This window comes from Reyranella sp. (assembly GCF_052439685.1).
Lineage (GTDB): Bacteria > Pseudomonadota > Alphaproteobacteria > Reyranellales > Reyranellaceae > Reyranella.
In genome coordinates, this window is the sequence record NZ_JBQVQG010000026.1 from 1 (window position 1) to 57671 (window position 57671).

Annotated in this window: 45 protein-coding genes, 1 tRNA gene and 1 pseudogene (1 of these 47 running past the window's edge); 11 read left to right on the forward strand and 36 right to left on the reverse strand. The window is 63.0% G+C overall.

What is annotated here, in order from left to right; genetic code table 11:
* From trbL to ACT6UX_RS24335, 17 genes are all read right to left on the reverse strand, one after another.
* A partial coding sequence (gene trbL, locus ACT6UX_RS24255) for a P-type conjugative transfer protein TrbL (RefSeq protein ID WP_444777727.1) occupies positions 1-902 on the reverse strand: 902 nt, incomplete at its 3' end.
* A gap of 40 nt (positions 903-942) precedes the next feature.
* Positions 943-1680, reverse strand: a complete 738-nt coding sequence (gene trbJ, locus ACT6UX_RS24260) for a P-type conjugative transfer protein TrbJ (RefSeq protein ID WP_444777728.1) — start codon at positions 1678-1680, stop codon at positions 943-945.
* Positions 1677-4115 (reverse strand): conjugal transfer protein TrbE, encoded by a 2439-nt coding sequence (gene trbE, locus ACT6UX_RS24265; protein ID WP_444777729.1) that lies wholly within the window; start codon positions 4113-4115, stop codon positions 1677-1679. The genes trbJ and trbE overlap by 4 nt, the downstream gene beginning before the upstream one ends.
* Positions 4116-4125: 10 nt before the next feature.
* On the reverse strand, positions 4126-4389 hold the full coding sequence (locus ACT6UX_RS24270; protein WP_422034434.1) for a VirB3 family type IV secretion system protein: 264 nt from the start codon (positions 4387-4389) through the stop codon (positions 4126-4128).
* Positions 4389-4715 (reverse strand): TrbC/VirB2 family protein, encoded by a 327-nt coding sequence (locus tag ACT6UX_RS24275; protein ID WP_324505417.1) that lies wholly within the window; start codon positions 4713-4715, stop codon positions 4389-4391. The genes ACT6UX_RS24270 and ACT6UX_RS24275 overlap by 1 nt, the downstream gene beginning before the upstream one ends.
* Entirely contained in the window at positions 4712-5680 is a 969-nt protein-coding gene (gene trbB / locus ACT6UX_RS24280; protein ID WP_444777730.1) for a P-type conjugative transfer ATPase TrbB, read from the reverse strand. Before trbB ends, ACT6UX_RS24275 begins: the two co-directional genes overlap by 4 nt.
* Before the next feature lie 139 nt (positions 5681-5819).
* Positions 5820-6263, reverse strand: a complete 444-nt coding sequence (locus ACT6UX_RS24285) for a CopG family transcriptional regulator (protein WP_444777731.1) — start codon at positions 6261-6263, stop codon at positions 5820-5822.
* Positions 6264-6271: 8 nt separating this feature from the next.
* Entirely contained in the window at positions 6272-8269 is a 1998-nt protein-coding gene (locus ACT6UX_RS24290) for a conjugal transfer protein TraG (protein WP_444777732.1), read from the reverse strand.
* A gap of 128 nt (positions 8270-8397) precedes the next feature.
* Positions 8398-10191 carry a DUF3363 domain-containing protein gene (locus ACT6UX_RS24295; protein ID WP_444777733.1) on the reverse strand — a complete coding sequence of 598 codons (1794 nt, stop codon included), beginning with the start codon at positions 10189-10191 and terminating at the stop codon, positions 8398-8400.
* A 663-nt stretch (positions 10192-10854) separates the two neighbouring features.
* Positions 10855-11673 carry a lytic transglycosylase domain-containing protein gene (locus ACT6UX_RS24300; RefSeq protein WP_444777734.1) on the reverse strand — a complete coding sequence of 273 codons (819 nt, stop codon included), beginning with the start codon at positions 11671-11673 and terminating at the stop codon, positions 10855-10857.
* A 2-nt stretch (positions 11674-11675) separates the two neighbouring features.
* On the reverse strand, positions 11676-12188 hold the full coding sequence (locus ACT6UX_RS24305; RefSeq protein ID WP_444777782.1) for a S26 family signal peptidase: 513 nt from the start codon (positions 12186-12188) through the stop codon (positions 11676-11678).
* Positions 12188-12652 (reverse strand): DUF2840 domain-containing protein, encoded by a 465-nt coding sequence (locus tag ACT6UX_RS24310; RefSeq protein ID WP_444777735.1) that lies wholly within the window; start codon positions 12650-12652, stop codon positions 12188-12190. The genes ACT6UX_RS24305 and ACT6UX_RS24310 overlap by 1 nt, the downstream gene beginning before the upstream one ends.
* A 244-nt stretch (positions 12653-12896) precedes the next feature.
* Positions 12897-13769 (reverse strand): replication initiator protein A, encoded by an 873-nt coding sequence (locus ACT6UX_RS24315; protein ID WP_444777736.1) that lies wholly within the window; start codon positions 13767-13769, stop codon positions 12897-12899.
* Between the two features lie 13 nt (positions 13770-13782).
* The gene (locus ACT6UX_RS24320) at positions 13783-14064 is read right to left on the reverse strand and encodes a helix-turn-helix transcriptional regulator (protein WP_444777737.1); all 282 of its coding nucleotides are present in this window, start codon (positions 14062-14064) and stop codon (positions 13783-13785) included.
* Between the two features lie 142 nt (positions 14065-14206).
* A complete protein-coding gene (locus ACT6UX_RS24325; RefSeq protein WP_444777783.1) occupies positions 14207-14716 on the reverse strand; it encodes a DUF2285 domain-containing protein in 510 nt (169 codons plus the stop codon).
* A gap of 19 nt (positions 14717-14735) precedes the next feature.
* Positions 14736-14981, reverse strand: a complete 246-nt coding sequence (locus ACT6UX_RS24330; RefSeq protein ID WP_444777738.1) for a transcriptional regulator domain-containing protein — start codon at positions 14979-14981, stop codon at positions 14736-14738.
* A 150-nt stretch (positions 14982-15131) separates the two neighbouring features.
* Complete coding sequence (locus tag ACT6UX_RS24335) at positions 15132-15395, reverse strand: DNA -binding domain-containing protein (RefSeq protein WP_444777739.1); 264 nt, start codon at positions 15393-15395, stop codon at positions 15132-15134.
* A 244-nt stretch (positions 15396-15639) separates the two neighbouring features.
* Between ACT6UX_RS24335 and ACT6UX_RS24340 the strand changes: the two genes are divergently transcribed.
* Entirely contained in the window at positions 15640-15882 is a 243-nt protein-coding gene (locus ACT6UX_RS24340) for a helix-turn-helix domain-containing protein (RefSeq protein ID WP_444777740.1), read from the forward strand.
* 256 nt (positions 15883-16138) lie between these two features.
* On the opposite strand, the gene ACT6UX_RS24345 is transcribed toward ACT6UX_RS24340, so the two are convergent.
* The 9 genes from ACT6UX_RS24345 to ACT6UX_RS24385 all read right to left on the reverse strand — a co-directional run bounded on the left by ACT6UX_RS24345 (position 16139) and on the right by ACT6UX_RS24385 (position 28540).
* Positions 16139-16462 carry a DUF736 domain-containing protein gene (locus ACT6UX_RS24345; RefSeq protein WP_444777741.1) on the reverse strand — a complete coding sequence of 108 codons (324 nt, stop codon included), beginning with the start codon at positions 16460-16462 and terminating at the stop codon, positions 16139-16141.
* A gap of 538 nt (positions 16463-17000) precedes the next feature.
* Entirely contained in the window at positions 17001-17471 is a 471-nt protein-coding gene (locus ACT6UX_RS24350; RefSeq protein WP_444777742.1) for a hypothetical protein, read from the reverse strand.
* A gap of 99 nt (positions 17472-17570) precedes the next feature.
* Positions 17571-18506 (reverse strand): DUF2493 domain-containing protein, encoded by a 936-nt coding sequence (locus tag ACT6UX_RS24355; RefSeq protein WP_444777743.1) that lies wholly within the window; start codon positions 18504-18506, stop codon positions 17571-17573.
* Positions 18507-18807: 301 nt separating this feature from the next.
* Entirely contained in the window at positions 18808-19848 is a 1041-nt protein-coding gene (locus ACT6UX_RS24360) for a DUF7146 domain-containing protein (RefSeq protein WP_444777744.1), read from the reverse strand.
* Positions 19849-19858: 10 nt separating this feature from the next.
* On the reverse strand, positions 19859-24193 hold the full coding sequence (locus tag ACT6UX_RS24365) for a strawberry notch-like NTP hydrolase domain-containing protein (RefSeq protein ID WP_444777745.1): 4335 nt from the start codon (positions 24191-24193) through the stop codon (positions 19859-19861).
* A 213-nt stretch (positions 24194-24406) separates the two neighbouring features.
* Positions 24407-26536 carry a ParB/RepB/Spo0J family partition protein gene (locus ACT6UX_RS24370; protein ID WP_444777746.1) on the reverse strand — a complete coding sequence of 710 codons (2130 nt, stop codon included), beginning with the start codon at positions 26534-26536 and terminating at the stop codon, positions 24407-24409.
* A gap of 240 nt (positions 26537-26776) precedes the next feature.
* Positions 26777-27583 (reverse strand): ImmA/IrrE family metallo-endopeptidase, encoded by an 807-nt coding sequence (locus tag ACT6UX_RS24375; protein WP_444777747.1) that lies wholly within the window; start codon positions 27581-27583, stop codon positions 26777-26779.
* Complete coding sequence (locus ACT6UX_RS24380; RefSeq protein ID WP_444777748.1) at positions 27573-27995, reverse strand: hypothetical protein; 423 nt, start codon at positions 27993-27995, stop codon at positions 27573-27575. Before ACT6UX_RS24380 ends, ACT6UX_RS24375 begins: the two co-directional genes overlap by 11 nt.
* Positions 27992-28540 carry a hypothetical protein gene (locus ACT6UX_RS24385; RefSeq protein ID WP_444777749.1) on the reverse strand — a complete coding sequence of 183 codons (549 nt, stop codon included), beginning with the start codon at positions 28538-28540 and terminating at the stop codon, positions 27992-27994. The genes ACT6UX_RS24380 and ACT6UX_RS24385 overlap by 4 nt, the downstream gene beginning before the upstream one ends.
* Before the next feature lie 165 nt (positions 28541-28705).
* Here ACT6UX_RS24385 and ACT6UX_RS24390 point away from each other — a divergent pair, with 165 nt between their 5' ends.
* From ACT6UX_RS24390 to ACT6UX_RS24405, 4 genes are read left to right on the forward strand one after another with little or no spacing between them, the layout of a single operon-like run.
* Positions 28706-28930 carry a DUF2188 domain-containing protein gene (locus ACT6UX_RS24390; protein WP_444777750.1) on the forward strand — a complete coding sequence of 75 codons (225 nt, stop codon included), beginning with the start codon at positions 28706-28708 and terminating at the stop codon, positions 28928-28930.
* Between the two features lie 3 nt (positions 28931-28933).
* Entirely contained in the window at positions 28934-29197 is a 264-nt protein-coding gene (locus tag ACT6UX_RS24395) for a hypothetical protein (protein WP_444777751.1), read from the forward strand.
* A gap of 10 nt (positions 29198-29207) precedes the next feature.
* Positions 29208-29474 carry a DUF3892 domain-containing protein gene (locus ACT6UX_RS24400; RefSeq protein ID WP_444777752.1) on the forward strand — a complete coding sequence of 89 codons (267 nt, stop codon included), beginning with the start codon at positions 29208-29210 and terminating at the stop codon, positions 29472-29474.
* A 27-nt stretch (positions 29475-29501) separates the two neighbouring features.
* Positions 29502-30152 carry a hypothetical protein gene (locus ACT6UX_RS24405; RefSeq protein WP_444777753.1) on the forward strand — a complete coding sequence of 217 codons (651 nt, stop codon included), beginning with the start codon at positions 29502-29504 and terminating at the stop codon, positions 30150-30152.
* 202 nt (positions 30153-30354) lie between these two features.
* Here ACT6UX_RS24405 and ACT6UX_RS24410 read toward each other — a convergent pair whose 3' ends face one another.
* Complete coding sequence (locus ACT6UX_RS24410) at positions 30355-31224, reverse strand: exonuclease domain-containing protein (RefSeq protein ID WP_444777754.1); 870 nt, start codon at positions 31222-31224, stop codon at positions 30355-30357.
* Between the two features lie 218 nt (positions 31225-31442).
* Here ACT6UX_RS24410 and ACT6UX_RS24415 point away from each other — a divergent pair.
* Both ACT6UX_RS24415 and ACT6UX_RS24420 read left to right on the forward strand, forming a co-directional pair.
* Positions 31443-31865, forward strand: a pseudogene (locus ACT6UX_RS24415) (transposase); the annotation flags it as partial.
* Positions 31866-32073: 208 nt separating this feature from the next.
* The gene (locus ACT6UX_RS24420) at positions 32074-35466 is read left to right on the forward strand and encodes a TM0106 family RecB-like putative nuclease (RefSeq protein WP_444777755.1); all 3393 of its coding nucleotides are present in this window, start codon (positions 32074-32076) and stop codon (positions 35464-35466) included.
* Between the two features lie 74 nt (positions 35467-35540).
* Here ACT6UX_RS24420 and ACT6UX_RS24425 read toward each other — a convergent pair whose 3' ends face one another.
* From ACT6UX_RS24425 to ACT6UX_RS24440, 4 genes are all read right to left on the reverse strand, one after another.
* Positions 35541-37814: a DEAD/DEAH box helicase gene (locus tag ACT6UX_RS24425; RefSeq protein WP_444777756.1), complete on the reverse strand. Its 2274-nt coding sequence runs from the start codon at positions 37812-37814 to the stop codon at positions 35541-35543.
* Entirely contained in the window at positions 37783-39120 is a 1338-nt protein-coding gene (locus tag ACT6UX_RS24430) for an ATP-binding protein (protein WP_444777757.1), read from the reverse strand. Before ACT6UX_RS24430 ends, ACT6UX_RS24425 begins: the two co-directional genes overlap by 32 nt.
* Positions 39113-41947, reverse strand: coding sequence for a TerB N-terminal domain-containing protein (locus ACT6UX_RS24435; protein ID WP_444777758.1), 2835 nt, complete (start codon positions 41945-41947; stop codon positions 39113-39115). The genes ACT6UX_RS24430 and ACT6UX_RS24435 overlap by 8 nt, the downstream gene beginning before the upstream one ends.
* Before the next feature lie 198 nt (positions 41948-42145).
* The gene (locus ACT6UX_RS24440) at positions 42146-43951 is read right to left on the reverse strand and encodes a Fic family protein (protein ID WP_444777759.1); all 1806 of its coding nucleotides are present in this window, start codon (positions 43949-43951) and stop codon (positions 42146-42148) included.
* A gap of 234 nt (positions 43952-44185) precedes the next feature.
* Here ACT6UX_RS24440 and ACT6UX_RS24445 point away from each other — a divergent pair, with 234 nt between their 5' ends.
* Positions 44186-48244 (forward strand): type II TA system antitoxin MqsA family protein, encoded by a 4059-nt coding sequence (locus ACT6UX_RS24445; protein WP_444777760.1) that lies wholly within the window; start codon positions 44186-44188, stop codon positions 48242-48244.
* Positions 48245-48602: 358 nt separating this feature from the next.
* Here the strand turns inward: ACT6UX_RS24445 and ACT6UX_RS24450 are convergent, their stop codons facing one another.
* Both ACT6UX_RS24450 and ACT6UX_RS24455 read right to left on the reverse strand, forming a co-directional pair.
* Entirely contained in the window at positions 48603-50942 is a 2340-nt protein-coding gene (locus tag ACT6UX_RS24450; protein ID WP_444777761.1) for a type I restriction endonuclease, read from the reverse strand.
* 14 nt (positions 50943-50956) lie between these two features.
* Positions 50957-51805 (reverse strand): hypothetical protein, encoded by an 849-nt coding sequence (locus tag ACT6UX_RS24455; protein WP_444777762.1) that lies wholly within the window; start codon positions 51803-51805, stop codon positions 50957-50959.
* Between the two features lie 424 nt (positions 51806-52229).
* Here ACT6UX_RS24455 and ACT6UX_RS24460 point away from each other — a divergent pair, with 424 nt between their 5' ends.
* Positions 52230-52604 (forward strand): hypothetical protein, encoded by a 375-nt coding sequence (locus ACT6UX_RS24460; protein ID WP_444777763.1) that lies wholly within the window; start codon positions 52230-52232, stop codon positions 52602-52604.
* Here ACT6UX_RS24460 and ACT6UX_RS24465 read toward each other — a convergent pair.
* Positions 52601-53896: a tyrosine-type recombinase/integrase gene (locus ACT6UX_RS24465; RefSeq protein ID WP_444777764.1), complete on the reverse strand. Its 1296-nt coding sequence runs from the start codon at positions 53894-53896 to the stop codon at positions 52601-52603. The two genes, ACT6UX_RS24460 and ACT6UX_RS24465, sit on opposite strands and share 4 nt — an antisense overlap.
* 201 nt (positions 53897-54097) lie before the next feature.
* Positions 54098-54173 (reverse strand) — tRNA-Thr (locus ACT6UX_RS24470).
* A gap of 132 nt (positions 54174-54305) precedes the next feature.
* Between ACT6UX_RS24470 and ACT6UX_RS24475 the strand changes: the two genes are divergently transcribed.
* Together ACT6UX_RS24475 and ACT6UX_RS24480 are read left to right on the forward strand one after the other, a co-directional pair.
* Positions 54306-55772: an L-lactate permease gene (locus ACT6UX_RS24475; RefSeq protein ID WP_444777765.1), complete on the forward strand. Its 1467-nt coding sequence runs from the start codon at positions 54306-54308 to the stop codon at positions 55770-55772.
* Between the two features lie 132 nt (positions 55773-55904).
* On the forward strand, positions 55905-56801 hold the full coding sequence (locus tag ACT6UX_RS24480; protein ID WP_444777766.1) for a trypsin-like serine protease: 897 nt from the start codon (positions 55905-55907) through the stop codon (positions 56799-56801).
* Between the two features lie 195 nt (positions 56802-56996).
* Here ACT6UX_RS24480 and ACT6UX_RS24485 read toward each other — a convergent pair whose 3' ends face one another.
* Positions 56997-57671, reverse strand: the 3' portion of a protein-coding gene (locus tag ACT6UX_RS24485; protein ID WP_444777767.1) for a hypothetical protein. 3 nt of this gene lie beyond the right edge of the window; 675 of the gene's 678 nt are visible here — the last part of the coding sequence; the start codon falls outside the window, past its right edge — the gene reads right to left on this strand; it ends in the stop codon at positions 56997-56999.

Here is a 57671-nt window from a genome sequence, read left to right on the forward strand (position 1 = left end):
GCACCGGCCAGCGCACTTGCGCCGCCGGTCGCGAGTGCCCCGCCTGCGGCGGCAAGCCCACCGGCCGCCAGCCCCGTCCCGACCGCCGCGCCGGCCCCCAGCTGGGGTCCGCCCGAGACGATGCCGTTGGCGATGCCGGGCCCGAAGATGCCGAGGCCCAGCAGGGCCAGGGAGGCCAGCACCAGCGCCATGGCATCCTCGATGGAGGGCTGGGCACCGGTGCCCGAGGTGAACTGAGAGAAGAGCGTCGAGCCGATCCCGACGATGACCGCCAGCACCAGCACCTTCACGCCGGAGGACACGACGTTGCCCAGCACCCGCTCGGCCAGAAAGGCCGTCTTGCTGAACAGTCCGAAGGGAATCAGCACGAAACCGGCGAGCGTCGTCAGCTTGAACTCGATCAGGGTGATGAAGAGCTGAACGGCAAGAATGAAGAAGGCGAGCAGCACCACGATCCAGGCGAACAACAGCACCACGATCTGGATGAAGTTCTCGAAGAAGCTGATGTAGCCCATCAGTCCCGAAATCGACTCCAGAAGGGGCCGCCCGGCATCCAGGCCGACCTGGGCAACCCGCCCCGGTCGAAGAAAATCCGCCGCCGACAGGCCAGTGCCGGAGGCCTTCAGGCCCAGGCCGGCGAAGCTCTCGAAGACGATGCGGGCGAGGCTGTTCCAGTTACCGATGAGATAGGCGAAGACGCCGATGAACAGGGTCTTCTTGACGAGCCGGGCGACGACATCCTCGTCCTGGCCCCAGGCCCAGAACAGCGCGGCCAGCGTCAGGTCGATCGCGACCAGGGTGGCTGCCAGGAAGCCCACTTCGCTTCCCAGCAACCCGAAGCCGCTGTCGATGTAGCTGGTAAAGACTTCGAGGAACCGGTCGATAACGCCTGTGCCGCCCATCGGCCTTCACTCCGCTCCTCTTGCCCACGCGGCGGCGGGCTTATTCATGGAACATGCGGACGGTGGACGGCTGATAGCCGGTGTTGGACGCGAGGAAGCGGCGAAGCTGTTCCCTCGCCTGGTCCTGGGCGGCCACCCGCGCGGCCGCCTCGAGGCTCTGGGCCCTCCCCTGCGCAGCGACCGTCGCTGTGAGATCGGCAAGCTGCTGTGCCTGAAGGGCGACGAGCTGGTTACCGGCCTGCGCCGCCTCCAGTGCCCCTGCAGCGCCCTGGCTGGCATCGACGAGCGCGGACAGTTCTGAACGGTTGGTGTCGAGGTTGCCGACAACGGTTGCCTGGATGCGCAGCGCATCCTGCAGGCCTGCAACGGAATTCTGCCAACGGGTCTGCGCATTGGCGATCAGCGATTGGGCCGACTGATTCGCCGACGCCGGCGCATAGGTCGTTGAGAAGGCCCGATCGATCTGCTGGACATCGTAGGCAATGTTCTGGGCCTGGCTGAGCAGTTGACGGGTCCGCCCGATAGACTGCTGAAGCTGTTGTAGCGAAGAGTACGGCAGGCTCGCGAGATGGCGCGCCTGGTTGATCAGCATCTGCGCTTCGTTCTGCAGCGACAGAATCTGGTTGTTGACCTGCTCGAGCGTGCGCGCCGCCGTCAGCAGGTTCTGCGAATAATTGGTGGGATCGAACACGTGCATCTGCGCCGAAGCCGGGAGCGCACCGCCGGAGAGAGCGAGGATGGCCGCGAGCGCGACACCACAACGACGGATCGAGATCATGATGGTTCTCCTGTGTTGACGTCGGGGATGAGATCGGCAGCCCACGGCATGCCGCGCGCCTCAAGCCAGCCGGCCAGGAAAGCCTCACGGCCGTGCTCGGCGAGAATCCGCTCGATCAGGGTCTGGTCGGACTTCGACGAAGCCGCCGTGAGGGCAAGCGTGACCTCGCCGAGGCCGAGCTCGAACAGGCGATCGCCGCGGCGGGACTGGCAGTAGTAGTCACGCTTGGGCGTCGCCCGGGCGAGAATCTCGATCTGACGGTCATTGAGGCCGAAGCGGCGATAGATCTCGGTGATCTGCGGCTCGATCGCCCGCTCGTTCGGCAGGAAGAGACGGGTGGGACAGCTCTCGATGATGGCCGGCGCGATGGCAGAGCCGTCGATGTCCGAGAGCGACTGGGTCGCGAAGACGACGGAGGCATTCTTCTTGCGCAAGGTCTTCAGCCATTCGCGCAGCTGGCCGGCAAAGCTCTCGTCGTCCAAGGCGAGCCAGCCCTCGTCGACGATCAGAAGGGTCGGGCGGCCGTCGAGACGCGCCTCGATCCGATGGAAGAGATAGGCGAGCACGGCAGCCGCGGCGCCGCTGCCGATCAGCCCCTCGGTCTCGAAGACCTGCACCGACGTACTGCCGAGCCGTTCGGCCTCCGCGTCCAGCAGACGGCCATAAGCCCCTCCCAGGCAATAAGGCTGGAGGGCCCGCTTGAGGGCGGCCGACTGCAACAGGACCGAAAGGCCCGTCAGGGTGCGCTCTTCCAGCGGCGCGGAGGCGAGTGACCCGAGGGCTGACCACACATGGTCCTTCACCTCGGGCGTGAGGACGATCTTCTCGCGGGCCAGGAGAGCTGCAATCCAGTCTGTCGCCCAGCTCCGCTCCGCCACATCGTCGATTCCCGCCAGCGGCTGGAGCGCGACGGGCTCCCTCTCCTCTTCGCCGAGCGCGCTTCCGAGGTCGTGCCAATCCCCACCCATGGCGAGCGCAGCGGCGCGGATGGAACCGCCGAAGTCGAAGGCGAACACCTGCGCCTTGCCGTAGCGCCGGAACTGCAAAGCCATGAGAGCCAGCAGCACGGACTTGCCCGAGCCCGTCGGGCCGACGACGAGCGTATGGCCGACATCTCCGACATGAAGGGAGAACCGGAACGGCGTCGCCCCCTCGGTCCTGCCGAAGAACAGCGGGGGCGCACCGAAATGCTCGTCGGTCGGCGGCCCCGCCCAGACCGCCGACAGCGGGATCATGTGCGCGAGATTGAGCGTCGAGACTGGCGGCTGGCGCACGTTGGCGTAGGCATGCCCGGGAAGGGAGCCCAGCCATGCATCGACGGCATTGATCTTCTCCACCATGCAGGTGAAGTCGCGGCCCTGGATCACCTTCTCGACCAGACGAAGCCGCTCGTCGGCGACTCGCGGATCCTCGTCCCATACCGTGACGGTCACCGTGCAGTAGGCCGCGCCGACCGCGTCCGAACCGAGTTCCTGCAACGCCACATCGGCGTCGATCGCCTTGTTGTGCGCATCGGTGTCGACGAGCGTCGACGCCTCGTTGGTCATCACCTCCTTGAGGATGGCCGCGATGGACTTCCTCTTGGCGAACCACTGACGGCGGATGCGCGTCAGAAGCCGGGTAGCGTCGGTCTTGTCGAGCAGGATCGCCCGCGTCGACCAGCGGTAGGCGAAGGCCAGGCGATTGAGTTCGTCGAGCAGTCCGGGCGTGGTGGTTCCCGGGAAGCCGACGATCGTGAGCACCCGCAGGTGGCAGTCGCCGAGCTTCGGCTCCAAGCCACCCGTCAAGGGTTGATCGGCCAGCAGCCCGTCCAGATACATGGGTACCTCCGGCACGCGCACGCGCTGGCGCCGGGTGGAGATGCAGGAATGCAAATAGGTCAGCGTCTCAGCATCGTCGAGCCAGTGGCACTCGGGCATGAAACCTTCGAGGAGCTGCAGCACCCTGTCGGTGCGATCGGTGAACCCGGCCAGGATCTCACGAGCGTCCGCTCCTGCGGAGCGGTTGCGGCCTTCATAGAGAAAGCGCTCGACGCCGCCAGACTCCCAGGCCGGCGGCAGATAGAGAAAGGTCAGGTAATAGGCCGACTCGTAGTGCGTGCCCTGCTCTTCGAACGCGGCCTTGCGCTCGGCATCGACCAGCGCCGAAGCCGCGTCCGGAAGCCTGCTCTCCGGGTAGATGCTGGCAGGCAACCGCTGGGCCTCGACGAAGAGCGCCCAGCCCGATCCAAGACGACGCAGGACGTTGTTCAATCGCCCCGCGACGCCGACGAGTTCCGCCGGCACCGCGGAATCGAGATCGGGGCCACGGAAACGCGCGGTCCGCTGGAACGAGCCGTCCTTGTTCAGGACGACGCCGGGAGCGACGAGCGCCGCCCATGGGAGGAAATCGGCGAGGCATGTGGCGGAGTTCCGGTATTCGGCGAGATTCATCATGACAGCCCCCTCAGACGCCGAGCCGGCCCGGGATGCGCAGGTGGCGGCGCACCACCTCGACAAAGAGCGGATCGCGCTTGGCGGCCCAAACGGCCAGGCCATGGCCGAGCAGCCAGATCAGCAGGCCCGCGACCCACAGGCGCAGCCCTAGGCTGATGGCGGCCGCTAGCGTGCCGTTGAGGATCGCGATCGAGCGCGGTGCCCCGCCCAGCAGGATCGGCTCGGTCAAGGCGCGGTGGAGCGGCACCACGAAGCCGGGAACGGGTTCGGTCATCACACGAGGACCCCGCCGCCGAACGAGAAGAACGAGAGGAAGAAGCTTGAAGCGGCAAAGGCGATCGAGATTCCGAATACGATCTGGATCAGGCGCCGGAAGCCACCGGAGCTGTCGCCGAACGCCAGGGTGAGGCCGGTGACGATGATAATGATCACCGCGACGATCTTGGCCACCGGACCCTCGACGGATTGCAGGACCTGCTGAAGCGGCTGCTCCCAGGGCATGCTGGAGCCCGCCGCATGAGCAGTCGACGAGAGGACGAGCAGCGCCGCAGACAAGCTTGCGGCCGCCGAAACAGCGTGTCGTATCGCGAGGCGCGTCATTGAGATTCTCCTGCAGCTGAGAGTGCGTAGTCCGAGGTGGCGTCGAGACCGTCGACGCGGGCGAGTTCTGTCAGCCGACGTGCGTCGCCGCGGCCCGACAGCACGGCGATGAGGTCGATGGTTTCGGCGATCAGGGCGCGCGGCACCGTGACGACCGCTTCCTGGATGAGCTGCTCGAGGCGCCGCAACGACCCGATCGCCGAGCCGGCGTGAATGGTGCCGATGCCGCCGGGATGGCCTGTGCCCCAGGCCTTCAGGAGGTCGAGGGCTTCGGCGCCCCGCACCTCGCCGATCGGGATGCGGTCGGGCCGCAGCCGCAAGGACGAGCGGACCAGTTCGGACAACGACGCCACGCCATCCTTGGTGCGCAAGGCCACGAGGTTGGCGGCACGGCATTGCAGTTCGCGGGTGTCCTCAATCAGGACCACCCGGTCATCCGTCTTGGCCACCTCGGCCAGGAGCGCATTGGCGAGCGTCGTCTTGCCGGTCGAGGTGCCGCCGGCCACCAGGATGTTGCGGCGATCCGCAACAGCCTGCCGAAGCACGCCGGCTTCGCCTATCGTCATGATCCCTGCCCCGGCGTAATCGTCGAGGGTGAAGACGGCGACCGCGGGCTTTCGGATCGCGAAGGTGGGCCCCGCGACGACGGGCGGCAGCAGCCCCTCGAACCGCTCACCCGTCTCGGGCAGCTCGGCCGATACCCTCGGGCTGGCCGGATGGACTTCGGCGCCGACATGGTGGGCGACCAGCCGCACGATGCGCTCGCCCTCGGCCGCTGCCAGTCTCTCCTGCGTCTCGACCAGGCCGGTCGACAGCCGATCGATCCAGAGTCGACCATCGGGATTGAGCATCACCTCGACGACCGACGGGTCCTCGAGCCAATTCGCGATGGCGGGTCCGAGCGCCGTGCGCAGCATGCGAGCGCCGCGCGAGATAACTTCTGCCTGGAAGGAATGAACCGTCATCGTTACCCCGGGATGCAGGACCGCAAGCAGCGGTCACCAAACGGGGTCAATTAGAAGAAGCAGCAACGTACCGTGCGCAACAACAACGGAGGGATCGTAGTGCTCAGGCGTAGAAAGGCGTGTGAATGGGCGGGACCACTCAGACAGGCTCCGAAGACGGGCCACTCTCCGTGCCCTCTCCTGGCTCGATGTCCTGTGAAATCTCCTCCGAGAGCGTCCGGCCCTTCGCCAGGCGCCGGCCCAAAGCATCGACAAAGCCTTCGTACCGCTCGCGACCCTTCGCTTGCGCGGCCTGTTGTGCGCCGTCAGGCAACGAGGGCGTGGTGGTCAGCCAGAATCGCACGAACAGCGCCAGCGCCTCGCTCGAGATGGTGACATCGCGTTCGAGACGCTCGACCTGTCGAACGAGCCTGTCCAGCCGACGCCCGAGCGCTCCTTCGAGTCTTTCGGAAGCATCCGGTGACAGGAACGAGGCGAGTGCGGTCTCGACGATATGGGCCTGCGGCACACGTTTGCGCGACGCATAGTCGGCAAGCTTCAGCCCCAGATCGGGCGGCAGACGAAACGTATGCTTGGTGCGCATCTATCCACTCACAGGTCGATGCCGTCGCCAGGATCCATCGTGGCTTGGCGGGCGAGCCCCCGAGCCGTCGCGCGCAAACGGCGGGCTCGCACCGCGTCTTCATCGGCCTCATCCTCGGCGAACTCGAACTCGGGTGCAGGGGTGACCGGCTCGGGGGCGATGTCTTCATGCTCGGCAAGCTCCGGCTCCCGACGAATACCGCCATTGGGATCGTCGACGGGCTGCCCTTCCTGAACACCGCCGGTCACCTCTCCGCGTGTCTCCTGAACCGCCATACCAGCCTTGGCACTCCAATCATCCAGTGTGACGCCGGAATCACCCCGCCTTTCGGGCTCTTGCGATGGCAGCAGACGTTCCGTGAGCTGTCGGTCCTCGTAGTAACGCGCCTTCTTTGCCCGGATGGGCGGGCACCCGGAAACCAGGACCAACTCGTCGCTCGCCGGCAGCTGCATGACCTCGCCGGGCGTCAGCAACGGCCGTGCGGTCTCCTGCCGAGAAACCATGAGATGGCCGAGCCATGGGCTCAGCCGGTGCCCGGCATAGTTTCTCGCATCGCGAATCTCCGTCGCCGTGCCAAGCGCGTCCGAGACGCGCTTCGCGGTGCGCTCATCGTTGGTGGCGAAGCACACGCGCACATGGCAGTTGTCGAGGATGGCGTTGTTGGGACCGTAGGCTTTCTCGATCTGATTGAGGGATTGGGCGATGAGAAAGCTCTTGAGTCCATAGCCCGCCATGAACGCGAGCGCCGATTCGAAGAAATCCAGGCGCCCCAGGGCAGGAAACTCGTCGAGCATGAGAAGCAGCCTGTGCCGCCGCCCCTTGGCGTGAAGCTCTTCGGTCAGCCGGCGGCCGATCTGGTTCAATACGAGGCGCACCAGCGGCTTGGTCCGGCTGATGTCGGAGGGCGGCACAACGAGGTAGAGGGTCGTCGGCCGTTCGTTCTCGACGAGATCGCGGATGCGCCAGTCGCAGCGACGCGTTACCTGCGCAACTACAGGGTCCCGGTACAGGCCTAGGAAGGACATGGCGGTCGAGAGCACGCCCGAGCGCTCGTTCTCGCTCTTGTTCAGCAGCTCCCGGGCGGCTGACGCGATGACCGGATGGACACCCGCCTCGCCGAGGTGCGCCGTCGTCATCATTGCGCGGAGCGTCGACTCGATCGGCTGCCTGGGGTCTGACAGGAAAGCCGCCACCCCGGCCAGCGTCTTGTCCTCACCGGCGTACAGGACATGCAGGATGGCGCCAACCAGCAGGGCGTGACTGGTCTTTTCCCAATGGTTCCGTCGCTCCAGGGCGCCTTCGGGATCGACCAGCACATCGGCAATGTTCTGGACGTCGCGGACTTCCCACTCCCCTCGACGAACCTCCAGCAGCGGATTGTAGGCGGCCGACGCCGCGTTGGTCGGATCGAACAGCAGCACGCGGCCATGCCGCGACCGGAAACCCGAGGTCAGCTCCCAGTTCTCGCCCTTGATGTCGTGAACGATCGAGCTGCCCGGCCAGGTCAGCAAGGTCGGCACGACCAGGCCGACGCCCTTACCGCTGCGTGTCGGCGCAAAGCAAAGGACGTGTTCCGGTCCTTCATGCCGCAGGTAGTCGGCGCCGAGCTTGCCCAACACCACGCCGTCCGGGCCGATTAATCCCGCGCGGCGTGCTTCGCCTGCTGTCGCCCAACGTGCCGATCCGTAGGTCGCCACGTTCTTTGCCTCGCGCGCGCGCCAGACCGACATGCCGATCGCGACGCCGATCGAGATGAAGCCGCCCGAGGCCGCGATGCAGGCGCCCTCCACGAAGATCGCGGGTGCATAGGCATCGAAGGCATACCACCACCAGAAGAAGGTCGGAGGAAAATAGATCGGGACCTGGGCGAGTTCGAACCATGGCGGGCCAAGCTGAGACTGATAACCCAGCCGCCAGGCCGTCCATTGTGTGGATGCCCATACCGTTACGAGCACGATTGCGAAAACGAGGGTGATCTGCCCCCACAGGATCTTCGTCGCGGACATGACGAGGACAACAAGCGGTCGCTTGCCATCCGTTCAATGCCGACGACGCGCAGAGCGCTCATGCGGCGGCCCTGGCGTGCAATTTGGTGAGTGCTGTGAACCGGTCTGCCACTCTCTTCCTCATCGAGTTACAGCCCCAGTCCGCGACGTCGTCCAAGCGACCAGCTGACATCGCCGCCGGGCAAGGCCACCCCTGACACCAGGCGGCCGACATGCTGTTCGAGCGCGGGCCGCCAGGGAACCAGGCTAAAGCCGAGCCCGTCGTCGATCATGGCGAACCGTCCACTCGAAAGCTGCGTGGAGCCGACCAGCGTCCCGGCAACGTGGTTCCCCGGAATGGCAGGCTGCCATTCCCGCCCCCGTTCGGCGGCGAGCGCGCGGCCGACGCGCTGGATGTCACGAGCCTCAAGCCGCTGCACCACGTCGCGAGAAATCCGGATCCGTCCGTCGCCGACGTCCGTGGCATACCCCTTGTCAGCCAGCCATCGCCGACGGTTGGCCAGCGCGGCGGTCACGTCCCGGCCGAATCCGTCTTCGGCCAGAACGGTGCGCTGCCGAGACGCCAGCTCTCGGTCGAGCCACGTCGCGCCATCATGAACGACCTGCTTCTCTAGCCCCGTCGCCGAGAGCACGGTCACTCGACCGGACGCGCCGGCCCGTGCGAGGTCATAGGCCTGCCCCCGCTCGGCCAGGTCGGCGGGAATGCGCCAGTGGTCCGCGTCGATCCGCTCGACATGGCCGGCCCGTCGCAGCGCCTCCAGGCGCCGGACATGGGATCGGACGTAGGCCGCGGGATCTCCGCCCAGACGCTCGACGGTGCCGACAGCCTGCTCCAAGTGCGCGGCAGGCCGATAGATCCCCTCCTCTCCAGCAATTGCCAGGATATTGCGATCCGATGCGCGCGGTCCCGCCTCTGCGGCACCCGCGGTCACGATCATGCCCCGCTGAATATTCTCTACTCCGGCAGGATCCATCTCTAAATGATGGACATGGCCGTCCACGCCGTCGACGACCAGCCTCACCCGCTCGCCTATCTCGTCGCCTGCCAGCCCCTTGTCGAGTACCCGGCCGACGATCAGTGCGGTTATCTCCTCACGATGAAGGACATAACCCGCGACAGAGCGGGCGTGAGCCAACCCTTCACGGTCCAGTGCCCGATGCATGGTCTTGATGATGTCGCCGCGCTCCCCCAGATCTCGCAGGACGGGTTCGGCCCCGGGCAGTACCGTCCATTGTCCCGGTTCAACCTCGGTGGCCAGGCCCATGCGCCCCAGCTTGCGCGCCCGCCGGATCAGCAGCGCCCGATTCTGCCGCAGGCTCTCGAGCATGTCCCGATCGGGCCTGAGGTCGGCGAACTCGGTGCGGCTCCGCTGCTCGGCGAGCAGCATGCGATCGAGGCGCGTGAACCGATCTGCATCGACCTCCCGCTCCAGGCCACGGGACACCTCCTGCTCGGTCTGGCGGCCAAGTTCTCGGGTCACGACCTCGCTTGCCCGTTCCCGGATGCCATGAGCGATGTAGTCGCCAGCGATGTTAAGAGTCTTGGCATCGTCGGTCACACCCCGGACGATAATATGAGTGTGAGGGTGGCCAGTGTTGTGGTGATCAACCGCGATCCAGTCGAGCCGGGTGCCAAGGTCGGCCTCCATCTGCTTCATGAGATCACGGGTGGTTGCGCGATGATCAGAGAGCTCGACACCCTCCTCGGACGACACGATGAAGCGGAACTGGTGGCGGTCTTCCCGGCCCCGTTCCACGAACGCAGCACCATCCTCAACATCCTGGCTGGCCGAGTAGACTTGGCCTTTTTCTCCGTCCTTGGTCACACCGTCGCGCTGCAGATACCGCAGATGGGCATCAACGGCCTTGGCGCTGACAAACTGTCGTCCTCTGGCAGCGCCTCGCTGCGGATTGAGCTTCACAACTCGAGCCTTGACCGCGACCCGCCTTGAGCGTGTGCGAATGGCGCCGTCTCGGCTCCATGGCTTACGATTCTTCAGCACCGCGGCCGCCGAAGCGCCGCGCCCCCGCTCGTTAAAGCGGCCCCCTCCCTTCCCGGCGTTGCCCAAGCGGGAGGGGTTCCCGCCCGCCCGTCGAATAGCCTGCTGAATCTGCCCGTTGAAGCTGGTCCCCCGCCCGCCCCCTCCACCGACGCGGTGCTTTCCAACTCGCGCGCCGCCCCGATCCCGAACCCTGCCGGGCCGAAGGCGGAAATCATCATCATCAAGTGCCATGGTTTAACGATTGGCAGCGGCACGAAGGCCTGCAAGCGCCGGAACACACGCATCGCCGTGTAGCGTAGCAAAGAGATCTCCCGCGTAGCGTCGGGAGGCTGCCCCCCGAAGCGATGGCGCCTGCGGCATTGAAAACAAAGCGGAAAGTGCCTCAACCGCCATATCGACGTGGCCAAGAGCCGGCGCCGCGTCCTCGAAAAACAACGTGCAGACAAGCCTTCCGGAGCCCGGCGACGGCTGCGGGGTCACCCGCTTTATCTTGCCGTCCAGATCATGGCGCCTTCGTTCGACGACCCGCGCAGGCCCGTTTGCACGAACGACTGAACGCATACGATTGTAGGGCGCTTCGCATTACGGCAGCCGCTTTGCGTCCTCACGACGGACAAACAGTCCGCCAGTTTGTGGTGCCAGCTCAGATACGCCGGTAACGGAACGGCTATTCGACGCCCGGTCTGGCGACACTTCTGATGGTAACGACCTGGCTGCAGGACTGCGCTGATCACGCGCCGCAAACAGCGGCGACTCCTGCCACGATAAGGTACGGCGACTGACGGCAACCATGCCACCGGGCTGCCCTTCTCCGATCAGCGGTGCGAGCATGGCGACATAGAGCTGGGTCTCGGCCGGTAGCTCGCGGCCCGTCGCAAGGTACTCGTCATAGCGCGCGGGACCTGCATTGTAGGCGGCCAGAAAACCTGGCGAGCCATAGCGGGCGTGCATCTCGCGCAAGTACGCTGCTCCGGCAAGGATGTTGTCGCGTGGCTCATACGGGTCAGCACCGAGCCCGTGGCGGGTACTCAATTCAGCCCATGTATCGGGCATGATCTGCATCAGTCCCATGGCGCCTTGCGGCGAAAGGGCCAGTGCGTCGCCGCTGCTTTCCACCGCCATCACCGTGCTGATCCAGGATGCCGGCAGCCCAAATCGCTGCGCAGCTTCGCGGATGAAGACCGCATAGGGATCGACGGAGGATATGCTCCTCGACGGCACGGTAACGACAGGTTCGGCACATGCCGTTCTGCCGAGTCCGGCCGCGACCGACATCAGCAGGATCACAGCCCTCAACGCGACCGACCGGACAACGGCTTGCTGAATTCCGGCCGGGAAGGAGGAAGAGTCACGGCGCCGTGCGAACAGGAGAGCGGCTGCTTGAGGGAGAGAGCGCTGCATGGTCAATCCTCCTTCTCGATCCAAATCGGATGTGCGCGGCCAAGCACGGCGGATGCCGGGATCGGCCCGAAGTACCGGCCGTCCAGCGAGTCGGCCGATTGCCAGTTCATCAGGAAAAGTTCCCCCGGGCCTATGGCGCGGCAACCATGCCAAGTGGGCAGCGGTCGCCCACGTGCATCACGCTCGCGCGCCACGCCTGTCGCGACCGTATCGACCGTGACCATAAGCCCGTCCCGGCAGACGGTCTGACCGGGAAGCGCCAGGACATGCTTCAACAGAGGAATGCCGCGTGGCAGGTAGTTGCCGTCCGCGAGGAAGGTTGCGAGCGGTTCCGGCGGTATGACGGCGACCAGTTCGGAGACATACCGCTTGTCAGTGGCCTCCAGCGCGTAGAGCCCGATCGGCACACTGGCTGACGCGTTCCACAAAAGTATCCGAGGCGGCTCCACGACAATCGACAGCGCCACGGCGCCAATGGCTCCCAAGGCCGTCAGCAGGACGCACACGCGGCGCATCACGGCTCCAGTCTCTGCCGCAGCAGCCAGGCCTTGTGGCGTGCCATCGTGTAGGGCCTCAGCGCTTCCCCGACCGCAAGACGGCTGTGAACGTGGCGCCAATAGTCCGGTGCCGCGTCGCAGGGATCGACGCCCAGGGCTTCGACGATGTCGATCATCTGCAACACATGCTTGACCTTCGGCCAGCCAGAAGCCCGCAACAGGATGTCGGCACCCGGCCGGACGAATGGGATGGTCGCGTGGGCTTCGCTCGAGCGCACGGCGCGCAGGATGTCGATGCGGGAGGCGATCGTTCCGTAGTCGTTGCCAGCCCAACGGACGAATCCGAAGACACTGCCGGGCGTAAAAGAGAGGACCCGCCGTCGTCGATCGTGGATCCGTTCGTCTGCCGGCCGGCCGAAGCGTATCCATCGCTCGATATGCTTCTCGAGCCACAGCAGTTCGACATGCGTGAGATCGGTCATGCGCGGCCTCGTAGCCGGATCGAACCCACGCCCTTTGGCCTTTCCCTTCCCAGCAAGGCAGCTATCCCCAGCGGTGGACAAATCTGATGCGTTAGACAGATTCTGAAAGAATCTGGGTTAGGTAAGTTAAGGAGGCGCCAAGCCGTTGTGGGCCAAAGGGAATCCGGCGATTCTGGTCCCCGATAGCACGAGGTTCCCGTCCCCGATGGCACGAGGGTCGGCGTCCCCGTTAGCACGAGGCAAGTCACAGCTTGTCCCCAGACGGAGCTAACGGCCGATGGACGAACGGCTCGCGCGGGATCGCGACGAACTCAAGCCGTTCGACTCCGCGGAAGCCGCGTTCAATACAAAGCCGATAGCCGGGAAGGGCCTGTCGGCGGACGATCTCGCGCACATCGTAGGCGAAGTGCTTGAGTGGCGAGAGGCTGCCGGACTTGGCGTGGAGATGTGAAAAATCGAAGCTCCACCCGTCAGCCTGACGGCCGCCGTGCTTGCGGACGATGCGATAAAGCCAGCGCTCCAGACCGCCTGTCAGATCGAAGTACGCACGGTCAATCGTGAGCACAAGCGCGTCGTCCAGAATGCCGGCATAGAACCAGTCTGGGAGGATGAGTTCGAGGCCGAGCGGGCGACCGTGGACGTCCGCAGTCTCCTTCCATTCGTTGATCCAGGAGAAGCGATGGCGTCGCCGCTCTGCAGGTTGGCGGATGGACGTCAGCACGGTCGTTGACTGGAGACGGTCGAACGCCGCCTTCAGGCGGTCGTAGTCCCTTGCGCCTGTGCCGCGGCCCACGAACGTCAAGATCTCGTAAGGAGTGGCCGCCATCAGACGCGAGGTCTTCAAGCCGGCGTCTCTGGCCTCGACGATCTGCGAGGCGGCCCAGATCAGCACATCGGCGTCCCAGATGGTCGCCATGCCGTGGTCGGGCACGGCCTCCACCCGTATGGCGACCGTACGGGTGCGGTAATCGATCGGCCGCACTCGTTTCGATTTGGCGAGCGAGAAGAACGGATAGGCCATGAGATCCTGGGCGTCACGCGGTGCGAGATCGCCGGGCAACGCCCTGAACAGGTCGAGCTGGTCTCGCTCGCTGACGCGCCTGTGCTTGAAGGTCACGTTTGGCCTCCGCTCAGCGCCGAGCACGAGAAGCGTTGGCGAGCGGGTTCATGTGCGGCTTTGCAGGCAGCACGGTCCCGGTCCCCGGATCAGAGGTCGACGTCTTGGCCCCGCGGTCGGCCCAGGCCTTGAGATCGTCGACCGCGTACACGACTCGACCGCCGATCTTCCGGTAGGTTGGGCCTGTACCGTAGGTTCGGTGTTTCTCAAGGGTCCGTCCGGAGAGGCTGAGAAAACGTGCGGCTTCCGGCGTTCGCAAAAAGCGCGGCGGCAGGCCGGCGGCAGGATCGGGCATGCGAATAACTCCGTGGTTTTGACGAGAGCCGTCGAGGGGCGACGGCGTAACGACGGTCACGGTGGCGGAGATTCGCGGGCCGGCCGGATGACGAACTGGGCCCTGTGGTTGGCGATACCCCCTGTCCTGATGTCGAGAGAGGCTAGCGGCTGGCGCGCAGCAGCTTGCGGTAGCCCCCGTCCATCATGGCCACGGCATCGGCGACCAATCGGATCGTCTGGCCCCTGACCGATGAGGTCTTCCAGGGGAATCGCTCTACTGCTTCCGGGCCATAGAGCGCCCTTGCGAGTTCGCGATAACTTGCGCCCTCCAGGTGACCGTCCAACGCCCGGATCATGTCGAGAAGCCGTGTGCGGAGACGCGTCGTGATCTGCCAGGCGGACGGAAGCGGGCCTGCCGAGTGGCGATCGAGGCGGCGCTTGAGGCGGACCAAACCGGCGAGGCGAAGGAGAACGGTCTCATCCAAGGGGACAAGCGCCGCCATCGGCAGTGCCGGCCGCTCGCCCTTGAGCCACAGGGACATTGGGCCATCGCCATCATTCACGATGCATTGGCACTCGCCGCCGTGCTGTAGATCGATCGACGGACGCAGTCGAACAAGCGCTTCAAAGCGATAGGCGCCTTCGAAGCCCTCGGGTGCGGGAACGAGCATCACGGCATGGGGAAGCAGCTCAGGCCGCCATGAAACCTGCGCGGCCGTCGCATCGAGTGAGGGATCGCAGGCGAAAGGAAAGCCCCCAGTTCCCTCCCACCGTCTTCGGGCTCAATGCCGATTCCTCCGGATCTTCGTCAAGCCGGTCGTAGTCATCACGGTATGCCGGGTTGCGTCGCAGGAACTCCCACGCGAATCCGGCACGATCGAGATTCTTCAGCGTATCGACGTACTCGGACGACCTCCAATCGGGTCTCTTCGTCATCAAAGACTCCGTTACACGAACTCAGGGCTAACGGGCCTCAGCCTTTCATGCGACCAACGGTTGTTGAAGAGCCCGAACGCCGAACGCGCGATGTCATGCGAAGACGCCCCCAAAGGGGCTATCTAAAAGTCCTTTCCCGGGGCTGGCCCGTCAGTTGCGCGATGCGCGCAAGAGATCACGGTAACCCGTCTCGGTCATCCACCGAGCTCGAGCCAAATGAGTGTCGTGGACCAAGCGTGCGCGGTCGGGGTCCATCTCCGGATTGAGCCCGAAGACAATGCGCACGACTTCTTGCCAGTCCGCGGCCTCGGCTGCGGCGTCCAGCAAGCGCAGGTAGGTCGCGAAGTGCCGCTCGTCATAGCTGGTGACGACGGGGCTTTCAGGAGGGCAGTCGTCAAAGGCAGGTGTCGTCATCTCAAGGATCGCAGCGAGGGAATAACATTCGTCGGAACTCCAGCCACCGCATAGTCACAGTCCCTAGGCCCGTCGCGATGCAAGGCAAGCATCACATCCGTCAATTTCCATGCTCACCAGGCGCAACGTGAAGGCAACCGAAGCCTGATCTGCATAAAAGCATAGAGACGCCGCTGCGCCAGCATTTTGCGCCGCGTATTATAGTACGTAGCGCCAAAATACGCGATTGCCTCCTATCCTGCGGATGGACATTCGCAAGGTGTTCGGTGCCAACGTCCGTGTCTATCGACTAGCAGCGGGCCTCAGCCAAGAGGCCGTTGCCGTTCGCATGGGTGTGGACCGGGCCTACGTCAGTGCGATCGAGCGAGGACGGCAGAACGCCACGCTACTGACGATCCGGGAAGTTGCCCAGGCCTTGGGCGTGCGTCCGGCTGACCTGATTGTTGAGCCTGCACGAAATCGAAGCCTTGACCGCAAGGGATCGTAACCGTCAGGCGAAGACGCCCTTCCCTCGCTTCAACCGAAGGGCGGCTTCGTGCGGCCGCCACCCCTCCTGACCGGCCGCATAGAGCCCGGTCCGGCGAAGCCGGATGCGCCCAATCCCTTCAGTCCTTGAAATCCGAGCGAATGTAAAATCGATAGCTGGCAAGGGCCAAGCCCATCGCTGGATTCCATAAAACACGGCCGCCCGCGCAAAGAAAAGCCCCGCCCGGCGGACCGGGCGGGGCCTCAGGGGCGTCGGCTTACTCGCCGTTCTTCTTGCGGCTGCGCGACCAGATCAGGGAAGAGCCCTCGCCGTCCTCATCGTCGAACAGGTTGGCGAAGATCGGCGCGTTGAAGCTCGGATCATCGAGCTTGAGCGAGAGGTAGTCGCGGCCCTCGTTGGAGCGCTTCGACCAGGCAGCCCCGATCTCGGCGCGGCCGACGAAGACCCGGTGGCTGGGAGCGTTGTCGTTGCTCCGGTTGGCCTCGGGGACGATGCGCACACCCTTGGTCTGGACGCTGAGCGTGACGATCTCGCCCTGATATTCGTTGCCGGACTTCTTGAAGGAACCGATGTTGGCCATGTGACTTCTCCTTGCTGTTTCGAGCTCCGCGACCATCGCGGCCTCGATGGCGATCGTTTGCCGGAGGCGATCGACGCTGCACCCGCTCGCGGGCCGGAGCGCAGCGGAGGATGGCGGCGGAGGGCCTTTCTTGCCTCGCGAGGAATGGGCGAAGCCCAGGGGAAGAAAGGCGCTCCGACGCCGTTGCGGCTCAGGCGATCGAGGCACCGCCGTCCTACGGCTAGATCAAGCCAAGGAGAGGCCGTGGGTCGCACGCCGAACAGCATCCTCGCGAGAAGTCGTGGCCACCCTTAAGGGTCCTGCACAAGAGGTCCGGCCTACCGGCCGAAGAAGAGGCGGCCATGGCGTAGAAAAAGGACGGCGTCCGTCCCTGCCAGCCGCACGCAGACGATGAACTCGCCACAGCATCTGTCGGCTGCACCGAATACACCGGGCTCATCGAAGCGCTCTCGAGGGCGGCGTTAGCGGCAGCACGTTCCAACGAGCGTTCACGCCCCGCCTTTCGCCAACCTGTTCGACGATGAGGACGGCGACGGCGTCAGCGTCTCTGGTCGTGCGGCCTCCAGCCAATCGGCGAGTGAACTCCCCCGATGCCCTGTCCGTCCGACGCCGGGACAAAAAGCGTCATGCGTGAGAATGCCGTGACGCCGGAGAGAATGGCGCCGACAACGGCGAATGCCGTCTGCCACCCGCCGGTGGACATGCCGATGCCGGCCAGCGCAAACGACAGCTGATAGCCGGCGACGGTCGCCGGCACGGCGTAGAGCAGACCAATGACGGCGCGGAGCAGCGCTGTACGGGCTGTGACGAAGCCAATCTGCCCGAGCGCAAGGGTCGCACCGCCGGCAAGAAACCCCACGATGAGCGCTCCCACGACTCCTCCTCCGCTGTCAAAGGCAGCGAGGCCCGCCGTCAGCCCGGCAAGGAAGGGAAGCGCATAGATGGCGAGCGTGAACAGGAGCCAGCAGAGGAAGCCGAGGCCGAAAACGCCGAGAAGGATGGCAAGCATGGTGGATTTCCGTGACAAAGAGTCGAACGGCTGCGCTTTCCACCACCACCTAGCGCCATCTAGGAACTGTCGACTGTGAAGTTGGCCAAAAGGCGGCGCTTATGCGCCGCCCGAACCGAAGCGCCAGACCGGGATGCCGAGCTTGCGGGCCTTGTCGGCGAGGTTCTCCTGGATGCCCGAACCCGGGAAGACGATGACGCCGATCGGCAGGACTTCGAGAATCTGGTCGTTGCGCTTGAAGGGCGCGGCCTTGGCGTGACGGGTCCAGTCGGGCTTGAAGGGAATGTGAGCCACCTTGCGGTCGTCGGCCCAGCGGGCGGCGATCCGCTCGGCACCGGTCGGCGAGCCGCCATGCAGCAGGACCATGTCGGGGTGCTTGGCGCGGACCTTGTCCAGCGTGCCCCAGATCAGCTGATGGTCGTTGAAGTCCATCCCGCCGGTGAAGGCGATCTTGGGACCAGCCGGCACCAGCAGCTCGGTCTCGGCCCGACGACGGGCGGCGAGGAAATCCCGGCTGTCGATCATGGCGGCGGTGAGCGCTCGGTGATTGACCATTGACCCGGTGCGTGGCCGCCAGGCCGAGCCGGTATGGACCTCGAAGCGATCGGCGGCCTGGTCGCGGAAGAGTTCCAGGGCATTGCGGCGTTCAATCAAGGTCAGGCCCTCGGCGACGAGACGCTCCAGTTCGACCGAGCGGACCTCCGAGCCGTTCTGCTCCTTCTGGCTACGCCGCTGCGCCTGTTCGTTGTCGTCGAGCTCGCGCTCGATCCGGCCGGTGGCGCGGTGGAACAGGTTGACGGTCGACCACAGCAGGTCCTCGAGATCGGGCTCGAGACGGGTGTCGGTCAGGGTCGAGACCAGCGCATCGAAGATGTCGACGACCGCGCCGGCGATGATGTTGCCTTCGGGCAGCGGGCGGGGATCGGGCTCGTCCTGGAAGGGACGGTGGCCAAAGAGCTGCAGCTCGGCGAGAACGTGATCGGTCGGGGATGAGGCGTGCACGGGCTCGAAATCGGGATCGCGGTCGGTCGCCATGATGCTGTCCTTTGTCGGATCGGCCGCGCCCATCGCGGCCTTCGTGGGCGTCGACAGACGGCAGGCCGAACGGTCCCGCACCGCGCTTGCGGCCGGAGCAGAGCGGAGGACGGAGGGCCGAGGCTTTCTTGCCTCGCGAGGAATGCCGGCGCAGCCGGCAGGGGAAGAAAGCCGCAGGAACGCCGTTGCGGGACAGGGTGGCCTGCCGTCCGATCGCCCCTCTAGAAGGCCGGGGCGCGCTCCCGTCCGGTCCGAAGGGCAGCAAAGCAATAGAACACGAAGCGATTCACCGTGCCTGTGCTCATCCCGTCCCGGCTAAGGCCAGGAAGCGCTCCACGTCCTGCGGAACGAGTTGCTGGCATAGCGATACCCGGAGCCATTCATTTCCCAGGCGGCGGAGATCCTCGTTGAAGTCGTCGAAGCAGGGCGACAGCACGCACGGCTCGATCCCGGCGGCCTTGGCGCGAGTGCACAGGCTGGCCATCGCAACATCACCGGCCCGGTCGGCATCGCGAGCGACATAGAGACGGCGGAGTGTCGGTGGAAGCAGCAGTGCGGCGAGGTGGTTGGCGGAGAGCGCGGCCACCATCGGCAGAGTCGGCATGATGACCCGCAGCGACAGAATGGTTTCGATGCCTTCCCCAGCGGCCATGACGTCGCCGGCTACGCCGAAGCGAACACCGTGCCCGAGAAGATGGCCCATGGCCCGTCGCGGTGAAGCGATCGGCGCCTTGTCGTGACCTGACGGATCGAGCCAGGTGCGGTGTGCTCCGGTGATCTTGCCGCCAAGATCGGTGACGGCGGCGATCAGTGCCGGCCAAGTCTCGGCCGGACTGTGCTCGTCGGGGCGGTAGTAGCAGCGCGGATGGAAGCGCAGCGGATCACCGTCGAACACAGTCACGATGCCGCGGCTGTGCAGGTAGGTTTGCGCCAAGGTGCCCACGATCGGTCGGGACATGGCGTAGAGACGCCTCGCGGATTCAGGCGAGCCGCCTGACGCAGGAAGACGATCCCGCCGTGGAACGAGCTGGTCTGGCGGCAAGGCGAGGAACGCCTGTGCCTCGTCCAAGGTGTCGCGCAGGCGATCGAGACCGCGATTGAGGGCGATGAGGTCTAAAAGATCGCCATGCTCACCGGTGGCGGCGTCGGTCCATTTACCAGCTGCGCCCTTGCCATGGTCCGGCCCGCTCAAGCGGACGAACAGGCTGCGGCCCCGCGTATTGGCGACATCACCGACCAGCCAGTAGCGGCCCTCGCGATGGCCGTTCGAGAGATAATGGCGGCACACCGCCTCGGCGTTGCGCGCGAGGAGGCGGGCCAGGTCGGCGGCGGGCGACGACACGATGGTGCTCTCACGCTGCCACGCGATCGGCGATGCGCACGATCGGGTGGCGTTCCATCAACCCGGCGAGAATCTCGGGTCCGCTATCGCCAGTTGGCACAAACAGACGCAGCTTCCAGGCGATGATCTCGGAGATCAGGCCCATCGCCTGCAGCCGATCGACCATGCCGTCGGTGAAGCCGACGAGTTCCACGCGATGCAGACTCATCACTTTGGCGCGACGGAGGCTAAGCCCATCCTGCAGCTCAAGGATGGTGCGACCGTCGAGCACCCCGGTCCAAGCCTCCGACGACGCGATGTTCACGCCATCGGTGCTGACGGCCTGCGCCATCCAGGCCGGCGAGACCAAGCGGCCGATGACGCGCTCGCCGGCATCGGTCTGCAGGCGATAGACCCGCATGGACTCGTCCGGCAGGCGCTTCCAGATCGGAAGCAGCAGCCCGGTAACGATGTGAAGGTCGCTCTCCGCGAACGCGGGAACCTCTGCAAGCTCCCGCTCCCAGGCCTTGATGAAGGCGACGCGATCGGCCGGTTCCCAGTGCGTCTGGTCTAGTGCCGCCAAGGACATCGCCGTGCGCTCCATCGGACGCAGCAGACGGACACGGCGCTCGACCTCGCCGTCGTCCAGCATGACGCTGGGAGCCGGGACCTGAACTGCCGCACGCCCCGACTGGTCGTTGACCAGCAGGACCGCCCGCGGATCGTCGGCTCGCTCCAGCGCCTCGACCAAGGTGAACGGCCGATTGCGTTCGCGGCGGCGGATGGTGAACACCTGCGTCTCCGCGCCGGTCTGCGGATGGACGTAGAGCGCGCGGCGATCGGTAACGATCAGGCTCTCGGCAGTCAGCGTTTCGACGCCGACGTCATAGGTCCCGGAAGCCTGCGCCCCTTCGATCTTCGCTCGCAGCAGATCCTCGAACACGCCGAATAGTGTGTTCTGCAAGCCGATGGTCAGCGCCAGCAGCCGGTTGAGGAAGGTCGTGATCGGCGGCAGCTCCTCGCGCAAGCTGCCATCCTGATCGGTCAGATGCAGTCCTGTCGCCGCCTGGAAGACCTCCAGCGAGCAGCCCTCGACCTTGCCGGCGAACAGCAGGAGATAGAGCTGGCGCAAGGCCGCTCGGCCATAGGGCGATTCGAGATTGTCGTCGGCGCGGAACAGGCCCTGCCCGCCCGTCTGGCGCTGGCCCTTGGTGATGGCGCCCAGCGTGTCGAGGCGACGGGCGATGGTCGACAGGAAGCGCTTCTCGGCCTTCACGTTGGTCGCGATCGGCCGGAATAGCGGCGGCTGCGCCTGGTTGGTGCGGTTGCTGCGCCCCAGCCCTTGGATCGCCGTGTCGGCCTTCCAGCCTGCCTCCAAGAGATAGTGAACGCGGAGCCGCCGGTTCCTGGCCGAAAGGTCGGCGTGGTAGGAGCGGCCGGTGCCACCGGCATCGCTGAACACCAGGATGCGCTTGTCGTCATCCATGAAGGCCTGCGCTTCGGCGAGGTTGGCCGAGCCGGGCCGGTTCTCGACGCAGAGCCGGTCGCCCATCCGAACGACCCGCCGCGACCGGCCGGTGACCTCGGCAACCAAGTCGGTGCCAAAACGCTGAACGATCTGATCCAGCGCGCCTTGGATGGGTGCCAGCGACGCGAGCTGCTCGATCAGCCGGTCACGACGCTCGACGGCGTCGCGACACTGCACGGGCTGGCCGTCGCGATAGACCGGACGCGAGGAGAGATTGCCCTCGCCATCCGTGAAGGGCACGAAGAGCTGGGTCGGGAAGCTGTGCGCAAGATAGTCGAGCACGTACTCGCGCGGCGTGATGTCGACCTGTACGTCGCCCCACTCCTCGGTCGGGATGTCGGCCAGCCGGCGTTCCAGCAGAGCCTCGCCGGTGGAGACGATTTGTATGATGGCGGCATGGCCGGCTAGAAGGTCGCGCTCGATTGCCCCGATCAGCGTCGGCGTCTTCATCGAGGTGATCAGGTGCGAAAAGAAGCGCTGCTTGGCGGACTCGAAGGCCGAGCGGGCCGCCGACTTCGCCTGCGCATTGAGCGTGCCGCGCTCGCCCGTGACGTTGGCGGCCTGCAGGGCGGCGTCGAGATTGTTGTGGATGACCTGGAAGCCGCCGGCATAGGCGTCGTAGATGCGGATCTGCTCGGGCGTGAGCGTGTGCTCGACCAGCTCGTACTCGACACCCTCGTAGGACAGCGACCGCGCCGCATAGAGGCCGAGCGCCTTGAGATCGCGGGCCAGCACCTCCATAGCGGCGACGCCCCCGGCCTCTATCGCCTGGACGAACTCGGCGCGCGTGGCGAAGGGGAAGTCCTCGCCACCCCAGAGGCCGAGCCGTTGGGCATAAGCGAGATTGTGCACCGTGGTGGCGCCCGTGGCCGAGACATAGACCACGCGGGCATTGGGCAGCGCATGCTGCAGGCGCAGGCCGGCACGGCCCTGCTGCGAGGGCGCCTGGTCGCCGCGTTCTCCCTTGCCGCCGGCGGCGTTGGCCATGGCATGGCTCTCGTCGAACACGATCACTCCGTCGAAGTCCGATCCCAGCCAATCGACGATCTGCTGGACCCGCGAAACCCTTTCCTCTCGCGCATCGGTCCGTAGCGTAGCGTAGGTGGCAAAAAGGATGCCTTGCTCCAGCCGGATCGGCGTGCCCTGGCGGAAGCGGGCGAGCGGCGTCACCAGCAGCCGCTCCATGCCGAGCGCCGACCAGTCGCGTTGGGCATCCTCGATCAGCTTGTCGGACCTGCTGACCCACACCGCCCGTCGGCGGCCTTTTAGCCAGTTGTCCAAAAGGATGCCGGCGACCTGGCGGCCTTTGCCGGCGCCGGTACCGTCGCCCAGCATCCAGCCGCGCCGGAAACGCACGGCGTTCTCGGCATCGTCGGGTGCCGCCGAGACGAGGTCGAAGGTCTCGTCCACCATCCATGATCCGACGAGGTGGCCGGCATGGGCTTCGCCGGCATAGATGACGCTCTCGAGCTGGGCATCGGACAGCAGGCCGACGCTGACGGCATCGGCTGGCAGGTGCGGTCGGTAAGAGGGCTTGGGTGGCGCGACCGAGGCCATCGCCGCGGATTGCACGAGCCGAGTCGGATGCCGCCGGGCGCCGGCGATTCGAATCGACTGAAGGTCGTAGCCTTCGTACAGCGCCTCGGTGAGGCTGCCACCCTCGGCGGGCGTCCAGTCGACGGTCTCGTAGGCGAGTTCGATGCCCTCTCGTTCGAGCGAACTGGCAGCAACGGCGAGCGGCTGTCGTGCGGGCCTGCGACTCGGTCGGACCGCGACGGAATAAACGGGTGCCGAAAGCGTGACCGCGCCATCAACAGGCAAGCGCGCTGGAACGCAGGTGGTCACCCACTCAAGCAGCGTGGCAGCGTCGGGCGCCATGCCTGGTGATGCCGGAAAACAACCCGGATCGTCCGCGGGCACACGATCGATGACCGTTAGCCGGGTCTCGACCGTGGTGCCGTGGCGGGCATAGACACGCCCATCGACGGCAGCCGTAAACACGATGCGGCCTCGCTCCTGCAGGCGGACGAAGGCCTCGCGCCATGACGGATGGTCGGGCGAGAAGCCGGCGCCGGTGATCGCCACCAGCCGTCCACCGACGACAAGGCGGGCAAGCGCGGAGGCGACATGGCGCAGGGCGGCGTCGGCAACGGCGCCATCGACATGCGCTGCGGCCGAGAACGGCGGGTTCATCAACACGACGCTCGGGCGCACGGCATTGTCGAGATGGTCGTGGATGTGAGCCGCGTCGTAGCGAGCCGTCGCAGCACCAGGAAAGAGTTGTCCCAGCAAGGCCGCGCGGGTTTCCGCCAATTCGTTCAGGGCCAGCGCGCCACCGGCGAGCTCGGCAAAGATGGCGAGCAGGCCCGTGCCAGCCGAGGGCTCGAGAACGAGATCGGCCGGGGTGATCGCGGCAGCGTTGGTGGCGACAAACCCGAGCGCGAGCGGCGTCGAGAACTGCTGCAGCGCCTGGCTCTCTTCGGAGCGCCTTGTATGGGTGGGAAGAAGTGTCGCGATCTTGCTGAGCATGGACAGTTCGGCAGCCGGCGACCCAGCCCGAGCCCGAATGACAGGGCCGAACTTGCGCATGAACAGCACGGTTGCCGCCTCGCAGGCGTCGTACGCGGTCTTCCAGTTCCAGGCGCCGGCCGCATCGGAGCCGCCGAAGGCGTGCTCCATGGCGGCGCGCAGGATGACCGCATCGATGCGGCCACCGCGTTCGAGGTGAGGGAGAAGAAGATGAGCGGCGGTGACAACGCCATCGGGCAGATTGACCGTAGAGGAGGCGAACGGGCGCAGCGGCGCCTGCGCGGCCACGGAGACGGAAACATTCGACATGGAGGAGACCTCGGGAGAGCGGGAACGGTCCGAACCAGGAGGCGCTCTCTCTCGACCCCACAGGCTCAAACCCGTTCCGGCCGTCCTCTCCCTCTCTTTTGGGAATCGGTCAGAGCGGATTCCTCAATGGAAAAAGCCCGGCTCGGTGGCCGGGCTTACCCAACGACTGGCGGCAAGAGCGCGGAGCAGCCGAAGCCACCCCGCGAGTCCGCGCTATTCGGCGGCGATCGGACGCGGATCCACGTCGTCCGTGGTAGCATTCTGCGCCTCGCCGTCGGCGAGGAAGGCGGGAAGTTCCTGGACCGTGTCGGTCGACGTGTCCGACACGTCTACGCTGTCGGCGAGCCGCAACGGTTCGGGGAGCCAGCCCGTGCCGTCGAGCAGCCTCTCAGCCTCCGTCGCCATTCCGGCCTTCTTGAGATGGTCGATGAGCTGTGCTGCCTGGTCTCCCTTGGCCTCCCGCACCGCTTCCAGGATGCGGGGCTTGGTGACGCGGCCGAGATAGTTGTCAACCGTGGGCCGCCAGCCGGCTTCCACCATGTCGAGGCCGACGGCGCGGGCGAGCCGGTCGGCCTGGGCGATACGGTGCTGGACGCCTTGCACTGAGACACCCGGCCCGCCGTAGCGGTCACCCTTCTCATAGAGGGCATTCACTCCAAACGAGACGCAGTGCGCAAGTAACGCTGCCCGGCGGGTGTCGTCGAGGGTCGCGAGCCAGTCCCAAAGCGCGTCGTCGTCCTTGGGGAGCTCGGCCTTCCACGCCTCGTGCCGCTCGGCGACCGCCTTGGCGGAGGGGCTGTCCTTCAGGTCGGCCGCCTGGACGGGGAAGAACACATGCCGCACCGAGGCTTCCAGGCATGCGCCGGGGGCGTTGTGCTGGAAAGTATCAAAGCAGAGCTTGTGCAGCAGCAGCGTCAGGGCGACCTGCGGGTCGTTCGCCACCGCATCCCGCAGCGCCAGGGTGCGGTGGGCCGTCAGCTCGCTGACCAGCCGCTCAGGCAGCGGCTTGACGACATTGTCTCCGTCGTCGTCATCATCCGGCTCGCTGCCGCCGATGGTGATGACGGTGCGCTGCACATCAGAGGCGGCAGGTGCCGTCTCGTCGGCGTGACGGGCCTCGCCTTCCGCCGGCCCTTCGCCGCCGACTGGCATTGACGGCTCGTCCTCCGGCCGGACATAGCCTCGATCGGCAGCAAGCTGTCCGTCGGCGTCGATGCTGACGAACACGCCGGCGCGCGCGATCTCTGTCGGCTCATAACGCACCGGCCGATTCTCGAAGGCTGCAAGCGCCGCCTCGATCTCGCCCAAGCGGGCATCGACCTCGTCCGGCAGCTCGTCGGCGCCTTCGCATTCGCCTTCGAGCTTGGCGTACTCGGCATTCAGCGCATCGAACGTCGCCTGCTCGGCCGGAGTGAGTTCGAGCGTCACGCCGTCAAGTTGCCGAAGATGGCTCATGTGGCCATAGCGGAAATCGACGGCCACCTCGATCCACTTCCAGCCCTCGGCGGCGATCTTCTCGGCCCCCGCTGCCAACCTCTCGGTCGCCAACCGGTCGAGCAAGGCGACGTCCTCAAACCAGCCGCCCCTGTCGTCCTCAAACAGGTCGCGCAGGATCACGCCGCCAGCAGCTTCGTACGCCTCGGCACCGACGAACCGCGCCCGCCGGTCCGAGCCGCGGACGGCACTCTCGGTGAGTTGGCGCCGGATCAGGTATGGCTCCTTGTCGTAGGATTGCTGAAGCGCCTCCCAGACCTGCTCCTGGCGGACATGATCAGTGGTGACGGTGAAGGCCATGAGCTGCTCCAGGGTCATGCCGTCGTCGGCATAGACCTCGAGGAGCTTCTCGGACACCGCTGCCAGGCGCAGCCGCTGCCTGACCACAGCGGGCGCGACGAAGAACCGGGCGGCGATCTCCTCCTCGCCGGCGCCCTGGTCGCGCAACGTCTTGAAGGCACGAAACTGATCCAGCGGATGCAGGGGGACACGCTGGACATTCTCCGCCAGCGAATCCTCTTCCGCCGACACCTCGACGCCAGGATCGCGCACGATGCAGGGGACCAGCGCCGTCTTCGACAGGCGCTTCTGCCTGACCAGGCGTTCGAGGGCCCGGTAGCGGCGGCCGCCAGCCGGGATCTCGAACTGGCCGGTCTCGGCGCCTTCGGCGTCGACGACCGGCCTGACGTTGAGGCTCTGCAGGAGGGTGCGCCGGGCAATGTCCTCGGCCAGGTCCTCGATCGAGACGCCGGCCTTCAGGCGCCGGACGTTCGACTGGCTGAGCACCAGCTTGTTGAAGGGGATGTCGCGCGAGGCGCTGAGGGTGATCTTCTGAACGGCCTTTGCCATGTCGGGATACTCCGCGACGGACGGCCGGGAGACTCTCTCGCGACCTGAAAATCCGTCACGGAATCCGGCGCAGCCCTCTCCCTCTCGATTGTCGGCAGAGCGGGAACGGAAGGTGTGCCAGCCCGATTTCCTCCCCGCGCGAGGGGCCTTCAGCCTTCGCGCCTGATCGAAGGCTGCGGCGCGCATCAGCGCTTGTCTATCGTCGTCGGTCGCAGCCACCACCCTCACCCGCGAAAGCAGTTACCGGCGCTGCTTGGACCGCCAGCTGGTTCGGCCATAATCCTCCTGCATTGCCTCGTCGACGATTCGAAGGACTACAAGCGCCTTGCCGTCACTCAGTCGAAGCGACTGCTCCTTCACCTCACACTCGGAGATACCTTCGGCATCAAACCAAGCATCCGCCCCGATGGGAGACATATGCGTACGCTCGCGCTTACCGGCGACCACATCCGCTGCGTATGTGTCGGGATCGAGCTGCTCCACAGGAAACCAGCGATCAGGGACATCCTTGCTGCGACTGAACCAGCGTCTTCCAGTCTGATCGTAGCAGGCGACAATAACGGGTTCGACATTGGCTTCGGCGATGCGGATCGCCGTGGCCGGTAGGCTGACGTCAAACGACCGCTGCATGTGTTCGAGCAATGCAAGATCGACGTGCTTGACGTGCCCAAGTAACGGCATGAACAGGTACCAGGGCATCAATAGATCGGCCGCATAGTCGTCGGCCTGGCGCTCAGGTTTGAGAGGGTCGTTTGCGGCATTTTCGATGTCGGTCGACCGACATTCAAATTGCCGGCCACGGTGGAGCGCCCAATGACCAAGTTCGTGCGCGACGGAGAAGCGCCGTCTCTGAAAGCCACTGTCTTCTGATATGGAGATGATCGCCTTGTCGCCGACGCCGACAATCCTGGCTTCGCAACGCGTCAGCTTCCGCACCCTAACGGCCGCACCTGCGTCATATGCAATGGCGCGGACATCGATCTCTTTCGGCTCGGTGATGCCAAGCCCCATCAAGTGCAATTCTGCCCGGGTAAGATTACGCCCCATTCTGGTCGTCCGGCTCCGCAATGCCGAGTTCTGCTAAGTCCGCCAGGTACCCATCGAGTTCTGCTTCATCCATGCGCTCGCCTTGGCGCGCCGCAAGAGTGAGACCTGGATTTCGAGCAATGATGCGATCGAATTTTGCTCGCTTTGCCTCAAAGGAGAGTATGACAGCTCCGGTCTGCCCTTGACGCGCGTCCTCATCAGCAATTCTTGCCTTTGCGGCTTCAAGCCGCCCTCTACCGTGCTTGACCGCCGCCTCCAGCAATAGCTTTCGGAGTCTGGCGGCCTCCGCCTGCGGGTCGGCATGATCCTCGGCGGCGGCGTCCATGATCTCCTTGTCGGTCAACGCCGACATCTCGGCGATCACCTTGTCCGCGTAGTTTTCGGCATCCATCTGGCCCTTGTTCTTTGTCATCGTAGATGCTCTCCAACGCCGCTTTTGCCGAGTTTGCGCGTGATAGCTCGCTTCTTGCTGGCCAGCTCAGTTGCGCCAAGTCCGGTCAACTCGCACAAGTCCTTCTCGGTCATCTGCTCAAAAAACCACCCCTCACAGATCACCTGGGCGAATTCGTCACCTTCGAAGAGCGTCAAGACGCTCTCCCGGAGACGCTTGCTCCCCAGATCATCCTCTGGCGACGCCGCCACAGCCTGAACATTGCTCAACTTCTCGTCATCACCTGAGTCGACTCGCGAGTTGTCGTGAAGTTTTCGGTCGTTGGAGACGACGCTGCGCATCACCCCCCTCAGGACGACTAGAAACTTCTCGGTCCGAGGCACTTTCCGGGCACCCTCCAGGAGTCGCCCGATCGCTTCACTCAGCAGTTCATCGGGAGCAAGCCTGCTGCCCCACACAAGCGCCCGCGCGGCCTGCTGCAGCCCAAGAATGTCAGCGTCGCTCAGCTCGCGAATCGCGACCTGGACTTCGCCTTCCGTCCACACGGCCCTAGCAGCTTGCGTCAATCGGCCCCCCAAGAGCCCGTCTTCTTGTTGTCCCAGACTATGGCTCCTCAACCCGCAGATGCCGACAAAATATTTTGGGAATTCGCTGTCGGGGCTCTGCCGGCTGAGGAGCCTACCTCCCTACAGGAATACTCCTGCGGTCAGCTGTTCGAGAGTAATTTCCAAATGTCCAAGCGAAATCAACATGTTGTCCCGCATGACGCCGGTTGGGCCGTACGGGGCGCCGGGGCTCAACGCGCCACGGCGGTCCACGATACCCAGGCCGCCGCCATCGATCAGGCCCGCTCGATCGCCCGCCACCAGCGCACCGAGCTCCTGATCCACGGCACCGACGGCCGCATCCGGGAGCGCGACTCCCACGGCAATGACCCGAATCCTCCGAAGGGCTAAATCATGAGCCAGTTCGAAGGCGCGGTCATCCGCGAACAGGGCGTCACCTTCGCCATCGTCGTCGTCCGTCAGTCGGTGCTCCAGAGCACGAGCGAGGCGAACCGGGCGATCCAGTCCTTTCAGCCCGCTTTCCCGGGCATGCCGGTCGTCTTGATGGCCCAGGACGGTCAGGGCCGCCCGACCTACTTCGGTCGGCGCGACCTCTCGCAGTTCATGGCCAACGTCCCGCTCCAGGCCGTGCCCTGGAAGCGCTACACGATCAACTAGAGGAGGCCGCATGGCCGACGTTCAAGTCACCTGCATCAACAAGCAGCCGCGCAACAACCCATACGAGGGCATCACCCATCTCGGCGGCCCCGGCTGGAAATGGACCCGTCAGCAGGTCATCAACTCGATCAACGAGAAGTCCAACACCTTCTTCACGCGGGTGAACAACAAGCGTGCCGACATTGGCGTCGTCCGTGGTCCGAATGGCGACTATCTCCGGACCTACGCCGACCGCGACTGGAACGACAATCTACTTGCGCTGCCGGAATGCGCATAGCGACGGCAGCCTCGAAGGGCTATAAACATGAGCTGGGCCAGCCGCGCCGCGGCGAACATCTTTCCCTTGAGCCGCGAGAAGGACGATCTTGCGCTCGCCCTCCATGAGTGGCGCTATACGGGCGATTACAACGACCTTGAGGCGCCCATAGAGACCTGCAAGCTCTGCGACCATCCGGACATCCGCTACCAGTTCGAGATACAGAATCTGCACACGGCCGAGACGCTTCTCGTCGGCTCCGAGTGCATCAACAGGTTCAATATCGCTGCGACTGACGAGGAAGGCAGAACCCTCGACGCCGACGGCACACGCAAGAAACTCGCGAAAGATCGGCGAAAGCTTGTCGACGATGCCCGCCGGCGGCGGCTCGTAAAGGCGCTTGTCGCCCTCGCTCACGCCGACGAGGAGTTCAACATCCATTCCTTCATCGACTACCTGCAGAAGCGCGATGCCTTCACGCCGTACCAGGTCACCACACTCATGTGGCGATTCGAGAAGCATGGGATCGATCACAATCCGAAGGACTTCAAGATCACAATCAAGCGCGGCCGCGAAAAGGCGCAGCTGGAGAAGATGTCAGACTGGCAGCTACGACGCCTGCTGCCGTGTCTATCGACGAGCCAACGCGACTATCTTCACCGCGAAGGGCTACACCCGTCAGAGCAGGGGAATGCCTGACAAGTAAAGAGCAGCTTTGATTTTCACCGGCGGCTTGACTGCCGTTATTGACTTACCTTGCTTGCTCAATTCCGCGCCCCGGAAACTTGATACTCTGGGCAAGCTATGGCCACTTTGCCGGGTTGCTCGTCGGATTATCCGTGACGGCCATCTGTCCACACAAAGCCTTGATCTCCGGCCTAGGCCCGGAAGCAGATACCGCTTAGCGTTCAGCTCGTGCGATCGAGCACAGTGCAGCAAAGTCTGATTCACGAAGGATACGAATGCCCTGGCCTTTGGCCATAAGCTGCTCGGCCTTCAGGTGTTTGCTGCTCTTCGCGTGCCCTGGTGCAAGCCTCATTGCATCCTGGTCCCCGACAACCAGCAGGGTCGTCTTCTTAGTAACCCCCTCGTCCACTCGACATCCTACCGTGGCCGCCATTTCAGCTGCCTCACTGCGCTGTATCGACAGGGCGCCCGTGAAGGCAATGACCTCGCCATACAGCGGGCCAGCTGGATTGCCGTCGCGGGCGGCCGGTTTGGCAGCTTCTAGGGCAATTGGCTGCCTGACCCGATCGAGCCATTGTTCGAGAGCAAGGCCCGACTCTATGAGTGCGCAGACGAGAATTCGACCGGCCGCCCTAGCGTCTTCAGCAGCGTCGTGATGACGAAACTCGATTCCTAGCTCCAGCGCCACATTGCCAAGGCCGTGGCCCCGGCGCGCATATCGGGGCCAGGTACGACGCACGACCATAGCGCTGTCGAGCCACTTGCAATCTGGTCGCGTAAGGTTGTGCCGCTGCTCGCATTGCGACATGACTGACCGGTCAAACGACGTATGACTGACAACCACCCGATTGGCCATCAACGGCCCCAGCTTGGCGTATACCTCGCCGAACTTTGGCGCGCCACGCACTGCCTCTTCATCGATGCCATGTATGGAGACGTTCACGGCGTCGAAGTAATCTTCAGGGTCAACCAGCGAGATAAAGGTGTCGGCGGGCTGGCCGTCTCGAAACAGCACGGCACCCACCTGGCAAACGCTCGTAAAGTCGGCGTTGGCAGTCTCGAAATCTAAGGCCAAGAAGTCCATCGATCCCCCCCGATCGACGTCGAGCGTATCCGATCCGAACGATCAGTTCGACACAGATCCCGGAACCGTCGCCAACAAGCCCGACACTTTCGACCCCCGTGGGCTCATCGACGACGAATCATCACTTTCAGTTCCAACCTAACAGGCTGTTGAAAAACCGATCGTAGGCGGTCGAGTAAAATGATTCACTGATCCCGGGTATTGGCGGGAACTTTCTGATGCGTGGATCGGACGAACAGTCTGGGTCTCTGTTCAGCTACGTGGATTTGGAATCGCGGGTTGGTGCGGGCCATCCGTTGCGCACGATCCGGGAGATTGCAAACGCCTCTCTGGCGGCTCTGTCTGGCGAATTTGCACAACTGTATCCGCCGCGCGTGGGCCGTCCGTCGATCGCGCCGGAGCGTTTGCTTCGGGCGATGTTGCTGCAAGCATTTTAAGGCATCCGGTCGGAGCGGCAGTTGATGGAGCGGATGGAGTTCGACCTTCTGTTTCGCTGGTTCGTGGGATTGGGGGTGGATGATCCGGCGTGGGATCATTCGAGCTTCTCCAAGAACCGCGACCGGCTGCTGGAAGGCGAGATCGCAGCCAAGTTCCTGGCGGCGGTGGTGGCTCACCGGTGGCTCATAAAGAGTGTTTCATCCTTGAGCACGCATTGTAGGCGAGTCGGGCCGCAATTTCCGGGGCTCTCGGTATTATTTGCATCGTGACCAACGGCGGCCGGCGCCAATGCAACCCAGTGCTGTAGTCAGTGCAAAATCTGACTTTTGCACTGAGTTCGCCCGGCCCATTCCGCAATCACAGGTTAGGATCTCGTCCTCGCTTTTGCCGCCATCATTGCTAGTCTCGCTCATGCACGCGACCGGCAATGCCATCCAGCTCAGCGCCTCCGATCTCGTTGGGCATATCAACTGCCGCTACCTGACCGATCTCGACCTGAAAGTCGCGAAAGGTCTCCTAGCAAAGCCCACCTACCAAGACCCTGGACTGGACGTCCTGATCGAGCGCGGCCGCCAGCATGAGCAAGGCTATCTGGAGCACCTCACGGCCCGAGGCCTGGCCGTAACCCTTATTGAGGGCGTCGGCGTCGACTCGGCGGCGGCCGCCGCCACCCTCGCCGCCTTGAGGGCTGACGCCCCCGCCATCGCCCAGGCGGCCTTCCTGGAGGGCCGTTGGGGCGGCCGGGCCGACGTCCTGCTCCGCGTCGAGAAACCCAGCGCCCTCGGCGCCTGGTCCTACGAGCCGGTCGATACCAAGCTTGCCCTGGAGACCAAGGGCGGGACGCTCCTGCAGCTCAGCCTCTACGCCGACCTCTTGGCGGGCCTCCAGGGCGCTCCTCCTGAGATGGTCTACGTCGTCACCCCCGAGACCGGCTATGCCCCGCAGGGCTACCGGGTGGCGGAGTTCGCAGCCTACTACCGACGCATCAGGCACCGCCTGGAGGAGGTGGTCACCACCGAGCCCGACACCGACCTCTACCCGGAGCCGACGGCGCACTGCGACATTTGCCGCTGGCGCCAAAACTGCGAGCGAAAGCGCCGGGCCGACGACCACCTGTCCCTGGTAGCGGGGATTTCCAAGGCCCAGATCGGTGAACTCGGCAAACATGAGGTTGGATCGACCGCTGCCCTGGCGGCCCTGCCCCTGCCGCTGCAATGGAGGCCAGAGCGGGGCGCTACCCCCAGCTACGAGCGGGTCCGCGAGCAAGCCCGTATCCAGGTCGAGGGCCGCACCCTGGGCCAGGTGATTCACGAGGCTCTTCCGGTCGTCCCCGACTTTGGCCTTTGCTCCCTCCCTGCCCCGTCCCCGGGCGACGTGTTTCTCGACTTTGAGGGGGACCCGTTTGTGAGCGGCGGCGGCCTGGAGTTCTTGTTTGGCTATGCGCTCAGCGGCGGCGCCGGCGGGCTCTCCTACACCGCCGAATGGGCGCTCACGCGTGAGGCCGAAAAAGCCGCCTTCGAGACGTTTGTCGACCTGGTCATGGCCCGGCTCGCTCAGCATCCGGACCTCCACGTCTATCACTACGCACCTTACGAACCGGCGGCCCTGAAACGCCTCATGGGCCGCGATGCGACGCGCGAGAACGAGATCGATCATCTGCTGAGGATCGATGTTTTCGTCGATCTCTACGCCGTCGTTCGACACAGCATTCGAGCCAGCGTCGAAAGCTACTCCATCAAGAGGCTGGAACCGCTCTATGGCTTTGTCCGCGCCGCGGCCTTGCCAGATGTCAGCCGCCCGATGGCCAAGGTTCAGGCCTGCCTCGAGCTCGGCGACCTCAATGGCATCACGGAGGACGATCGAGCTCTTGTCCAAGCCTACAATCGCGACGACTGCCTCTCTGCGAGTGCTTTGCGCGACTGGTTGGAGAACATCCGCTCCACCGCCGTCGCAGGTGGCGCAGAGATCCCGCGGCCCGTCGCCAATGACGGCAACGTCAGCCAGGCACTCAACGAATGGCAGCAAAAGATTGCAGCGCTTATTGCGCGACTTACGCAGGGCATCTCCCTTGAACCCACGGAGCGCACCCCAGAAGAGCAAGCGCGGTGGCTGCTTGCCTACATTCTCGACTGGCATCGGCGCGAGGAGAAAGCCGCCTGGTGGGAATACTTTCGTCTCAGTGGCCTGGCCGACGAGGAACTTCTCGACGAGCGAGCCGCTCTCGCAGGCCTCACCTTTGTCGAGAATGTGGGCGGAACCGCCAAAGCACCTATCCATCGCTACCGCTTTCCGGCTCAAGACACTGAGCTGCGCGGTGACGAGGAACTCCACCACCAAGGTGGCAAGAAGCTCGGCAAAGTCGTCGAGATCTCCGTGGAGGATCGGACCGTCGACATCAAGAAGCGCCAGGACTCAAAGGACATCCACCCTACGGCGACGTTCGCTCATCAGGTCATCAATTCTCAGGTCTTGGCCGAGGCCCTCGTCCGGATCGGCGAGTATGTCGCCGACCACGGTATTGACGGCGCAGGCTCCTATGCGGCCGCCCGCGATCTGCTCATGAAAGTCGTCCCTCGCACGGGCGGACAGAGCCTTCAGCAGACGGGAGAAACTCCAGTACAGGCCGCGGTACGCCTGGCTCCGCTCCTGAGCGGCTTCCTGCCCATTCAAGGCCCTCCTGGTGCCGGCAAGACCTATACCGGCGCACGCATGATTTGTGCCTTGGTTCGGGCCGGCAAGAAGGTCGCCATCACGGCAAACAGCCACAAAGTCATCCGCAATCTCCTGAACGCGGTCGTTGAGGCCGCAGAGGAAGCCGGACAGGCGGTGCGCTGCATCCAGAAGGTCTCAGAAAAAGAGGACGATATTCCGGGCCTGCAGTTCACGACGGACAATGGTGCCCTGCTGACCGGGATCACTGGGCCATGCCACGTCGCCGGCGGCACGGCTTGGCTATGGGCCCGGCCTGATGCTGCCGAGGCAGTCGACGTACTCTTTATCGACGAAGCAGCCCAAATGTCGCTGGCGAACGTCCTGGCTGTATCTCAGGCGGCCAAAAGCATTGTCCTGCTGGGCGATCCGCGTCAGCTCGAGCAACCAATGCAAGGAAGTCACCCCGAAGGCACGGATGTTTCGGCGCTCGATCATATCCTCGGCGATCACGCCACGATCCCGACCGACCGCGGTCTGTTCCTTGCCGAGACCTGGCGGCTCCATCCCGCAATCTGTTCTTTCACCTCAGAGATGTTCTACGAGAGCCGGTTGCTTCCTCGGCCGGATCTCGAGTTGCAGACGATCAACTCATCTGGCGCGATCGCCGGATCCGGCCTTCGCTATCTTCCGGTAGTTCATCATGGCAACCAGAGTTCCTCGCCGGAGGAAGCCGACGCCGTCCAAGCGCTCGTCCAGAGCATCTTCGCTTCGAACGCAACATGGGTCGATCGTGCTGGCGACGAAAACGCAGTTACTCTCGACGATATCCTGATCATCGCCCCCTACAATGCTCAAGTGTTCGAGCTACAGGAGCGCTTGCCCGGCGCACGCATCGGCACGGTCGACAAATTCCAAGGCCAGGAAGCTCCCATCGTCATCTACTCGATGACCACTTCTAGCCATGTGGATGCGCCGCGCGGCATGGAATTTCTCTATAGCGCCAACCGCCTGAACGTCGCCACGTCACGAGCGAAATGCCTCTGCATTCTGGTCGCGGCCCCGGCCGTCTTCGAGGCTGAGTGTCGCACACCCAGCCAAATGCAGCTTGCGAACGCCTTCTGTCGCTATCTCGAACTAGCAACGGCGCTCTAACAGGCCAGCACTACCAGGCGCGGCACTGAGCCACCCGACGGGATTATCCACGATCCTAGCGGCACCAACCTTCGTCAGACTTCCGTCGTCTCGGCCGTCTCGCCCATGTTGACGATTCGGCGCGCTAATGCCGGCACTGCCTCAGGTCGCATGCGGTCGGCCGCAAAGCCCACGGCCAGCAGCTCATGGCTCAGATAGGGGTCGTACTTTTCGCGAATCAGATTACCGACACTGGCGGCAAGATGCACGGGATCCGGCGCGCCAACGTTCACAAAACTACGCAAGATATCGCGCACTACGTCCTCTTGCTGACGATGCACCTCGAGCATAATGCCGCGTATCGACACTTCGAGGCCGCGTTCCTTCAGCGCCATTAGCAATGTCGACGTCGCAATCGAGCCGGCCCAGGGAAACAGGAAGATATCGCCATCGCTATCCACGATTCCGCGTCGATCGAGGTCGAGGCGCCGGTATTCGTCACGCCCCTCACCTAGAAGCCGAGCCGCGACAGAATCGAGATAAGGGGGGACCTCGGTCCCGCGATAGACCTTTCGCATCTCTGACACGACCATGTCGTGCAGGTCCCCTCCTTCGCCGCCAAACATTGGCGGCACGCCTGCAGTCGATGGCGTCACGACCACGATCTTTTCACGGTCGAGCACTTCCAATACCTGCCAGCGCCTTCCCGAAAAAATGATTGTCATGCCTGGCGCAAGCACGGCCAGTATCGGCAGCGTACCTAGGTCCTTGCCCTCATAGACTACGCGATACTCGTCGTGACTCTGAAAGACAGCATAGAAGTCGTAGTGATCGACGATGCGCTCTCCGACTTCCCCCAGCAGCAGGGTGCCATCGGGCGCTTGCTCGATCAGCCGGTGATCGGTCGACCCCAAAGAACGGAGCACCCCAGCGAAAGCATCCTGAGACACGCCAGAAAATGCGCCATAGACACATAGGGTCTGGTGAATTCTCGAAGCCGTCGCACCTCCATACTGGGTGATTACGGCGAGGATCTGCTGAGCCAAAGTCGAGAGGTGCAATGCTCCCAATCTAGGCGGCTCGAACCACTTGGCGACCAATAGCTGAACCATTGCGACCGATTGCACCAGCTGACAGCGGAGAGCGTCAGCGGGATGAAGATCGTTCGAGAGCTCTCGCTCGGCAATGTAGACCCGCAAAACGGATGGCGTATCACGACGGCCAGTGCGCCCAAGACGCTGGCGAAGAGATGAAACCGACCAAGGTGCACCGATCTGGGCGACGCTTCGTATGGCGCCAATGTCTATCCCCAGCTCCAGCGTCGAAGTGCAGACAGCCGTAGTAGGCAACTTGCCTTCACGCAGGCGGTCCTCAACGAATTCCCGATGGGCGCGTGAGAGGTTCGCGTGATGAGCAAAGAACTCCTCGGGCACACCGAGCTTCTCGCTCGCTTGGCGCATCAGGTCCGTATAAACCTCGACGTTCGCCCGTGACCCGGCGAATACTAACCCATTGTCACCACGCATCGTCTGAAAGACGTCGTTGGCGATCTGGCGCATGTAGAGCAGCTCGCTCTCGTCCAGATCTACCTTCTCTCCGGGGTTAGCGGCCTGCGGCCGAATACGTGGTTCTAGGCGTTCGTAGCCACGCACCTGCAAAAGCAACGATGCGCCCTCACTTGCTCCTTCAAGAACTCTTACCTTGCCTGCCTGACCAGGTCTCAAGAACTCACCCGCCAGCTCCATATTGCCCAGCGTCGCAGAAAGCCCGATGCGGCGAATCGGGTGCCTCACCGCAAGGTCCAACCGGCCCAGCAGAGACTGCAGCTGTTTCCCCCGTTCCTGGCCAATGAAGGCATGCAATTCGTCGATGACAACGAATTGAGCCGCCGAGAAAAGCCCAGCCACCTCCTGCCCTCTGCGCACGAACAACGCTTCGAGCGACTCTGGAGTTATTAGGACGATGCCGTTCGGGTTCTTTCGGGCCTTTGCTTTGATCGATGCCGATACGTCACCGTGCCAGCGATAAACGGGCAGGTTGACGAGCTCGCAAAGCTCGTCGAGACGCCTAAATTGATCATTTATTAGTGCCTTTAGCGGACTGATGTAGATCGCCTTAAAGCCCACACCTGACGCCTCGGCTATCTGCGAAATGATCGGCAGGAACGCCGCTTCGGTCTTACCGCCCGCCGTAGCTGCAGAGATGATCAAGTCGTCAGAAGTGTCCAAGACAGCAGGAATAGCCTGTTCTTGGATCGGCCTTAGCTCCTTCCAGTCCTTGCTCCAGATCCAGCGCCGCACTGGCTCGCTGAGCTGGTCGAAGCCTGAAGAAGGACTGCTAGAGCTTGAAGGCGGTGAGCTGGTCGCCATTGGCCTTCACCTCAGCGCCAGGCGCTGCCATCGGCGTCACCAGCGGCTCGCCATCCTCAGGAACCGCTGTCGAAATATTAGCCGCATCGACCAGCTCTTGCCATTTCGCGCCCGGGTTCTGCTCGAGCACTGACAGGAGATTAACAAAAGCGGTGACGGTATTGCGTGGTGTCCGGAAATAGGCATCGCCGATCTTCTTGGAGCAGTGGCTCATAAAAGCCGTCAGCGCTGCGTCGGGTACCAGGTAACGACTCGCATCGCCAGCCGCGAACACATTACGAATATTCCGCAGCAGCACGAAAAGGTCTTCTTGCGTGAGATTCTGCAACCGTAGTACGGGCCCGGAAAGATCAACCAAGCCATTTTGTGCAAAGCGATTTTCGGCGAGACGGGACTGAAGCGCCGAGTAACTATATAGGCCACGACGAGGATCCATGAGGAACTCTGGCGTGCCGCCCATTAGAAAGCCGATGCCGGCGGCCCCGCCTTGGAGCACGTCATTCAAGATGCGAAGTATCTGCTCATAGTTAGCGCTACGTGAGGCCGAGTTCGTGAGCTTGTAGAGATTGACCATCTCGTCGAGAACAACCAACAGACCGCCATAACCCGCAAGCCGCATGAAGGCAGCGTAGAGCTTGAGATAGTCATAGAAGCGAGCGTCGTCGATGATTTCTCGAACACCCAAGGCCGCTTTTGCCTCGGTGCGTGTTCCATACTCGGCACGCAACCATCGCAGAGCCGCTGTTTTGCCTTCTTCACTTCCCTCGTCGTATGCCCGACAGTAGTGCTGGACCACAGTGGCAAAATCGAACCCCGAGACCAGATCCTGTAGCGGTGCCAGCCGCTTCTGAATTTCATCTTCGACCTTGACGTTATTCTTCTTTGCATCCTGCAAGGCGTCACCGACAAAACGCTCGACGATACTCGCCAACGCACCGCCATCGGGCCTGGTCCTGGTCGATAGGTTCCGCGTCAGCTCGTTAAATAGGGATCGCGCTTGCCCATCGGTCGCATGCAGGCGGCGAGAGGGCGCCAAGTCCGCACTCATCACGACGACCTTGCGTTCCAACGCCACCAAACGAATCAGATTCATGAAGAATGTCTTACCGGCCCCATAATCGCCGATGACGAACCGAATCCCCGCGCCGCCGTCGGCGATGCGCCCGATGTCCTTGATCAGCTCTTCGACTTCGGGAGCCCGGCCGACTTGAATGTGCTGCAGGCCACGCTTTGGGACGACACCAGCTCTCAATGCCTGCACGATCACATCGCGCTCGCGCGGCTTTATTGGGGTCGAATCAGGCATGTGCCACCCTAGTCATACTGCTAACGAGCTGACTGTGAACCTTGATCGGGTCACCGTCTTCCAAAAGAGCGTCTCCGAACCGATCGAATGACCACTCGTTAATCGTCTCTACCGCACCGTCGGTCATGAGGTCATGCGACTTTGCCAGCGTATCGAGTTCCTGACGTTGCCATTCAAGGCGCGAAAGTATTTCCATCAGGAAGCCTCGGTACTGCGGCGCCAGACCTTCGAATTCGTTCGTCGGTTCGCCCGGTGGCGCTTCGCTGGCGTCTTTGTCTGGCACCATGGCTTTTTCAACGGCCAGCTCCATTGGATCGGCATCTTCAGCAAAGACCTTTGAAAGAAGCTGATTCACTCGCTGCGTGCTCTCGCTGATAGCCTTGAGCCGATCTGGGTCGAGGCGAATTTCAGTTGCTGCTCCAGCCACCTGCGGCTTCTTCGGGATCGAGAAACCGGGCGTAGACTGATCTCCCAATCTGATTGGCACTAGGCCATTCTGGGCTGATTCGGCAATCTTTGCATGAAGATCACTAAGAACGCCGTCTTGGTCCAGCCCAAGCACCCTATAGATACGCTGTAGCGCATCGACTTCAGCCGGGCGAACATCGGCGTCGGCAGAAGCCACCGACAAGGCGATCTGCCCAAGCTGATGCCGATCGTCAGCCGAGAGAGCACTCAGTCTAGATTTCAGGGCGTTGAGCTCCGGCGGTACGGCCAATAGCCACTGTAGATGAGCTTGCAGGTCGATCCGCCCTCGGTCGCTCAACTTTGCGGCTGCCTGAGCCAGTTGAAACGAGCGCTGCTGTTCGTTGGCCGACAGATTCCCGTCCGCGTGAGCGACGAAGACCGCAAAAAGCAGAGAAAGGCTTGCCAGCCGGTAAGTTGCGAGTTCAGCGTCGGGAATTTCGCCGCCCTTGTAGCGGTATAGAACAAAGGGCTGGCCCGCTTTCGGCAACTGCAATGAGACGCGCGGGTTCGGCATCAACGCCACGTCAAATCCGGCGAGCACTTCCGCGCAAGCCCTAATGGCCGTCCGCCCATAAGCGACGTTACCGCTCCCATTGATCCTTGAGAGGAGCTCGCCTGAATCGACCAGTGCCGGCCCCTTCTCAAGGACCGAATCGAGCCAGGCGCGAAGTTTACGTACGTCTTCGCCGTCTACCTTGTGCGCGAGTTCCGGCGGCAACAACGCCATCGCCTGAATGCTGCCGCGTCCGTCGGGACGACGCCCGAGAAAACGGCTGTAGGCATCGAGATCGCTCATGCAGACATCGACGATAAACCGCATCTTGTTCATTGGGCCACTCAAGCCGACGATGTCCGGCAAATTGCCGACGGCCTGCGCAAGGTCGACCTGAAACGACGAAGAAGCTGCCCGATAGCTCCAGGCTAACCGTTTCTTGGGCGGGTTGAGTTTGAACCCGCTCGGGTATGCCTGGTCGAACCTCATATGAAACAGGTCCCGGAATTCGGTCGCAGCACGGCTTGCCGCTGTCCTGAGATTGGTTTCCGGGTCGTTGACGACCCAGGCAAACATCCAGTTCCAAGGAATTGTCTTGCCTTCGCCGAGGAGCTGGCCGACCCCGAGCCTAACTGAGAGCGGCAGCTCGTAGTCACGCTGGTTTACCGGCGTCTCGTCTTCATAGAACTTACGATGTGGATTCACCAACCGCGCAGCTTCCAAGAGCTGCCGAGCGTAGCGGTTTACCGAGTAGTTCTTTCCGTAGAGCTCGTGAAGACGCTTTACCTCGCCAACGAGGGCATCGTACTCGTCGCTAACGCGATCGAGCATCAAGCGTCTTTCGAGACCATAAAAATATAGAAAGACGTAGCCGATACCTACTGCAGGATCTCGCTTACCGCTCGACAACCACCTGAGATAGTAGCCGCGAGCCTCCGGCGACACATCGCTGTAGCAAGGATAGTAGGACATCTCTGGCACGCTGCCGCCTGGATCGGCGACAGGGAGCTTCGGGTTAATAAGACAATTGTCTGGCCCTCGGCCATCCTGCCGAATGAGCTCTGCTCCGACGTAGACCATGCCATCCGGCACCGTGAAGCCAGCGACCGATACCGCCTTACCGGCATTGATCCACGTCTGACTACTCTGCTTTTGCAGCGCATCAGGAGTCGGGGGAGTAGACGAATAGTAACGGTTCGCCCCGTAGCTCGGGACACTCGACCTACTGCTGACAGTTACAGTTGTCTGAAAGCTGGAAACTTGGCTCGATGCCGCGGCGAGCTTCTCCTCAGCCAGACGTGCCGCACGTCCCCGCCTCCATACGAAAAAGACAATACCGGCAACGATCAAGAAAACTATCAGGCCACCATTGCTCCCGCCCTGCGACTGGCTGGTTGTGGCAGGAGCCGCGGGAGGTCTTGCCGGCGTTTGAGGCGCGGACACCGGCGGCGCCGATTTGGCCGGTCCTGGTAACGGCTGGCTGGAAGCCGGTGGGGCAGGAGGAGAAGCAGGAACAGAAACAGGGGAAGCCGCCGTCTGCGCCGGGACCTTCAGCAGCCCTAAAGCTTGAAGGGTGGGCTCATCGGCAGTCCCCGTCACAGGAACCGCATTTTTGCGCTGATATGCTTCCAGGGCGGCCCGCGTCAGAGGCCCCATAATGCCGTCTATCGGCCCAACTTCGTATCCTCGAGCCTGAAGCGCCTGCTGCGCCGCGCGTAGTTCATCTTGTGGCGCCTGGCCGTAGGCCGGAGAAAATCCAAGGACAAAGATGCCCGCGAGCAGGGCAAGCCGCCGCTGCCAATAGCGCCAATGCTGATGCTTGTCGGAGGTATACCACCCGACGCCGCCGGCCTTTGCCAACTCCAATGCCCCCTATCCCCCAGGGCATATTTCACGTCACATCGCGCTCTTTGGCAACAACCCTTGCAGAACTATAGACCGATGCTACCCATCGCCTCCTCGGCAAGTGCGCCAATCAAGACATGGTGGCATGCGATTTTGAGAGCAGAGCCCACGGCGCGATTTGACGTTCGCAATCACCAAATCAGCGGCACTCTACCCCCCCTAAGATCTTAAAGAAGAATCGCTTCGAGTTTTTTCTGCTGCCTTCACGAGCACATATTCAGAGGCGAACGTACCTTGGACGACGCGTTCGCCCAGAAATCTGACCCAAATCCGATAGGTTGGCCCCGTCTGCGGCGGATGGGGCTCGACAGCATAAACTTCGCCAATTTCATCGGGGCGAATGTTGGGTTGATAGCCAAATCCCACTCGGGAATTCGGCCGGAGCCTCACGAGATCGCCCACCTCGAAGCGCCGATCCGCTATCTCACCCTGTGCTCTGGCGTCCATCGACCATTGCACACGCTCAGCAAGAAATGTTGCAAAAGGTCCGATATCCGCGTCGATGCTCGCCCGATCGAGCGCTTGCAGATAAGCAATTCGATCTTCGACCCGGACAACCGTCCAAGGATACCCGCCGGATGCGAGCATTGCATTCATGAGAAAGCGGGCCATGCGGCCGTTGCCGTCCGGGTAAGGGTGGATGTAACCGATGAGCCAGTGACCCAGCACTGCGCGAACACTTGCCTCCTTCTCGCCTTCAATGAGATCGAACAGCGCTGGCATAGCATCGCGTACGGCTTCCCATCTCGGCGGCACATAGCGGGAGGTTCTGAGATAGACGGCGTCATTTCGGTAGCCCGCGAGCGCACTCGCAGCAATCAGACCGGCTGTGACGCAGGGCGCAAATAACTCTCGATACCAGTCACGATGGCTGGTGCGAACGAGTGCGCCTGGTTCTGTGCCATTTACGATTTGGGCGACAATCGCCTTTACGGCTAAGAAAGCCTGCCAATAGCCTCGAGCCGCCAATGCATCGCGGCTTTGTCGGTCGCTGTCGTGGATCTTGGGGTCCCAATTGCCGGAGCGGACACGCTCGATCAATTCTGGTGTCACGCTATAGCCTTCGATGGATAGCGAGTGATACGCGTCGCTTTTGTAGATTTCCTCAACAAAGCGCATGTAGTCGTCTTTGTTCTTCGGAAGACCGGGTGCTTTTGGAAAGGCCGCGATCACCGGATCGCGTGCCGTTTTCCAAAGCGCTTCGATCCTCGATACGATGGGGGCCGTTGTGCCGCGATAGGTCCCGAATACTTGCTGTGACGCGAAAGGATCGGATTCTCGGATGGGATACTCGGCCGCCTTCATCGTCGCCGCGATCTCATCTGCGATCTCGGCGCGACCCGTACGCCGGAGAGCCCCTGCGAGCCTGCCTGCGACATAGGAATTTCCCCCGTCGAGCACGCGCCGCAAAATGTCGGACGCGTCCCTGATCGAGGATAGGATGACCTGGGCTTCAATCGGATATTGCTGGAAGAATGCCTCCGGAACCTTCACCAGTGCCGCTTCCGGCGTGAACAGGCGCAGTCCGTCGCGGACGGTAAGATCAGCCGGGGGGGGCATCCGTTGGACAACGTCGTAGATCGACGTATCGAAGAGAAGCTTCGTATTATTGCGAGCGCCCTTGGGGCTATAGACGATGACTTGGGGCGGGATGACGGTGTTCTCGGCATGCAGCAGCAGCGATTGCTCAGGCGAGAGATGCCATTGCTCTCCAAAACGGCCGTCGCAGTAGCGAGCGCAAAATTCCCAAAAGGAGGCATACCAGGGCGTACTGTCGCCATCGCGCGCGTTCGGACTTGAAGAGATGAGCCATCCCTTGATGACTTCTTGGACGAAGGCATTTCTCGTCAGCCGTTCTCGATGAGTACGGCTGAGCTCGCTTGTGCGGAATACGCGCCGCCCCTCCTTTTGCAGCTCTTGGAGGGCGGTCAGCGCTTCGGCGAGCTTCTCGTTAGGAGTTGGCATTTGCTTGTGATCTGACTTCTCTGAAGTAGGCGTATTTCGTGCTGTGGTTGTCGGCGTACATTCTGTTGTGGAAGCAGGCGTATAAGATGTTGTGGCACCGTGCGTAAATTATGTAAATATCAACAATATAGGCACTTTTCTAAAGAATCAGCGGCGCCTGAGCTAGGGGATTGAAAAAGTGCAATAGAGACATCACGTGACCATTATGGTACATTTAAATTTATGACGCCCAATATGGTTAAAAAACAGCCCGAGATCGAGATAGCTCCTCCTGAACTCACGCCGGATGACATTCGGCGCATCCGGCAGCGCCTGGGCTTATCGCAAGTCGAGGCCGGTGAGCTCCTCGGCGGAGGCCCTCGCGCCTTCACCAAATACGAGAGCGGTACCATCAGACCGGCGGCGTCCGTCGCCAGTCTTCTGCGATTGCTAGAGGCCAATCCGTCGGCCCTGAAGACCCTCGCTGGACCTGATGTTGTGGCGATCGAGAGTGACAACGCCAAACCGTTCGAAGTCACCAGCGACCATATCTCAGCGCTTAGCGACCGCAAGCTCACCATCCTCACACGCCGCTTGCTTACTGCCGAGGCAAAGACGCACGACCTACCGATGGACGGCATCCATGTCGCCGCAAACATCAACGCACCGGACGGCGGCGAAGACGCCCGCATAGAATGGAAAGGCGGACCGGAACGCACGCCTTTTCTCCCGACGCGTTTGACCCAATTTCAATTGAAGGCGACCGAGCTCGGCCCAGCGGAAGCGGCCAAAGAAATAGTTACCAAGAACGGCGATCTCAAGCCCATGGTGCGCTCCGCCTTAGAGACAGGTGGCGCATATGTCGTGCTGTGCTCGCGTTCCTACACACGCCAACAAATAAAAAAACGCACCGATGCAATCCTCAAAGCTCTCTCAGTCAAAGGGCTGACCATCGATGGCAGCCGCGTCCAATTTCGCGACGCTTCGCAAATAGCACAATGGGTCAACTCCAATCCGGCCGTCGCGACTTGGGTTCTTGAACAAACTCAGCCCGGATTGGCAGGACCCATGCGCGACTGGTCGCATTGGGCTGGTCGCTCCGAACACGACGGATTTACCTTCGTGCCCGACAGTCGCCTCGAGCCCTTCCGTACCGAGCTTCGCAAGCTGATCGAACCGGCGCGCGGAGTCGCCAGGATCGTTGGCCTTTCAGGGACCGGAAAATCCCGCTTGGCGCTGGAGGCTCTTCGGCCGACCGATGACGAAGAAAATTCTGGCCTCTTTTTGAGCGACCTCGTCCTTTACAGCTCGGAACCCGAAGCGGGCACGGTCAATATCAAGTCGGTCGTTCAGAGCCTGGCCGACAGCTCGGTTCGAGCTATCGTCGTCGTCGACCAGTGCACCACGGAGACTCATCAGGACCTTGCGGCCATAGTCAAACGAACGAGCAGTCGCTTGTCCCTGGTAACTATCGATCCGGAATTGCCGGCGGGCACGCTGCCGTCCGGCACATTGCTGGTCGATCTAGCGCTTCCCGAAGTCGTCGAAGGACTCCTCAAGCAAGTCGCTCCGGATCTTCCGAGCGCCGATCAAAGTCGCTTGCTTAAGTTTGCGTCCGGTTACCCGAAAATGGCGGTCCTTATCGGTCAGGCTTGGCTAAAGGACGGCTCGATCGCGACCGTCAGCGACGATGACCTCGTCGAGCGGGTCCTTGTGGGGAGAAGCCTCTTCGATCGCCAAACATTGCTGGACGCCGGCATGCTCCTTGGCGCCTTCGGACTACTCGGAACGAAGTCGCCCACTACCGACGTCGAAGATGTAACCCATTTGGCGCGAAATAGAACTGCGCCGGAGATTCACGCGGCGCTCGAAGATCTGTCGGGGCGCGGCGTCGCCCAGACGCACGGCCGTCTTCTGGTCCTGCAACCTCGACCCATCGCTCTGAGGTTGGCCGAACGGCAATGGCGGCAATGGGGCGACGTACGATGGGACGACATTCTTGCCGGTAAGCTACCGAAGCATTTGCGGACGAGGCTCGCCGAGCAGTTGGCCGTGCTGAATGACAGGCAGATCGCAAAGGACGTCGCAAAATTCATTTGCCGTTTAAATGGACCATTCGCTTCACTTGATGCGCTACGCGTGGATGGAAGTGCGGAAATTCTCTCATCCCTTGCCGAGATCGACGCGGAATCCGTCGTCATGCTGATCGAACGGGTCCTGGGCCAGTTGTCACACGAGGAGACAAGGCAAATAGGCGGCGATCTGCGGCGCAATCTTGTTTGGGCGCTGGAAAAAATTGCCTTTACAAAAGAGATGTTCGAACAAGGCGGACTGCTCCTGCTCAAGCTTGCCTTGGCGGAGAACGAAGACTGGTCCAACAACGCCACTGGCGAATTCAAAGCGATCTTTCCGGTCTTTCTCGGAAATACAGAGGCCGACGGCGGCGCCCGGTTGCGCCTGCTTGATGATCTGATCCGCAGGAATCACACCGCGGAAATGCCTCTAGTGGTAGACGCGCTCTTGGAAGGAGCAAGGACACATAGCTTTTCGAGAGGCGTCGGCCCCGAAATCCAAGGTAGCCGTCCCGCCCTGCAGCCTTGGCAGCCTAAAACCTGGAAAGATGTTTCCGACTACATCATCGCGTGTGCCGAGCGACTCGTCGCGCTCGCCAAACGGGACGACGACGTCGGAACGCGGGCGCGAAAGGGCATCGGGCAAAGGCTGCGCTCGCTGGTCTCCTATGGCCTCATTGACAATGCTGAACAATGGATCGAAGCCATTTCGGCCGTTCATCGCTATTGGCCCGAAGCGCTGGATAGCCTCGCCGACGTACTGCAATTCGACAAGAAGGATCTTGGCGACGGTGTCCCAGAGCGCGTGCAGAAGCTTATCGACAAACTCATGCCCAACGATCTGCCCACGCGGGCCAAGTTCCTGCTGACCGATATGCCGTGGGACTACCTGCTCGACGAAGAACACAACTTCGAGAAGGCCAGAAAAGATCAAATCGCCGCCGTCGAGCAGCTGACGCGTGATCTGCTCAAGGAGCCGGAACTCATCCTTCGCCTGCTTCCTCAATTGAGCATGGGCAACCATCGGACGGTCTATGAATTCGGCAAATTTCTTGCAGCTCATTCGTCGACGCCGCTCGACTGGTTGACATCGATCAAATCCGCCGTGGTCGCTGCTCCAGATGGCCAGAGAAACTATGGTGTGCTTGTCGGCTATCTGACGGGCCTTGCCGCAAGGCATCCGGATGTGGTCGAGCAGTTCAAAAAGGAAGCGATGGCGTCCAAGGTATTCGCGCCGGTGCTCGTTATGGCGACCGCAAGCATTGGGATTACCGACCACGACGTGCAGCTTGTAAGAGCGGGGTTGCGCGACGGCATCCTGCCGCCCAGCACGCTCGCAAATTGGACCACCGGCGGCGTTCTCGCGAAATTGCCCACCAATTCAGTTAGCCCGCTATTCGATCAAATGCTGTCCATGGATGGTGAAGCCTACTCTGTTGCTCTCGACCTGGTGGGCATGTACGTCCACGGCGCACGGGACAAGCTCGAGGGGCTTCGCCAACAGCTCAAGCTGGCCGCGGTCAATCTCGATCGCCGTGAAAAGAGGGGCGGCTCCCAGATGGACGCCCATCACTTCAAGGTGCTGATCGGTTGGCTGCTCAAGAAGGGATGGGAAGATTCCGACGCCCGGTCGGTCGCCCTAACGCTTGCCAAGCATCTGGCGGCCGACCCGGATCGCGACATGAAGGAACTGATAAAGCCGCTCTTGCCCAAGCTCTTGTCCGAATTCTCGGGCGTAGTTTGGCCGGTGTTGAGCGAAGCGATTTGCTCAGAAGACAAGCTAAAGTCCTGGCGCATGGAGAGTGCCCTCGGCGACCCGTATTCCTCCGGGGATAAGAAAGTGCCGCCAATTCTTAGTTTGCCGGAGGACGTACTCTTCGCCTGGTGCCACGCGCATCCCGACATCGGCCCTGCCTTTTTGGCGGGTGTGGCTCCTGTACTCGCTCGCGACAATCCGACCGAGGGTCTACAAGAATTTCATCCCTTGACGCACCGCCTCCTGAACGAGTTCGGTGATCGTGAAGACGTCCTTCGGAAGATCGAGCAGAACATGCACACCTTCGGCTGGATGGGTTCACTTGCGACTTATTTCTCGCGTTATCAAGCTCCCCTGAAGTCTCTAGAGAATCACCCCAAAGGCGAAGTCCGGCGGTGGGCTAAGGAGATGCTGGCAGATATCGAACACCACGTTAAAGAAGCCCGTAGCGACGATGACGAACAAAGAGCGAAATGGGACATCTAAGAAAAAGCCTGCCTGTAGGTGGACTGGGGAACTAAGAGCCAGTTCTTGGTGACTTCTCACTACGCGGTGCTTTGAAAGCTGGATGGGACAGGCAGCGCTCGATCCAGGGGCCGACATTTGCGTAGGGCGCGAAGTCAAACTAATTGGTCGCGCAGCCAGGTCCCGCCCTCGGCTTTGAGGGGTAGCCCCGCGACCATCTCCGCGTCGAACACCGCTGCGGAAAGCAGACCAGGGCCCCGAATGGCGACCGAGCATCGACCGACGGCACACAGGGTCGCAAACAACGACTCTCCCGCGGCGCCCAATTCGTCCGGCATCAATTCATTCGTCATTGACCTAACTTATCGGAATCGCGCGTTCAGTGATCGTCCACGTGACGCAGCAGAGCTGGGCGGACGGTACTTGTCAGCACCTGAGTCGCCCATGCGGCTAGGTCGGCATCTGTCGACCGCGTCACCATTCGCAGGGCTATGTCGAGGCGGGCCGTCAGATAGACGTTGTCGATGTCCATTGCCGTCGAGACGAATGCGTCGCGATCCTTGAGCGGCTCGTTCGACAGGTATTTCAGGATCGATTGCGTTACTGCCTCGACAATTCCGGCGTTATGGCAAACGAATTGGCCGCCTTCATCTGACTCGTGAACCGGCACCGAGTCCATCAAGAGGTCGTTGCGTGGCTGTCGCAGAACGAAATCCGCGGTTCCGACCAACAGCAGAACTTGGGGATCCAGCCGCTGTTGGCTGCCGTTTCCCTCGACCACAAACCGGCAGGAAGCCAGCTGCGAGAGGATAAGCCACCCGTGGATGTTCGCGAAGGAGCCAGATTCATTGCTATCAGCTTCGACAGTATAATCTTCGCCGTTGAATGTGAGGACCGTAGAACCGTCTTCCTGCGGACGGATATCGATCGAGCCAATACCTTCGACCCAGGTCGAGAGATGCTGTCCGGCATGCATGGCTTCCCGGACCGGCGTCATATTCGCTAGCGCCTCATAAAGAGCCCAGGGAACCTGACCATTGCCCGACCCGAGGTCGAGAACGGCTTGAGCGGCGACGATGTCACCGAACAGAAAATTGCTGGCTGCGCCGGCAAGCCACTCAGCGGCCTCGACGGAATCGCTTTCCAGCATTTCCCGCAGCTTAACGGCAAGATGGCGCGCTAGTTCGCTCGCCAGAAGCTCCGGGAGGCCAACGGTTACGATGGCGATGTTCTCATCGGCAATGGACGGGACGAGATAACCTTGTTTGAGGAGCCAATCCACGTCCGAGGCCGATAGGATGCTGTCCAGCGTCGCGCGTCGGACGAAGTACCGTCCCATGAGCTCGAGCGCCATGGCATAGGGTTTGCCCTGATCTTGAGCGTCGGCGGTGATTGCCTGAGCGAGCCCACCGTAACGTCGTCGCAGCTCGGGATCAGTGAAGTCGGCGCGAGCTTGGGCGATGATCTCTAGCCCTGGCACTGCCGGGAATACGCCGACGCCCTTGCGCTTGCTGCCCGACAGGCGGGTCGCCATTGCTTGGAGCAACCAGGCTCGGCGCAGATCTGGGCTGTGCTGCCCGCCGTCCATGATGCCCATGCCCAACTCAGCCAGGGCTTCTAGCGCTTTGAAATACTCGGGCTCGGCAAGGTCCTCAACCTCTACGATCTCGGCACGGCGGCCGATGGCTGACTCCCGCCGGCCGTCGGCGCTTTTCAGCACGCGTCGTGCCGCGTCCTCGTCTAGACCGACAACCAAGCGCACGGCTGGCCCGAACGTGTTGGATGTGAGGTCTTCAATCATGCGGACATCGTCGCGATCTTCCGGATCGAGGCGATCGATGGCGAGGACAAGAGCCGGGCCCCCGGCACGGGAAATCTGGCGCACCCAATTACGCGCCATCTCGGGATTCACGGGCCACTCGAGCGTGTCCGCTAGCAGATCGGCGATCTTTCTGAAAACTTCGCTTGCCCCGCACTCGAGGAACAGGCCGCCAGCGGCTTGCGGATTAATCAGGCGAACAAGTTGCTCGAGTACATTGGTCTTCCCGACCAAGGGCGGGCCGGAGACCAACACGAGACGCGTGTTGTGGAGCTTCTGGGCAAGTTGGCGGGTCGCCAGGCGGAGGATCTTCAATGGACCGAAAGGGCGCAGAGGATGGTCTGTCGTAGCGGTAAGCTCGTCGATGGCCCTGGCCGATGCGGCGGCGACGGCGCTCTGCCAAACCTGCGAGTCCGTTCCCATCAGCGTCGTGATTGCGTCATCGCGATCACCTGCCGCCACCTTCGCCGCCGAAGCCATGAACTCCTCGAAGGTTTTCGCGTCCGGCGATTCCCCCTTGTAAAGCTGACCCGAGAAGGTTTCTAGGATTCGCGTCTCCTTGCCGTTGGTGACAACGACGAAAGGCGCCATGACAGGTAGTAGGCGCGCATAAGAGAGGCCCTGTTCGCCGTCATTCGCCATCAGCGGTGCGTCGTGCTTCTTGAGTTCCAGTATGGCCAGCGGCTTGCAGTTCAACGTCAATAGGATGTCGGCACGACCACGCTTGATCCAGCTCTCCCGCCCTTTGGTGGTGATCGTGGCGTGCCCGAGACGGATCGTGAATTCAATCTGGTGCTTGATGTTGGCCGCGCCCAGTCGTGGAAACGCAATCTCGATTGCGGCAGAGATCGCGGTCTCAAGGTCGGATTCTGTCTGCTTCTTTGGGACTTTCCCGGTCACGCGACCTCCGATGTCTAAGCTGCGTGCCGGCTGAGTCGTTCGTGCTCGGCGATCAGGAACGTAAGGTAGCTGCGAATGAGGTTACAATAGAGCCGCGCTTCGTCGATGCCGAGCGCCAGCCCTTCCTTCAGATCGACGCCGTGCCGCACGCCACCACCGGTGGGCGATGATAGGTAGCCATGGAGGGTCATCATCCACTGGAGAATCTGATCCTGATGCCCTCGCCCACGCTGCCGCAGCTCGCCAATGATCTTGTTGAAGTATCGACCTTGAATGCTGCCGTCGAGAACGTCAGAGTTGCGAAACGCGGTCGAGATCGTTTCGAGTAGCCACAGCACCTCTTGGACAGCCTGGCGACCATTGCCATCGGCGAGCGCACGTTCGGAAGCCTGTAACGCCCGGTCAATCATTAAGGTGGCCTGAGCATCCAGGGAGGGCGGTTGCGCGGGTACGGCGATCGGAATATGCGCCCGAGTTGCGACGAGATTAGGCGGATCGATCTGAAAACCGGCGCCAGCCTCGGCGAGAATACGGTTCAGATGACTGATGTCTGGCAGCTGCATGCCAGGATTGGCTGCTTTGAGGGTCTCACAGCCGTTGTAGAATGCCTCGATAAAGAGTGGGGAATTGGCGCTGGCTTCGTCCATCTTGGAATCAAGGTCGGTGGAGGCCCAACTCGTGTCGCTGCTCGGGAAACAGGAAACGCCGGCCGCGCTCGCGAAGCTTGACTTGAAATGCTCAAAGACAGACTTGCGGTGGCCCTGACCGGAAATGCGATCAATCAGCTCGCGGAATCGCTTGATAACCGCTGGCTCAATAGGTCCAGGACTCTCAAATCTCCAACTGCCGTCGAACTGAAGCATGACCATCAACCGTGCAAGCATTACTCTACTTCATGGTGGTCTGAAGTCCAGAGCACGACGTCACGTCGAAATCGCAATGGTGCTCTTTCCGCATTTGAAGCGGACCGGCAGCTTCCGGCCGTGTTGCGGCCAGACGCGCCAATCTTGACGCTCAGCGTCTTCGTCCTGCCGGCTCGCGTACTCCTCGTAACTTCGAGCACTGCGATGGAGAGCGGCGGAAGTGCGCGGCCATCCGAGAGATCGTGGTCAGGGTTGCGGGGGCGGGATTTGAACCTACGATCTCGCGGCAATGAGTCTGCTAAGCGGCCGATCCATCCGAATCGTACTCCACACCACGCTGGAGCTAGCGCCGGCGTCACAGCCTCTTGGCTTGGTAACCTTCGAAGACGTAGATCGACAAATCTAGGCGATGGGAGCCGTGTCGATGACGTCAAAACAACATCAGCCGGAGCGCGATCAGCGTCACACCCGACGCCGTCTCCCCAGCGAGTGCGCTTCAACACCTTGTCGCGAGATGGAACAGCCCGCTTGTGCAGCTCGGCCTGACCTTCCAGTCATGGCAGAAATTTTCGACGCGCTTGCGCGAACTATGATTGACAATGACTTCAGTAAGCAACGGCGGCTAGTCGTATTCAAGGACGGTTGCCGCTATGGAAAATTCGGAAAGACCAAGGCTTACGAATTGATCGCCCAAGAGCGGATCAAGGCCTATAAATTGGGCGGCAAGACCATGATCGACCTCGACAGCGTGGACCAATTTCACGCCTCGCTGCCCAAGGTCGAATCAAGAGCAAGCTAGGCCGCGGACCTGCTTGGCGAGGCGGTGAGCCTCCCGTCGCGAAGGCTGTCGAGCCGATCAGCCCAATGCTGCATCAGACGCACGCGCTCGACCCAATAAGCCGCACGGTTATAAATGCCGCGAATCTTGTTCTGGTCGCCCTTGCCAAGTTGGCGCCGCACCACCTCGTCGCGTCGACGCCGCTTCTTTTCCTCCGTCGAATGGGCAAGTTGGGATTCAACGACATCACCGTCGAACGCGCCCTCCTCGTTGAGCAAGGTCGACGCGGTCGAGCGGAAGCCGTGCGCGCAGTGTTCGCCTCCGGGACCAGTATCGTAGCCCATGATCCGTAGAGCTTTGTTGAGGGTGTTGTCGGACATAGGCACATCATCATCGTATGAGAACAAGTAGCGGCATTGGCCGCTCAACGGCCGCAGCTTCGAAAGGATAGCAAGCGCCTGGCGCGAAAGAGGCACTTCGTGATCATCGCGCATCTTCATCTTCTCGGCGGGGATCAGCCATACCCGGTTCGCCTCGTCGAATTCGGTCCACTCCGCTAGCCGAAGCTCGCCCGGCCGCACCATGGTCAAGGCGATCAGCTTGAGCGCGTAGCGCACTAAGCCGCCGTTTTTGGCGTCGTAAACCTCAATGCGGCGCATCAAGTCGCCAACCTCGTCCGGGTCGGTCAGAGCCGGGCGCGGGTTGGCCTTGGGAGCCTTGGTAAGGGCGTGCTTCAAATCGCGGGTCGGGTCGCTGCCGCAGTACGACGCACCAATACCAAATTGGAAGACCCGCGAGGCCGTCGAGCGCAACCGGCCGACTGTATAGTAGCGGCCGCGGGCTTCGACGCGTCGCATCGCCGTCAACAAATCGGGTGGCTCGATCTCGCACAACGGTCGATTGCCGATCTCGCGATTGAGTTGGCCGAGATTCCAGCGTTCTCGCTTGATCGTCGCTTTGGCCTTGTTTTCCTTTTCGAGCTTCTTGGTCACCCATTCCTCGCCGACCGTGCGAAAAGTGTGCTTGTGCTTCTCGTCGTCCTTTCGCTGCGCCTCGCGCACTTCGGTAGGATCCTGCCCCTGGTCGAGCAATCTCTCTGCGTCGTGGCGCTTTTCGCGGGCGGACTTCAGCCCGACACCGGGGAAGGTGCCAAAGGACATGTTCTTGCGTTTGCCACCGAAACGGTAGCGGTAAAGCCACAGCCTGGTCCCGTTGGGTCGCACCACTACGCTTAGGCCCTGGCCGTCAGCGAGCGTGTATTCCTTGTCGGCCGGCTTGGCATTGCGGATTTTGGTGTCGCTCAGTTCATCCATGGGAACGGTCCCTCGTAAACTGCGAAGCGCCCGTGTACCCGGCCTTTCAGGTATACCCAGAGTGTACCCGAAGAAGCCGGATGCTCTCGAACAGCCGCGAACTGCGGCGAGCGCCAATATACGCTCAAAGCCTGATTTTACGAGGGTTCTGAGTGATCGGCGAACGAGCGCGGACGACAAAGAACTAGGCCGGATGGAAAATGGTGCCCCGAGACGGAATCGAACCGCCGACCCCATCATTACGAATGACGTGCTCTACCAGCTGAGCTATCGGGGCATCGGCGGCGGGTTTAAGGGAAAGGGAGCGCGGGCGCAAGGCGCTGTTTCGTCCCCGGCGCCTCTTCCCCAACCGCCGCGGTTCGGCCGGAACCGAAGCATGCGGCGCGCGGGAAGGCTATAGAACCCGGCCATGACCACGCTGCTCTCGCTCCTGCCGCTCCTCCTCGTGCTCGGCCTGCTGGCCTCGGGCCGCGCCAGCGCGCTGGTCGCGGGCCTGGCGGGGCTGGCGGCCACCCTCGCCGCCTCGGCGACGCTCGTCCTCCAATCCGAGGGTCCAGCGGCAGTGGCGCTGCTGTTCCGCCGCGAGGTGCCGGCCGGCCTGTGGCTGTCCTGGCACGTCATCGCCATCATCGTCACCGGCGTCTTTTTCCATCGCGCCACCCTGGCGCGCGGCGGGGCCGGTGGCGGGACCTTGGGTGCGGGGACGCTCGAGGCCTCGCCGCGCCGCCTGTTCGCGGTCTGCTTCCTGCTGGCGCCCTTCGCCGAATCGGTGACCGGCTTCGGCGTCGGCTACATCATCGCCCTGGCGGCCTTGCGGCGGCTGGGGATCGGCGGCATGCCCGCCCTGCTGCTGGGCCTCTACAGCCAGTCGCTGGTGCCGTGGGGGGCGCTGGCCATCGGCACCACCGTGGGCGCGACGCTGGCCGGCCTGACGCCCGGCCAGCTTGGGCAGAGCTCGGCGGTGCTGCAGGTCCCGATCCACGCGATGTACCTTTTCCTCTACTGGCGCTTCGCCCGCGAGGCCGGGGTCGCCGTCCCGGCGCGGCAGAAGCTCGACGACCTTCTATGGACGGCGGCGCTGCTGGCCCTGGTGTGGCTCGCCAACTGCTTCAGCGACGTCGAGATCGCCGCCGCCGCGCCCACCGCCCTGCTGCTGGCCGTGCGCTTCTGGCGGGACGAGCGGCCCGACGGCGCGCGGCTGCGCGCGACCCTGCGCACCGCCGCGCCCTATGTCGCGCTGACCCTGGCGCTCTGCGCCACCCGCCTGGTCACGCCGCTGCGCGACCTCCTGAAGCCCCTGTGGGCGCTGCGCCCGTTCGACAACCAGCCGGCCTTCGCGCCCTTCTACGCGCCGGGCTTCTGGCTGCTGGCGATCGGCCTCGCCGTGGTGCTGCTGGCGCGCGCCCCGCTGGGCCGGGTCGCCAAAGAAGCGGCCACCGGCGCCTGGCGCGCCTGCGCCGTGACGCTGGCCTTCGTGGTGATGGCGGAATTCTACGTCGGCTCGGGCATGGCGACCTCGATCGCCGAGGCACTTCGGGCAGTGGCGGGACGCAGCGCGGCGCTGGGCGTACCGCTGTTCGCCGCGGTCGGCGGTTTCCTGACCGGCAGCGGTGCGGCCGCCAACGCCATGCTGATGCCGATGGAGACCGCGCTGGCCCGCGCCCTGGCCCTCGACCCGGCCTGGATCGCCGCCGTCCAGAACAGCGTCACCGCCAACCTCACCATGCTGTCGCCGATCCGCGTCTCGATGGGGGCGGCGATCCTCGCCCTCTCGACCTCCGACGCCGCCCTCTACCGCCGCGCCTGGCCGCTCGCCCTGCCGCCGCTGCTGACCGGGGCGGCGACGGTGCTGGCACTGCTGGCCCTCGGGAATTGACCGAATCCGGGCACAAACCTGGGGGGGTGCGACATCCGTTTCAGTTGTTTCGTTTATTTCGTTTATTTCGATTACGGGGCTCACGACACCCTTGACCGGCCTCGCCGCCGCCGGTCATTCTGCGTTCGATTCATGACCGTCACCCGCCGCCACCTCCTCGCCGCCGGCCTCGCCGGCCTCTCCACGCTCCCCGTTGCGCGCCCCGCCGGCGCCGTCATCGTGCTGGACCGCACCTGGCGGTCCGAGGGCGGGAGGCCGGGCCGCGAGAGCGAGGGCTTCCGCGCCCACGAGGCGCTGGCCGAGCAGAGCCAGTTCGCCCCCGTCATCGCGCTCTCGACCGACGGCGGCGAGGACTGGGGCATCGGCTCGGCGACCTGGCTGGGCAATTTCGGCGGCAATGCCTGGGTGCTCAGCGCCTCGCATCTGTTCACGCGCGACAATTCGGTCTTCGACTACACCTTCCGCGCGCCCGACGGCACGCCGTGCAAGGGCGACCGCCAGATCCGCCATCCGCTGTTCAACGGCGACAACGACGAGACCACCGGCTACGACGTGGTCCTGCTGCGCATCCGCGGGCCGATGAACGGCGGCGGCCCGGCGCCGCTGCTCTATGGCGGCACGCACGAGGAAGGCGCGAAGGCGGTGATGGTCGGCTACGGCGCGCGCGGCCTCGGGTCGATCGGCCAGAACGACGCCTATGACGGGCCGTCGGGCAGCAAGGCCGCCGCCACCAACGTGGTCCACGAGACGATGGACCTGGTGCAGCCGCCGCCGCGCACCGGCGACCGCGGCAACTGGCTCTCGGTGAAGCTGCGCCGCGAGACCGAAGGCGCCGGCCGGCTCGACGGGCTGCTGGCCTCGGGCGACAGCGGCGGCTCGCTGTGGATGCAGACGCCGGCCGGCTGGGCGGTGGTCGGCGTGAACGCCAATGGCGGCGACCAGTACGACGACTACTCCTTCTTCGCGCGGGTGTCCGGCCTGCGGCCCTGGCTCACCTCGCACGTGCCGGGGTTGCGGTTCGGGGGGTGAGGGGCACGCGGGCGTGGCAGCTGAAACGCTAGCGCGGCCTCGACCTCCGAGTGGTCGGCCTCGGCCTGAAATCGATCGCAATGAACTCTAGATGATCGCCAACAAGCGCCGCGAAAAGGCAGGCTTGTGAGATTCTGTTTGCGCCGTGGAACGACGGCATATGATTGAAAGTTAGCGCGCCATCAAAAGCGCGTCTCACCGCGCGGTGGCAGACGACCTGCTGCTATCCTCGCGCTTCAATGCATCGTCGAAATCAACGGTCTTGCTGAGATCAAGCAGCAGCGGACTCACCTTGAAGGCCAGGCCGCCCCAAGCGCTTTGCGCGATCACGAAGCCAGATCGCAGACACCGACTTGCCACGGCCGCGACTTTGTCCTTTTGCCAACCCTTCGCTTCCATCTCGGCCATCGTGGCGAGCCATGGAGACTGCTTCTCTCGCTCACCCGCTTCCTCCTCCGGCACATCCGGTAGCTTAGGGTGGTGTCGCAGGAGAGTTGAAACCAAGATGACCTCGTCTCTCGACAGACCGGCCAGTGACTCTGCGTACAGATAGAACTCATCCGCGACCAGCGTGCCGACTTGCAACTGGCCTGTGATCGCCTTCGCCAACAATCGCAAGTTGACCCGCGCGCGACCTTCCCACGCAGCCCGCACATATCCGTGGATCACGGCGATGCCGTCGTCTTCGGCCGCTACTTGCTCAGGCGGGTAGCCGCCACTCCGCAGTTCCTCGAACAGGATCTGCTGTGCCTCAGCGCTACGCCGTTTCAAATAGGCGTTCAGGGCTGCTCGACCGACCGGCAGAATGCCGCCCGACTTCATCCAATCGGCCGTTTCAGTAATTGATCCAAGAACGTCGGTGAGGTTTGG

Excerpts from the sequence above, each read along its gene's own strand:
- ACT6UX_RS24455 (WP_444777762.1), bottom strand. The coding sequence starts at position 51,805 with ATGCTTCAGTTCGACGGCAGTTGGAGATTTGAGAGTCCTGGACCTATT.
- ACT6UX_RS24370 (WP_444777746.1), bottom strand. The coding sequence starts at position 26,536 with ATGGCAAAGGCCGTTCAGAAGATCACCCTCAGCGCCTCGCGCGACATC.
- trbE (WP_444777729.1), bottom strand. The coding sequence starts at position 4,115 with ATGATGAATCTCGCCGAATACCGGAACTCCGCCACATGCCTCGCCGAT.
- ACT6UX_RS24290 (WP_444777732.1), bottom strand. The coding sequence starts at position 8,269 with ATGTCCGCGACGAAGATCCTGTGGGGGCAGATCACCCTCGTTTTCGCA.
- ACT6UX_RS24400 (WP_444777752.1), top strand. The coding sequence starts at position 29,208 with ATGGCCGACGTTCAAGTCACCTGCATCAACAAGCAGCCGCGCAACAAC.
- ACT6UX_RS24300 (WP_444777734.1), bottom strand. The coding sequence starts at position 11,673 with ATGCAGCGCTCTCTCCCTCAAGCAGCCGCTCTCCTGTTCGCACGGCGC.
- ACT6UX_RS24340 (WP_444777740.1), top strand. The coding sequence starts at position 15,640 with ATGGACATTCGCAAGGTGTTCGGTGCCAACGTCCGTGTCTATCGACTA.
- ACT6UX_RS24410 (WP_444777754.1), bottom strand. The coding sequence starts at position 31,224 with ATGGACTTCTTGGCCTTAGATTTCGAGACTGCCAACGCCGACTTTACG.
- ACT6UX_RS24270 (WP_422034434.1), bottom strand. The coding sequence starts at position 4,389 with ATGACCGAACCCGTTCCCGGCTTCGTGGTGCCGCTCCACCGCGCCTTG.
- ACT6UX_RS24480 (WP_444777766.1), top strand. The coding sequence starts at position 55,905 with ATGACCGTCACCCGCCGCCACCTCCTCGCCGCCGGCCTCGCCGGCCTC.
- ACT6UX_RS24350 (WP_444777742.1), bottom strand. The coding sequence starts at position 17,471 with ATGCTTGCCATCCTTCTCGGCGTTTTCGGCCTCGGCTTCCTCTGCTGG.
- ACT6UX_RS24475 (WP_444777765.1), top strand. The coding sequence starts at position 54,306 with ATGACCACGCTGCTCTCGCTCCTGCCGCTCCTCCTCGTGCTCGGCCTG.
- ACT6UX_RS24355 (WP_444777743.1), bottom strand. The coding sequence starts at position 18,506 with ATGGCGACCGACCGCGATCCCGATTTCGAGCCCGTGCACGCCTCATCC.
- ACT6UX_RS24325 (WP_444777783.1), bottom strand. The coding sequence starts at position 14,716 with ATGCTCGTTCCCGCACCCGAGGGCTTCGAAGGCGCCTATCGCTTTGAA.
- ACT6UX_RS24460 (WP_444777763.1), top strand. The coding sequence starts at position 52,230 with ATGACGTCAAAACAACATCAGCCGGAGCGCGATCAGCGTCACACCCGA.
- ACT6UX_RS24425 (WP_444777756.1), bottom strand. The coding sequence starts at position 37,814 with ATGGCGACCAGCTCACCGCCTTCAAGCTCTAGCAGTCCTTCTTCAGGC.
- ACT6UX_RS24380 (WP_444777748.1), bottom strand. The coding sequence starts at position 27,995 with ATGACAAAGAACAAGGGCCAGATGGATGCCGAAAACTACGCGGACAAG.
- ACT6UX_RS24320 (WP_444777737.1), bottom strand. The coding sequence starts at position 14,064 with ATGCCCGATCCTGCCGCCGGCCTGCCGCCGCGCTTTTTGCGAACGCCG.
- ACT6UX_RS24345 (WP_444777741.1), bottom strand. The coding sequence starts at position 16,462 with ATGGCCAACATCGGTTCCTTCAAGAAGTCCGGCAACGAATATCAGGGC.
- trbB (WP_444777730.1), bottom strand. The coding sequence starts at position 5,680 with ATGACGGTTCATTCCTTCCAGGCAGAAGTTATCTCGCGCGGCGCTCGC.
- ACT6UX_RS24395 (WP_444777751.1), top strand. The coding sequence starts at position 28,934 with ATGAGCCAGTTCGAAGGCGCGGTCATCCGCGAACAGGGCGTCACCTTC.
- ACT6UX_RS24310 (WP_444777735.1), bottom strand. The coding sequence starts at position 12,652 with ATGACCGATCTCACGCATGTCGAACTGCTGTGGCTCGAGAAGCATATC.
- ACT6UX_RS24445 (WP_444777760.1), top strand. The coding sequence starts at position 44,186 with ATGGTTAAAAAACAGCCCGAGATCGAGATAGCTCCTCCTGAACTCACG.
- ACT6UX_RS24330 (WP_444777738.1), bottom strand. The coding sequence starts at position 14,981 with ATGACGAAGAGACCCGATTGGAGGTCGTCCGAGTACGTCGATACGCTG.
- ACT6UX_RS24285 (WP_444777731.1), bottom strand. The coding sequence starts at position 6,263 with ATGCGCACCAAGCATACGTTTCGTCTGCCGCCCGATCTGGGGCTGAAG.
- ACT6UX_RS24440 (WP_444777759.1), bottom strand. The coding sequence starts at position 43,951 with ATGCCAACTCCTAACGAGAAGCTCGCCGAAGCGCTGACCGCCCTCCAA.
- ACT6UX_RS24335 (WP_444777739.1), bottom strand. The coding sequence starts at position 15,395 with ATGACGACACCTGCCTTTGACGACTGCCCTCCTGAAAGCCCCGTCGTC.
- ACT6UX_RS24420 (WP_444777755.1), top strand. The coding sequence starts at position 32,074 with ATGCACGCGACCGGCAATGCCATCCAGCTCAGCGCCTCCGATCTCGTT.
- ACT6UX_RS24390 (WP_444777750.1), top strand. The coding sequence starts at position 28,706 with ATGTCCAAGCGAAATCAACATGTTGTCCCGCATGACGCCGGTTGGGCC.
- ACT6UX_RS24365 (WP_444777745.1), bottom strand. The coding sequence starts at position 24,193 with ATGTCGAATGTTTCCGTCTCCGTGGCCGCGCAGGCGCCGCTGCGCCCG.
- trbJ (WP_444777728.1), bottom strand. The coding sequence starts at position 1,680 with ATGATCTCGATCCGTCGTTGTGGTGTCGCGCTCGCGGCCATCCTCGCT.
- ACT6UX_RS24430 (WP_444777757.1), bottom strand. The coding sequence starts at position 39,120 with ATGCCTGATTCGACCCCAATAAAGCCGCGCGAGCGCGATGTGATCGTG.
- ACT6UX_RS24305 (WP_444777782.1), bottom strand. The coding sequence starts at position 12,188 with ATGCGCCGCGTGTGCGTCCTGCTGACGGCCTTGGGAGCCATTGGCGCC.
- ACT6UX_RS24465 (WP_444777764.1), bottom strand. The coding sequence starts at position 53,896 with ATGGATGAACTGAGCGACACCAAAATCCGCAATGCCAAGCCGGCCGAC.
- ACT6UX_RS24275 (WP_324505417.1), bottom strand. The coding sequence starts at position 4,715 with ATGACGCGCCTCGCGATACGACACGCTGTTTCGGCGGCCGCAAGCTTG.
- ACT6UX_RS24375 (WP_444777747.1), bottom strand. The coding sequence starts at position 27,583 with ATGGGGCGTAATCTTACCCGGGCAGAATTGCACTTGATGGGGCTTGGC.
- ACT6UX_RS24405 (WP_444777753.1), top strand. The coding sequence starts at position 29,502 with ATGAGCTGGGCCAGCCGCGCCGCGGCGAACATCTTTCCCTTGAGCCGC.